This window comes from Streptomyces sp. NBC_01446 (assembly GCF_026340095.1).
Lineage (GTDB): Bacteria > Actinomycetota > Actinomycetes > Streptomycetales > Streptomycetaceae > Streptomyces > Streptomyces aureus.
Genome location: NZ_JAPEPO010000002.1, coordinates 624620 through 682290, shown reverse-complemented (window position 1 = coordinate 682290; position 57671 = coordinate 624620). Strand labels below are relative to the sequence as shown.

General features: G+C 69.3%; 47 protein-coding genes and 2 pseudogenes (2 of these 49 running past the window's edge). 25 read left to right on the top strand and 24 right to left on the bottom strand.

The genetic code is table 11. The annotated features are described in order from the left end of the window. On the bottom strand, positions 1–796 hold the 5' portion of the coding sequence (locus OG456_RS40670) for an SDR family NAD(P)-dependent oxidoreductase (RefSeq protein WP_266570104.1). It extends 266 nt beyond the left edge of the window; the window shows 796 of its 1062 coding nt (coding positions 1–796); its start codon is at positions 794–796; the stop codon falls past the left edge of the window. A gap of 186 nt (positions 797–982) precedes the next feature. Here OG456_RS40670 and OG456_RS40665 point away from each other — a divergent pair, with 186 nt between their 5' ends. After that, positions 983–2797 carry an NAD(P)/FAD-dependent oxidoreductase gene (locus OG456_RS40665; protein ID WP_266570103.1) on the top strand — a complete coding sequence of 605 codons (1815 nt, stop codon included), beginning with the start codon at positions 983–985 and terminating at the stop codon, positions 2795–2797. Positions 2798–2952: 155 nt separating this feature from the next. Here the strand turns inward: OG456_RS40665 and OG456_RS40660 are convergent. Next, positions 2953–3392, bottom strand: a pseudogene (locus tag OG456_RS40660) (MarR family winged helix-turn-helix transcriptional regulator). A gap of 156 nt (positions 3393–3548) precedes the next feature. Next, positions 3549–4451: a helix-turn-helix transcriptional regulator gene (locus OG456_RS40655; RefSeq protein WP_266570102.1), complete on the bottom strand. Its 903-nt coding sequence runs from the start codon at positions 4449–4451 to the stop codon at positions 3549–3551. A gap of 216 nt (positions 4452–4667) precedes the next feature. On the opposite strand from OG456_RS40655, the gene OG456_RS40650 reads away from it, so the two are divergent. From OG456_RS40650 to OG456_RS40640, 3 genes are all read left to right on the top strand, one after another. Then, positions 4668–5645: an aldo/keto reductase gene (locus OG456_RS40650; protein ID WP_266570101.1), complete on the top strand. Its 978-nt coding sequence runs from the start codon at positions 4668–4670 to the stop codon at positions 5643–5645. A 66-nt stretch (positions 5646–5711) separates the two neighbouring features. After that, a complete protein-coding gene (locus OG456_RS40645; RefSeq protein WP_266570100.1) occupies positions 5712–6740 on the top strand; it encodes an alcohol dehydrogenase catalytic domain-containing protein in 1029 nt (342 codons plus the stop codon). A gap of 59 nt (positions 6741–6799) precedes the next feature. Further along, the gene (locus OG456_RS40640) at positions 6800–7651 is read left to right on the top strand and encodes an aldo/keto reductase (RefSeq protein ID WP_266570099.1); all 852 of its coding nucleotides are present in this window, start codon (positions 6800–6802) and stop codon (positions 7649–7651) included. Positions 7652–8678: 1027 nt separating this feature from the next. Here OG456_RS40640 and OG456_RS40635 read toward each other — a convergent pair. Continuing rightward, positions 8679–9347: a VOC family protein gene (locus OG456_RS40635; RefSeq protein ID WP_266570098.1), complete on the bottom strand. Its 669-nt coding sequence runs from the start codon at positions 9345–9347 to the stop codon at positions 8679–8681. A gap of 1163 nt (positions 9348–10510) precedes the next feature. On the opposite strand from OG456_RS40635, the gene OG456_RS40630 reads away from it, so the two are divergent. From OG456_RS40630 to OG456_RS40605, 6 genes are all read left to right on the top strand, one after another. Continuing rightward, positions 10511–10969: a hypothetical protein gene (locus OG456_RS40630; RefSeq protein WP_266570097.1), complete on the top strand. Its 459-nt coding sequence runs from the start codon at positions 10511–10513 to the stop codon at positions 10967–10969. Positions 10970–11083: 114 nt separating this feature from the next. Then, the gene (locus OG456_RS40625; protein ID WP_266566847.1) at positions 11084–12724 is read left to right on the top strand and encodes an IS4 family transposase; all 1641 of its coding nucleotides are present in this window, start codon (positions 11084–11086) and stop codon (positions 12722–12724) included. A 20-nt stretch (positions 12725–12744) separates the two neighbouring features. Further along, on the top strand, positions 12745–14982 hold the full coding sequence (locus OG456_RS40620) for an alpha-L-rhamnosidase (protein WP_266570096.1): 2238 nt from the start codon (positions 12745–12747) through the stop codon (positions 14980–14982). Positions 14983–15107: 125 nt separating this feature from the next. Then, positions 15108–16118 carry an ROK family protein gene (locus tag OG456_RS40615; protein ID WP_266570095.1) on the top strand — a complete coding sequence of 337 codons (1011 nt, stop codon included), beginning with the start codon at positions 15108–15110 and terminating at the stop codon, positions 16116–16118. A 117-nt stretch (positions 16119–16235) separates the two neighbouring features. Continuing rightward, positions 16236–18794, top strand: coding sequence for a SpoIIE family protein phosphatase (locus OG456_RS40610; protein ID WP_266570094.1), 2559 nt, complete (start codon positions 16236–16238; stop codon positions 18792–18794). A gap of 360 nt (positions 18795–19154) precedes the next feature. Continuing rightward, complete coding sequence (locus tag OG456_RS40605; RefSeq protein WP_266570093.1) at positions 19155–21002, top strand: transketolase; 1848 nt, start codon at positions 19155–19157, stop codon at positions 21000–21002. A gap of 465 nt (positions 21003–21467) precedes the next feature. Here the strand turns inward: OG456_RS40605 and OG456_RS40600 are convergent, their stop codons facing one another. Further along, entirely contained in the window at positions 21468–22139 is a 672-nt protein-coding gene (locus tag OG456_RS40600) for an endonuclease (RefSeq protein ID WP_266570092.1), read from the bottom strand. Positions 22140–22419: 280 nt separating this feature from the next. On the opposite strand from OG456_RS40600, the gene OG456_RS40595 reads away from it, so the two are divergent. Continuing rightward, positions 22420–23514: a glutamate--cysteine ligase gene (locus OG456_RS40595; protein WP_266570753.1), complete on the top strand. Its 1095-nt coding sequence runs from the start codon at positions 22420–22422 to the stop codon at positions 23512–23514. A gap of 30 nt (positions 23515–23544) precedes the next feature. Here OG456_RS40595 and OG456_RS40590 read toward each other — a convergent pair whose 3' ends face one another. The 7 genes from OG456_RS40590 to rhaI form a co-directional block, all read right to left on the bottom strand. Next, positions 23545–23907 carry a hypothetical protein gene (locus OG456_RS40590; protein WP_266570091.1) on the bottom strand — a complete coding sequence of 121 codons (363 nt, stop codon included), beginning with the start codon at positions 23905–23907 and terminating at the stop codon, positions 23545–23547. A gap of 89 nt (positions 23908–23996) precedes the next feature. Beyond that, the gene (locus OG456_RS40585) at positions 23997–24659 is read right to left on the bottom strand and encodes an LUD domain-containing protein (protein ID WP_266570090.1); all 663 of its coding nucleotides are present in this window, start codon (positions 24657–24659) and stop codon (positions 23997–23999) included. Next, positions 24656–26080: a LutB/LldF family L-lactate oxidation iron-sulfur protein gene (locus tag OG456_RS40580; RefSeq protein ID WP_266570089.1), complete on the bottom strand. Its 1425-nt coding sequence runs from the start codon at positions 26078–26080 to the stop codon at positions 24656–24658. Before OG456_RS40580 ends, OG456_RS40585 begins: the two co-directional genes overlap by 4 nt. Continuing rightward, on the bottom strand, positions 26077–26820 hold the full coding sequence (locus tag OG456_RS40575; protein ID WP_266570088.1) for a (Fe-S)-binding protein: 744 nt from the start codon (positions 26818–26820) through the stop codon (positions 26077–26079). Before OG456_RS40575 ends, OG456_RS40580 begins: the two co-directional genes overlap by 4 nt. Then, entirely contained in the window at positions 26820–28286 is a 1467-nt protein-coding gene (locus tag OG456_RS40570) for a rhamnulokinase family protein (protein ID WP_266570087.1), read from the bottom strand. Before OG456_RS40570 ends, OG456_RS40575 begins: the two co-directional genes overlap by 1 nt. Positions 28287–28404: 118 nt before the next feature. After that, positions 28405–30450, bottom strand: coding sequence for a bifunctional aldolase/short-chain dehydrogenase (locus OG456_RS40565; RefSeq protein WP_266570086.1), 2046 nt, complete (start codon positions 30448–30450; stop codon positions 28405–28407). Positions 30451–30506: 56 nt separating this feature from the next. Further along, positions 30507–31673 carry an L-rhamnose isomerase gene (gene rhaI, locus OG456_RS40560; protein WP_266570085.1) on the bottom strand — a complete coding sequence of 389 codons (1167 nt, stop codon included), beginning with the start codon at positions 31671–31673 and terminating at the stop codon, positions 30507–30509. Positions 31674–32130: 457 nt separating this feature from the next. On the opposite strand from rhaI, the gene OG456_RS40555 reads away from it, so the two are divergent. The 6 genes from OG456_RS40555 (at position 32131) to OG456_RS40530 (ending at position 38399) form a co-directional block, all read left to right on the top strand. Next, entirely contained in the window at positions 32131–33660 is a 1530-nt protein-coding gene (locus OG456_RS40555) for a sugar ABC transporter ATP-binding protein (protein ID WP_266570084.1), read from the top strand. A gap of 2 nt (positions 33661–33662) precedes the next feature. Then, positions 33663–34712: an ABC transporter permease gene (locus OG456_RS40550; RefSeq protein ID WP_266570752.1), complete on the top strand. Its 1050-nt coding sequence runs from the start codon at positions 33663–33665 to the stop codon at positions 34710–34712. After that, the gene (locus OG456_RS40545; protein ID WP_266570083.1) at positions 34705–35742 is read left to right on the top strand and encodes an ABC transporter permease; all 1038 of its coding nucleotides are present in this window, start codon (positions 34705–34707) and stop codon (positions 35740–35742) included. Before OG456_RS40550 ends, OG456_RS40545 begins: the two co-directional genes overlap by 8 nt. 70 nt (positions 35743–35812) lie before the next feature. Further along, positions 35813–36904, top strand: coding sequence for a rhamnose ABC transporter substrate-binding protein (rhaS, locus tag OG456_RS40540; RefSeq protein ID WP_266570082.1), 1092 nt, complete (start codon positions 35813–35815; stop codon positions 36902–36904). Between the two features lie 93 nt (positions 36905–36997). Continuing rightward, positions 36998–37318, top strand: coding sequence for an L-rhamnose mutarotase (locus OG456_RS40535; RefSeq protein WP_266570081.1), 321 nt, complete (start codon positions 36998–37000; stop codon positions 37316–37318). A gap of 61 nt (positions 37319–37379) precedes the next feature. Then, complete coding sequence (locus OG456_RS40530; RefSeq protein WP_266570080.1) at positions 37380–38399, top strand: LacI family DNA-binding transcriptional regulator; 1020 nt, start codon at positions 37380–37382, stop codon at positions 38397–38399. A gap of 101 nt (positions 38400–38500) precedes the next feature. On the opposite strand, the gene OG456_RS40525 is transcribed toward OG456_RS40530, so the two are convergent. Beyond that, positions 38501–38812: a hypothetical protein gene (locus tag OG456_RS40525; RefSeq protein ID WP_266570078.1), complete on the bottom strand. Its 312-nt coding sequence runs from the start codon at positions 38810–38812 to the stop codon at positions 38501–38503. 476 nt (positions 38813–39288) lie between these two features. Here OG456_RS40525 and OG456_RS40520 point away from each other — a divergent pair, with 476 nt between their 5' ends. Then, positions 39289–39504 carry a hypothetical protein gene (locus OG456_RS40520; RefSeq protein WP_266570077.1) on the top strand — a complete coding sequence of 72 codons (216 nt, stop codon included), beginning with the start codon at positions 39289–39291 and terminating at the stop codon, positions 39502–39504. A 121-nt stretch (positions 39505–39625) separates the two neighbouring features. Here OG456_RS40520 and OG456_RS40515 read toward each other — a convergent pair whose 3' ends face one another. Beyond that, positions 39626–40060, bottom strand: a complete 435-nt coding sequence (locus OG456_RS40515) for a VOC family protein (protein WP_266570076.1) — start codon at positions 40058–40060, stop codon at positions 39626–39628. Between the two features lie 242 nt (positions 40061–40302). Continuing rightward, positions 40303–40959 (bottom strand): bifunctional 2-polyprenyl-6-hydroxyphenol methylase/3-demethylubiquinol 3-O-methyltransferase UbiG, encoded by a 657-nt coding sequence (locus OG456_RS40510; RefSeq protein WP_266570075.1) that lies wholly within the window; start codon positions 40957–40959, stop codon positions 40303–40305. 287 nt (positions 40960–41246) lie between these two features. On the opposite strand from OG456_RS40510, the gene OG456_RS40505 reads away from it, so the two are divergent. The 5 genes and pseudogenes from OG456_RS40505 to OG456_RS40485 form a co-directional block, all read left to right on the top strand. Beyond that, entirely contained in the window at positions 41247–42014 is a 768-nt protein-coding gene (locus OG456_RS40505) for a gamma-glutamylcyclotransferase family protein (protein ID WP_266570074.1), read from the top strand. Positions 42015–42295: 281 nt separating this feature from the next. Beyond that, positions 42296–43729 carry an MFS transporter gene (locus tag OG456_RS40500; RefSeq protein WP_266570073.1) on the top strand — a complete coding sequence of 478 codons (1434 nt, stop codon included), beginning with the start codon at positions 42296–42298 and terminating at the stop codon, positions 43727–43729. 326 nt (positions 43730–44055) lie between these two features. Further along, complete coding sequence (locus tag OG456_RS40495; RefSeq protein ID WP_266570072.1) at positions 44056–45360, top strand: AMP-binding protein; 1305 nt, start codon at positions 44056–44058, stop codon at positions 45358–45360. 38 nt (positions 45361–45398) lie between these two features. Continuing rightward, positions 45399–46871 carry an IS607 family element RNA-guided endonuclease TnpB gene (gene tnpB, locus OG456_RS40490; RefSeq protein ID WP_266570071.1) on the top strand — a complete coding sequence of 491 codons (1473 nt, stop codon included), beginning with the start codon at positions 45399–45401 and terminating at the stop codon, positions 46869–46871. Positions 46872–46941: 70 nt separating this feature from the next. Continuing rightward, positions 46942–47268 (top strand): annotated as a pseudogene (locus OG456_RS40485) (AMP-binding protein); the annotation flags it as partial. Here the strand turns inward: OG456_RS40485 and OG456_RS40480 are convergent. The 4 genes from OG456_RS40480 to OG456_RS40465 all read right to left on the bottom strand — a co-directional run bounded on the left by OG456_RS40480 (position 47254) and on the right by OG456_RS40465 (position 50758). Continuing rightward, positions 47254–47799 (bottom strand): FUSC family protein, encoded by a 546-nt coding sequence (locus tag OG456_RS40480; RefSeq protein ID WP_266570070.1) that lies wholly within the window; start codon positions 47797–47799, stop codon positions 47254–47256. The pseudogene OG456_RS40485 and the gene OG456_RS40480 overlap by 15 nt on opposite strands. Before the next feature lie 483 nt (positions 47800–48282). Beyond that, positions 48283–48702 (bottom strand): RidA family protein, encoded by a 420-nt coding sequence (locus OG456_RS40475; RefSeq protein ID WP_266570069.1) that lies wholly within the window; start codon positions 48700–48702, stop codon positions 48283–48285. After that, positions 48699–49826 (bottom strand): mandelate racemase/muconate lactonizing enzyme family protein, encoded by a 1128-nt coding sequence (locus OG456_RS40470; RefSeq protein ID WP_266570068.1) that lies wholly within the window; start codon positions 49824–49826, stop codon positions 48699–48701. Before OG456_RS40470 ends, OG456_RS40475 begins: the two co-directional genes overlap by 4 nt. Positions 49827–49876: 50 nt before the next feature. Continuing rightward, positions 49877–50758, bottom strand: coding sequence for a creatininase family protein (locus OG456_RS40465; protein WP_266570067.1), 882 nt, complete (start codon positions 50756–50758; stop codon positions 49877–49879). Positions 50759–50874: 116 nt separating this feature from the next. Here OG456_RS40465 and OG456_RS40460 point away from each other — a divergent pair, with 116 nt between their 5' ends. After that, entirely contained in the window at positions 50875–51756 is an 882-nt protein-coding gene (locus tag OG456_RS40460; protein WP_266570751.1) for an ROK family protein, read from the top strand. 8 nt (positions 51757–51764) lie between these two features. Here OG456_RS40460 and OG456_RS40455 read toward each other — a convergent pair whose 3' ends face one another. The 5 genes from OG456_RS40455 to OG456_RS40435 are packed head-to-tail and all read right to left on the bottom strand — an operon-like array spanning position 51765 to position 56935. After that, a complete protein-coding gene (locus tag OG456_RS40455; RefSeq protein WP_266570066.1) occupies positions 51765–52622 on the bottom strand; it encodes an ATP-binding cassette domain-containing protein in 858 nt (285 codons plus the stop codon). After that, positions 52619–53455: an ABC transporter ATP-binding protein gene (locus OG456_RS40450; RefSeq protein ID WP_266570065.1), complete on the bottom strand. Its 837-nt coding sequence runs from the start codon at positions 53453–53455 to the stop codon at positions 52619–52621. The genes OG456_RS40455 and OG456_RS40450 overlap by 4 nt, the downstream gene beginning before the upstream one ends. Then, positions 53452–54357, bottom strand: coding sequence for an ABC transporter permease (locus OG456_RS40445; RefSeq protein WP_266570064.1), 906 nt, complete (start codon positions 54355–54357; stop codon positions 53452–53454). Before OG456_RS40445 ends, OG456_RS40450 begins: the two co-directional genes overlap by 4 nt. After that, complete coding sequence (locus OG456_RS40440; protein WP_266570063.1) at positions 54354–55361, bottom strand: ABC transporter permease; 1008 nt, start codon at positions 55359–55361, stop codon at positions 54354–54356. The genes OG456_RS40445 and OG456_RS40440 overlap by 4 nt, the downstream gene beginning before the upstream one ends. After that, complete coding sequence (locus OG456_RS40435) at positions 55358–56935, bottom strand: ABC transporter substrate-binding protein (protein ID WP_266570062.1); 1578 nt, start codon at positions 56933–56935, stop codon at positions 55358–55360. The genes OG456_RS40440 and OG456_RS40435 overlap by 4 nt, the downstream gene beginning before the upstream one ends. 55 nt (positions 56936–56990) lie before the next feature. On the opposite strand from OG456_RS40435, the gene OG456_RS40430 reads away from it, so the two are divergent. After that, a protein-coding gene (locus OG456_RS40430) for an IclR family transcriptional regulator (protein WP_266570061.1) crosses the window boundary here: on the top strand, positions 56991–57671 show its 5' portion. The gene runs 174 nt beyond the window's last position; 681 of the gene's 855 nt are visible here — the first part of the coding sequence; it begins with the start codon at positions 56991–56993; its stop codon lies off the right edge, out of view.

Below are 57671 nucleotides of genomic sequence, written 5' to 3'. Positions count from 1 at the left end.
CCAAGGCGTGCTTGGAGGTGGTGTAGGCGGCACCGGCGGCCGAGCCGCGCAGGGCTGCCTCGGAGACGATGTTGACGATCCGGCCGCCGCCGGCGGCGAGCATGCCCGGCACGACGGCGCGCATCAGGCGCATGGGGCCGTCGACGTTGATGCGCATGACGCGATCCCAGATGGTGTCGTCGACCTCGTGCACGGCGGCGTCGTTGTCCATCACGCCGGCCACGTTCGCCAGGGCGTCCACGCGACCGCCCGCGGCGGCCAGGACGGCGTCGGCGGACGTGGGCGCGGTGATGTCGGCGGTGAGGGGCACGACCGCCTCGCCCAGGGCGGCGGCAAGGGCCGCGAGACCGTCGGGGGAGACGTCGACGGCGATCACACGGCCGCCCTCGCGCACGATGCGCGAGGCGACGGCCTTGCCGATGCCGGAGGCGGCTCCGGTGACGACGACGGTCTGGCCGCTGAAGCGACCGGGCGTGATCTGTTCGGTCCACGGTTCGGGGGTGCCTATCTCGACGCCCAGGTCGGGCTCCGCGGCCGCCGCGGTATCGGCCGGGGGAGCGGTGGGCAGGCCCTCGGGGACCCGGCCGGTCTCGGCCGCGGTGACCAGCGCGTCCACGAGCTCCGGCGGGAACTTCCCGCCGGACATCTTCACGAGCTGTTCCAACGGCAGGCCGAGGGCGGGGGCCAGGGCCTGTTCGCTCTGCCCCTGGGAGGCCAGAAAACCGCGCAGGACCTGCCCGGCGGCGGGATCCGCCAGCCAGTCGCGCAGCGGGGAACTGGGGGTGAGGTTCGACATCGCGGGCCTTCCGTGTCGTGGCGCTCGGGCGGGGCCGTGTGAGGCAGGCCCCGCATCGCAACCGGACAGTGCTGTCCGGTTCTTGGGTTACGGTACCGGTGACCGCGCGGGACGCCCCGCGAGGGCCACAGCCCCACCCCCCCCGCGGCGACCAGCGCACCTCCCCCCACGAGAGGAACCCGCCACATGACCCTGCCGCAGTGCGACAACCCGCCCACCCCGCAGGAGACCGCCGACCTGCGCGAGCGCTACCGCGTCGAGCGTGAGCGCCGCGTGCGCCCCGAAGGCCCGGGCCAATACCGGTCCACGGCAGCGGAGTTCGGCTACTTCGCCGCCGACCCGTATGTCGATGACGTGGCGGAGCGCGAGCCGCTGCACGACGTGGTGGACGTCGCGATCGTCGGTGGCGGGTTCGGCGGGATCCTGGCAGGCGCACGCCTGCGCGGGCAGGGCGTGGCGAAGGTGCGGGTCATCGACAAGGGCAGTGACTTCGGGGGAACTTGGTACTGGAACCGCTACCCGGGCATCCACTGCGACATCGAGTCGCACGTCTACCTGCCGCTGCTCGACGAGACCGGCCATGTGCCCGAGTGGAAGTACGCGCCAGGAGAGGAGATCCGCCGTCACGCGGTGCGTGTCGCCGAACAGTTCGGCCTGTACGAGGACGCCCTCTTCTCCACCGCCGTCACCTCCCTGGCCTGGGACGAGAGCGCACAGCAGTGGGTGGTCACCACCGACCGCGGCGACATGTTCCGCGCCACCTACGTCATCACGGCCACCGGCACGCTGACGGAGCCCAAGCTGCCCGGCATCCCCGGCATCGAGAACTATCGGGGCCACACCTTCCACACCTCCCGCTGGGACTACGGATACACCGGCGGCAGTCCCGAGGGAGGCATGACGGGCCTGGCCGGCAAGAGGGTCGCCGTCGTCGGCACCGGCGCCACCGGCGTGCAGGTCATCCCCATGCTGGCCGAGGACGCCGGGCATCTGTACGTCTTCCAGCGCACCCCGTCCGCCGTGGATGTGCGGGGCCAGCGGCGCATGACACCTCAGGACGTCGGCGCGGACCGCCCGGGATGGGCGGCCGAACGCCGGGACAACTTCCTGCGGATAGCCTCCGGGGAGGGTGCCGAGCAGGACCTGGTCGCCGACCGCTGGACGGAGTCGGCCGGCCTGCTGGAGAAGCTCCTGCCCAGCTTCCGCCGCGACGGCGAGCCGGACTTCGAGGCCGCCTACGAGGCCGCCGACCACGCCACGATGAACCAGGTTCGCGAGCGTGTGGCCGCCGAGGTCACCGACCCCGCCACGGCCTCGGCCCTCCAGCCCTGGTACCGGTACGCGTGCAAGCGCCCCACGTTCTCCGACAAGTACCTCCCCGCGTTCAACCGGGGCAACGTCACACTCGTGGACACCGCCGACACCCACGGCATCGAGCACATGACGGAGCACGGCGTCGTCGTCGGCGGGGTGGAGTACGAGGTCGACTGCGTGGTGTTCGCGACCGGATTCTCCGTAGGCGTTTCCGGCATCACCTCAGGGGAACTGCCCGTGACCGGCCGCGGCGGAGTTCAGCTCCTGCACGCGCGGGCGCAGCAGGGCCCGCGCACCTTGCACGGCTTCACCAGCAACGGGTTCCCGAACCTGATCCAGATGGGCTCGCTGCAGAACGCCAGCAGCGTGAACTTCACGCACATCCTCGACGAACAGGCCGTGCACGCCGCCGCCCTGGTCACCGCCGCGGAGGAGAAGAACGCCGTCGTGGAGCCCACCCCCGATGCCGAGGCCGCCTGGATCGACGTGTGCGCCAAGGGCGCCCCCGACCATGAGTGGTTCCATGCCGAGTGCACCCCCGGCTACTACAATCGGGAGGGCCGCGGCCGCCCCAACGGTCCGACCGCCTACCCACACGGCGCCGTCGCCTTCCACGACCTCCTGCGCAGCTGGCGCGAGGAGCACATCACCGAAGCCCTTCAGGCCAAGGCCACCGCCTCGGCCTGACGCATCGAGCGGTAGGGCCGGCACCGTCTCTACCGCGGCACCGCGCCGACCGCCGCACCGCGCCGACTCCCGCACTGCCCCGACCGCAGCACCGCCCCGACCGCAGCACCGCGCCGGTCGGGGCGCGTGCTCGATGCCTCCCGGAGTGGGTCGGCCTACTTCTGGGTGGCGTCGAGCGAGGAGGTGAGCTGGTCGAGGTTTTGGTGCAGTTGGTCGAGCTGCGCCAGCTTGAAGCCGGTGGCCTTCCCGAAGCGGTGGGGCACGTCGAGGGCCCGGTCGCGCAGCGCCGAGCCCTCCTCGGTGAGTCGCACCAGGACGGACCGCTTGTCCTGCGTGCTGCGTTCGCGTCGGACGAGACCCGCGCCCTCCAGCCGTTTCACCAGCGGGGAGAGCGAACCGGAGTCCAGGCGGAGGTGCTCTCGCCGAGTTTCTTGGCCGGCAGGTCGCCGTGCTCCCACATGGCCAGCATCACCAGGTATTGCGGATAGGTCAGCCCGAGGTCCTTGAGGATCACGCGGTAGGCCCCCTTCACGGCACGGTGGGCCGCGTCCAGAGAGAAGCAGATCTGGCGGTCGAGGCAGAGCCGCACGTTCATAGGGCCCCGAAAGGGACACGGAGCTACTGACCATAGGCGTCGCCGGTGACGCATAGGTGTGACCGTGCCAGGGAGATCGACCCAAGTCGCCCGCCTCTGCACGGACTTGTTCGAGGCGACCTCCCGCAAACCGTCTCGAACAAGCAGGCGCAGCGATCAGCTCTGTCGGCGGGTTGGACCTGTGGAACGGGAGCTGGGCGAGGCGGGCGCGGTCATGTCGAGCAGGAGCAGTGCGTCGTGGTCGGGGCTGCCGGGTTCGGCGGTGTAGACGCCGATGCGCTGGCCGGGTGTGCCCTCCACGTGCAGGGACTGGGACGTGAGGGTGAGCGTGCCGACTTGGGGGTGGTGGAACGTCTTCTGCGCGGGCTTGCGCCCGGTCACTTCGTAGCGTTCCCACAGACCCGCGAAGTCGGGGCTCTTCAGGAGGAGTTCCCCCACCAGGCTGGTCAGGTCGGGGGCATCGGGTGCCGTGCCGGAAATGGCGCGCAGGCGGGCGACGCAGCCGGTGATCTGCCGGTCCCAGTCGGTGAAGAGCTCGCGGGCGGCGGGGTGGAGGAAGAGGTAGCGGGCGAGGTTGCGCTGCTTGAGGGGCCAGTCGTCCAGGCCCGCGTAGAGGGCGAGGCCGCCCGGATTCCAGGCGAGCATGTCCATGCTGCGGCTGATGACGTACGCCGGGTTCGGCCGGAGCGACTCGAGCAGCAGCTTGAGGTGCGGGCGCACGGTGCGGCTGGGGGAGGGCGGTGGCTCCGGCACGTACCGGGCGGCACGGGCGGCCAGCTCGCGCAGATGCTGGTGCTCCTGGTCGTCCATGTGCAGAGCGCGTGCGAGGGCATCGAGGACGGCAGGGCTGGGGCGGGTCTCCTTGCCGCGCTCCAGGCGCACGTAGTAGTCGATGCTGATGCCGGCGAGGGTGGCCAGTTCCTCCCGTCGCAGACCCGGGGTACGGCGTACTCCGGCGCCGATGGTCAGGCCGACCTGTTCGGGACCGGTCTGGGTGCGGCGGGCGCGCAGGAAGCCGCCCAGCTCCGCGCCGTCACTCTTCGGGCTCTCGGATGCCATGCCTTTCAGTCTCACACCGCCTCGACCCGCGGCGCAGGTGCAAAGGGGGCCCTGTCGTTACCCCTGAAGAGCCCGCCCTGCCACATCCGCCCAATCCGGGCGACGGTGAACGCACAAGACACCGGCACTACGCCCCGACGAGCGGCTGAACAGCCATGATCGCGCCAGTCGGGCGAGAGCGAGAGTCGCCGGTACGCCAAGAACCGGAGATACCGAATGCGCTACATCAAGCTGCGTGACCTGCAGGTTTCCCGAATCGGTCTCGGCGCGATGGGCATGTCCCACGGCTACACCGACTCCGGCACCGACGAAGCGGAGTCCGTGCGGACCCTGCACCGGGCGTTGGAGCTGGGCGTCACCTTCATCGACACCGCCGAGATCTACGGCCCCTACGCCAACGAGGAACTGCTCGGGCGCGCCCTGAAGGGCCGCCGGGACCAGGTAATGCTGGCGACGAAGTTCGGAATGGTCTCGCACGCCGGAGCGGGCGCGTGGAATCTGGACTCGAGCCCGGCCAACATCCGGACCGCCGTCGAGGGATCGCTGCAGCGCCTCGGCACCGACCACATCGACCTGTACTACCAGCACCGCGTCGACCCGAACACGCCGATCGAGGAGACCGCCGGCGCTGTCGCGGAGCTGGTCGCTGAGGGCAAGGTCCGCGCCTTCGGCCTCTCGGAAGCCGGCCCGGACACCATCCGCCGCGCCCACGCCGTCCACCCGGTCACCGCGGTGCAGTCGGAATACTCGCTGTGGACCCGCGGGATCGAGAAGCGCATCCTGCCCGTCCTGCGCGAACTGAACATCGGCCTCGTGCCCTTCGCCCCGCTCGGCCACGGCTTTCTCACCGGGCAGATCCGCGCCACGGACAGCTTCAAGGAGGGCGACTTCCGGCACGGCAACCCCCGCTTCACCGGCGAGAACTTCCAGCGCAACCTGCGCATCGCCGACGAGGTCCAGGTGGTCGCCGAGCAGGCAGGCGCCACGCCTGCGCAGGTCGCGCTCGCCTGGCTGCTCGCCCAGGGGGACGACATCGCCCCGATCCCCGGCACCAAGCGCGTGCACCGCGTCGAGGAGAACACCGCCGCCGACGCCATCGAGCTGACCACCGACCAGCTCACCCAGCTCGGCAGCCTTCCGCAGGCCGCCGGCGAAACCCACACGGAAGCCGGACGGCAGATGCTCGAACGCTGATCACGTGTCCTTCGAACCCCGTCGCCGACGGCGGCGCCCACCCCCACCTCCTGGAGCACCTTTCCCATGCGCGCAGCAGTGATGTACGGAGCCGGAGACGTCCGCGTCGAGAACCGGCCCGACCCGAAGATCGTCCACCCGGCCGACGCTGTCGTCCGCACGGTCGCCGCGTGCGTGTGCGGCAGCGACCTGTGGCCCTACGGGGCGATGCCCGCCACCGACACCGGCCGCCCCATGGGGCACGAGTTCCTCGGCGTCGTGGAGGAGACCGGCGCGGACGTGACCGGCCTGAAGGCGGGTGACCTGGTCGTCGCCCCGTTCACCTACAGCGACAACACCTGCGACTACTGCGCCAAGGGCCTGCACATCTCCTGCCGCAACGGAGGCCGGTACGGCTTCGACGGTGTCGACGGCGGCCAGGGTGACGCGGTGCGCGTCCCGCACTGCGACGGCACCCTGGTCAAACTGCCCGTCGCCGCCGACTCGGAGCTGGTGCCGTCGCTGCTGGTCCTGTCGGACGTGATGACCACCGGCCACCACGGCGCCGTCACCGCCGGCGTCGGCCACGGGGACACGGTGCTGGTCGTCGGGGACGGCGCGGTCGGCCTGTGCGCGGTCATCGCCGCCAAGCGGCTGGGAGCCGAGCGGATCCTCCTCGCCGGCCGCCATGCACCGCGCACCGACCTGGGTCGGGACTTCGGCGCGACCGACGTCGTCGCCGAGCGCGGCGACGAGGGCATCGCGCACATCCGTGACCTGACCGGGGGAGTGGACAAGGTGATCGAGGCCGTCGGCACGCGCCAGGCGCTGGACACCGCACTGGGCGCGGTCCTGGACGGCGGCACCATCAGCCGCCTCGGTGTCCCGCAGTACGAGCAGGGGCCGATCGGCCCGGCCGAGTTCATGCGGAACGTCACCCTGACCGGCGGCGCCAGCCCCGCCCGCGCCTACATCGAGCAGCTGCTGCCCGACGTCCTGGACGGCAGCATCACCCCCGGCCGCGTCTTCGACCGCACCTTCGCGCTCGACCAGACCCCTGACGCCTACCGGTCCATGGCCGACCGCCAGGTCCTCAAGGCCCTCATCACCCCCTGACCCCACCACGCCTGGCCCCCTGACCCCACCCCTCCCTGCAAGCAAAAGGACCACCGCTCATGCAGTACGTGACCCTGAACAACGGAGTGGAGATGCCGCTCCTCGGCTTCGGCGTCTACCAGATCCCCGCCGACGACACCGAGCGCGCCGCCGCCGACGCCCTCGCCGCCGGCTACCGCCTCCTGGACACCGCCGCCGCCTACGGCAACGAGGAAGCCGTGGGCCGCGCGATCAAGAGCAGCGGCATCCCGCGGGAGGACCTGTTCGTCACCACCAAGCTGTGGGTGCAGGACGCCCCGGCCCAGGACAACACCAAGCGCGCCTTCGAGACGTCGCTTCAGAAGCTGGGCCTGGACCACCTCGACCTGTACCTGATGCATCAGCCCTACGGCGACGTGTACGGCCAGTGGCGGGCCATGGAGGCCCTGAACCGTGAGGGCCGGGCCAAGGCGATCGGTGTCGCCAACTTCTACCCCGACCGGCTGATCGACCTGATGGTGAACAACGAGATCGTGCCGGCGGTCAATCAGATCGAGACCCACCCGTTCTTCCAGCGCGCCGACTACCAGGACCTGATGCGCGAGCACGGGGTGCAGATCCAGTCCTGGGGCGGGTTCGCCGAGGGCAGGAACGACCTCTTCACCAACCCGCTGCTGGCCGGGATCGGCAAGGAGTGCGGCAAGTCGGTGGCGCAGGTTGTGCTGCGCTGGCTCACCCAGCGCGGTGTCATCGCGATCCCCAAGTCGGTCCGGTCCGAGCGGATGGCGGAGAACTTCGACGTCTTCGACTTCGAGCTCACCGACGAACAGATGGCCCGGATCGCGATCCTGGACACCGGCGCATCGCTGTTCTTCGACCACCGCGACCCGGAGATGGTCACCTGGCTCTCCAAGCGCCGCCTGGACGCCTGAGACCCGCCACCGGCTTGCAGAACCAGGTGAGCCGGGTGAGCCAGGTCCGCGCGCGGTGGGGCGCGGCGTCCTTGCCCGCGTGATGCACGGGGGCCGGTTCTGGGGCAGCCTGTGCAGTGGTAGGCGGAATGAAGGCCGGGTACTCGGGGTGCACGTCCTGGCCGACGCGGCAGAAGTCGTTCGGCGGCGTACCTGAGGGTCCTTGATTCCGGTGAGGAGGCCGTCGCTGAGACCAACCGTCTTGCCCAGCCCCAGCCCCGGTCGTTGGGGTCTGCCGGTGATCGCCGTGGGTGATCTCCTCGACTGGGCGGCCCAGGAACGGAGAGGCCAAACGATGGCGCGGATTTTCGTTGACGGCGATGACTTGGTCGTCCACCTGTCATGGCGGGAAAAGGCAGCCGCTCGCCACGGCAATGTGCGCGTCCCGCTGACCGCTGTGAGCCGTGTGACGGTCGAACCCGACTGGTGGCGGGCCCTGCGCGGTGTCCCCCATAGAGGCGTATGGATACCAGGGACCTGGTGCATCGGCACGCGCAGCCACGAAGGCGGGATGGATCTCGTGGCCATACGGTCCGGCAGACCTGTCGTGTGTGTCGAACTGCGGACCTCTCCCCCTGTTCCCTTCAGCCTCCTCGGCGTCTCTGTTCCCACCCGCGCGGAAGCCACGAACACGGCGCAGTCGATCTGTGGAAAGGCCCCGGAGATCGACACGTCGACGCCTTGGCGGCAGCCGCTTCCGGTCCCTGAGGAGAAGAGTGCGGAGTAGCGGTCGGCCGGTTGTCGGAGGGACGTCGCCGATGAGCTCGTCGGAGCTCAGCTCATCGCGGTAATAGATCACCACGCGGATCACCGCCCCTGCACTGCCTGCCGCTCAGGTACCTGCCGACCAGGTGGCGGCCGCCGCACCACGGTTTCCACATCCCCATCAGGACCTGACCGCGCCGCACGTAACACCATCACCATCGCTCAGAACCCGCCCCGCGCCCCCGTCACCAGCCTCTGTACCCACGAAGAGCGGAACCCGCAGCTAGTCACGGTCGAGGGCGGTGCAGACGCAGACCTTGTTGCCCTCGGGGTCGGCGAGCACGGTGAACGACGGAGCTTCGGAAGCGTCGACGACGGTGCCCCCGGCGGCGACGGCCGCTGCGATGCGGTCATCCGCCACCTCGGGAGCCAGCCACAGATCGACGTGCCAGCGCTGGCGCGGGGTCGGATGGGCGTCTGTCGCCTGGAACCACACGCTGGGTACGCGGTTCGTCTGGTCGAGGACCGTGTCGCCCACCACGTGGTCGGGGGCTCCGGTGAGCAAGGCGGACCAGAACGGGGACACCGCCGTGTCGTCGGCGGTGTCGAGTGCGAGCTCCAGCTGCGTCACCTCGCCGGGGAGTGCGGTGAGGCCGTGCTCCCGGGCCAACTTGCTGATGGTGCGGGCCAGTTCGATGTCCTGGGCTGTGACCCACCGCCCGCCCTTGTCGCCGGCGGTGGACAGGGCCAGGTCGACGACTCCGCGGCCGAGCCGGATCTCCGGATCCTGGCCGACGGTGACTGCAGCCTGCGCGACGGCTGCCACGAACGCGGCTGCCCTGACGGGGTCGGGTGTGCGGTAGCGAGCGGCGATGGGCTGCGCGAGCTTGCGCCAGTCCTGGAGCCCGGTCGCGATCGCTTCGAGAATGTCCGGGGTGCTGACGGTGTCCATGGCTCCATGCTTCCAGCGGCCCACCGAAGGCGCTACGTGGTGGACGTCGCCGTCGAGCCGCCCGATGGTGGTGAGGTGTGGTGATGAGGGGGGCGACGAGAGTTTCGAGTCGGTCGCCGAGACCATGTCCACGCTGCGGTCCGCAGTCAAAGAGTCGGGCCGGCTTGAGATCAACATGCTGGGCGCGTCCTTCGTATCGGCGGCGTCATCGAGGCGCGGTCGGTAGGGGTCGGAAGGTCCCAATGCGCCCTGACCGGACGAGGGGTGGAGTGCTCGGCCTTCAGAGCGGCAGCCAGAAGCTCGTCGCCAACGGGCGGCAGACACTGATGAGTGTCGCTCGGCCCGCGAAGTGAGCAGACCACAGCACCTGCCCTTCTGGCTGCTTCCGGACCCGTCCCGCGGGCACCGCCGGGCATTGTCTCTCGCGCGATCACCAAGCGCGTCAGCTGTTCCCCGGTCCGTGCGATTGCGGCTTCAACTCTTCTATCCGGCTTGAGAGTTCTTCGGCTCGGGCGTGGGCTGGCGCTTCTCGATGTTCCAAGTCTTTACCCAAGCGACCCACCGCTGCCCCAATGCCTGTCGCGTCAGTAAGAGGCACCGACCTCCATCGCTGCCTGCGCGGGCGTGATCCCTGCTCAGAAGCTTTCGAGGGGGCTGCATCCGCGTCGGGCACCCGGCGTCCGCAGCTCGTGTCCCAGCCAGCTCCTCCTGATCGCACGCCCATCCGACTCGTGGGTGGTGACCACCATTTGAGATCGCACACATCCACGGCATACAGAGTCTGGACAGCAATCTCTGTGGCCTCTAGCGTGACGGCACCGCAACTCATTGAAACGATTCAATACGTCTGACACCCCAGTTGCGGGTCAGACGCCAAGAAATTCGGACCGTCAAGCAGAACAACCGTCCAGACCCCACCGGCCTGCGTCTCGCCCACCACGGGACAGCACTGGTCGGCCGGTCTGACGTGTTCCCAGTCGAAGGGACTGCTCCCTGTGAGGAGTTCGAGATTCACCACGACCATCGCGCTGGCGACGACACTGGGGCTGGCCGCCTCAGGCGTGGCCTCCGCGTCGCCGCACCCCAGACCCGAAGCTGTACGGGCCGTTGACCTGAGCACAGACAACCAAACCAACCCCATCGGGATCGACAGCCAAGCGCCCTTGCTGGCATGGAAACTCGATGCGCCGCAAGACGGGCGCACCTCCGGGCAGCGGGCGTACGAGATCCGAGCGGCCCACACGGTCGCCCAGTTGCGGCGCGGCATTGCCGACGTCTGGAAATCCGGCAAGGTCGACTCCAGCGCCACGAACAACATCGCCTTCGCCGGTGACGCTCTCCGCTCGCGCGAGTCGGTCGCCTGGCAGGTGCGGGTCTGGGACGCAGACGGACATGCGTCGGGCTGGAGCTCACCCGCCACGTGGGAGATGGGCCTGCTCAACAACTCGGACTGGTCGGCGCGCTGGATCGAGAACGCCTCGTACGACTACACCCGGCCGGACGGCTCGGAGACACCACTTCCCGTGTTCGGCAAGTCCTTCACCGTGCACGGCCGCGTAGCAAAGGCGCGGCTGTACATGCAATGCCGCGTAGTTAAGAAGCCGCGGGTGGCGTCAACTTGATCAGCTCGGTGGGTCTTGCCGGGGCGGGCATGGAGAACGGGACCTCTGCTACAGCGGTGAAGCCGTCCAAGGTCTTCACGCTGAGCAGGGGTCCCGTTGTCCGAGCAGTCTGCCATGACCAGTTTCGTCCGCACCATCACCGTGGCGAGGGGTGTCTTCGCGCCGGGGCATCTCGGGGAGTTGACGCAGTATCTGCCCTTCGAGCTGGTCGATGACGTGCTGGCGAGGTCGCGGGCTGTCCAGGGCAGGTTGCGTCTACTGCCTTCCCGCGTGGGGGTGTACTTCGTGCTGGCCCTGGCCGTCTTCCCGGCCGTCGGCTACCTGGGGGTGTGGGGCAAACTGGTCGCCGGGCTGGGCCCGCTGGCTCCGGTCCGGCCTTGTGAAAAGGCCCTGCGTGACCTGCGCCGCAGGATCGGAGCCGCGCCGCTGAAGATGCTGTTCGAGACCGTGGCCGGCCCGATCGCCCAGCCCCGCACCCCAGGCGTCTGCTACCGGAAGTGGCGCACGGTCGCCTTCGACGGCTGCAGCTCGCTGCGGGCCCCCGACCAGCCACGCGTCCGCGCCTGGCTGGGCAAGATCCTCAACGCCGGTTACGGCCCGGAGGGCTACCCGCATCTGCGACTGATGGCCCTGTGCGAGACCGGCACCCGGGGCCTGCTCGGCGCCGTCTTCGGCCCCACCAACAAGGGCGAGACCCACTACGCCCGCCGACTCCTTCCCCTGCTGAACGACACGATGCTGCTGCTTGCTGACCGCGCCTTCGCCGGGAACGACTTCCTCATCGACACCGCCGACACCGGCGCCCAACTGCTGGTCCGGCTCAACTCCCGCCGTCGGCCGACCGTCTTCACCGCGCTGCCCGACGGCTCGTTCCTGACCCAGCTCCAGGACCGGACGTTCCGCATCATCAACGTCGACATCACAGCCACCTGCGACGACGGCACCCGGATCAGCGACCACTACATGCTGATCACCACGCTGCTCGACCACCGCACCGACCCCGCTGAGCGACTGGCCCGCCTCTATCACGAGCGCTGGGAAGTCGAGTCGGCCTTCCTCGCCCTGCGGCACACCCTGCTCACTGGACGAGTCCTGCGCTCCTGCGACGCTTGCGGTCTGGAACAGGAACTGTGGGCCTGGCTCACCGTCCACCAGGTCCTGCGTCGAGCGATGTGCGACGCGGCCGAGTCCCGCCCGGGCACCGACCCCGACCGGGCCAGCTTCACCATCGCCCTGCAGGCCGCCGCCGACCAGATCGTCGACGCTTGCGGCATCACCGGCGACGACAGTGACGGCGGCGGCATCGCCCGGGCTGTCCTGGCCGGGCTGCTGCCGGCCCGCCGACCCCGGATCAGTGCCCGCAAGGTGAAGTGTCCGATGTCCCGCTACGGCACCACACAGAACGAGACCCGCCCACTGAGCAGCCATTCCTTCAACCGCCTGGACATCACCGTCCTCGCCGCCACCGAGCAGCCCACAGCCCTGCCACCGTCACCGGCGAACACCGATCGACGCTCCCACGTCTTCCGACTCCTGGTGGCAGCCGATCCCGGCCAGGACTGGACTCCCCGGCAGATCGCTGACGCCCTCAAAATCGACCACATCCGCAGCCTCTCGGCGCAGATGGGGCAATGGATCACGCAGAAATTCCTCATCAGGTCAGGTCATGGCCGCTACCGACTCCATCCCCAATGGGTCAAGACACCCCAGCCACCAGCGGGTTCACGGGACTCGACAGCCGCCATCCCGGCTTAACTACGCGGCATTGGCTGTACATGACGGGCCTTGGGATGTATGCCTCCACGCTCAACGGGCACGCAGTCAGCGCCAACGTCCTGGAACCCGGTCAGACGACGTACTCCTCGGAGGTCGACTACCGGACCTACGACCTCACCGACGAACTCAAGACGGGCACCAATGTCCTGGGTGTCGAGACCGGCAGTGGCGCCTACCAGCGCGTCAAGACAGCCGGTCACTACTTCTTCGGCGGCAGCCTGGAGCAGTACACGGTCTACGGCGAGCCAAAAGCCATTGCGCAATTGGAGATCACGTACGCCGACGGCCACACGGAGACCGTCAAGTCCGACACCTCGTGGCGAACCGCCCTGGGGCCCACGACGTATTCATCGTGGTGGAGCGGCGAGGAGTTCGACGCCCGCCGGTCGGCGACCTCGCCCACGGTGGCCGACAAGCTCGGCGGTTCCGACTGGCAGAACGCCTCCCTTGCCAAGCTCACGTCCAGCACCACACCCCGCGACACCACACCGCTGCGGGCGGACCAGCGGCCGCCGGTGACCGTCGCGCAGACGGTCGAGCCGGTCTCGATCACGCCCCGCGGCAACGGCTCGTACATCCTCGACTTCGGCGCCAACCGTTCAGGGTGGCCCACCCTGAACGCCTCCGGACCGGCCGGAAGCACCATCACCATGACCCCCGCGGAGCTCCTCAAGTCCGACGGCTCCTTGGACGTGTCCTCCACGGGTGCGACGGCAACCAACAAGATCGCCTACCGGTACACCATGTCGGGCAAGGGCACCGAGACCTGGCATCCGCAGTTCACCTACAGCGGCTTCCGCTACCTTCAGGTCGACGGCCTGTCGGCAGCGCCACGCCCCGACACGGTGACGATGAAGGTGGTTCACGCCTCCAACCCGCCGGCGAGCACGTTCGACTCTTCGAGCGAGCTCATCAACGGGATCCACACCGTCACCCTCCGCGCGATGCAGAGCAACATGATGTCGGTCCTGACCGACTGCCCCGACCGGGAGAAGGGGCCGTACACGGGCGACAATCTCCACAACCTGGATGCCCTGCTGACCGACTACGACCTCTCCTCCTACGAGCCTCAACTGGTCCGCAACATGGCGACCGCTCAGCGGCAGCCCGGCGATGCTTCCCCGGGGCTCATCGCCAACATCGCGCCGGAGTTCCACCGGGTCGCGCCTGTCAAGCTCGATTACCCGCAGGGGACCATCGAGTTCCTCGACGAGGTGAACTGGGGCAGCGCCGTCATCCGCATTCCGTGGCAGCTCTACCAGACCTACGGTGACACCCGGACCATGACGCTCTACTACGACAACATGGTCAAGTGGCTCGACTACGAGGCTGCCAACAAGGCTGCCAACAAGGGTGACATTCCCGGACTCGGAGACTGGTCGGCCACCGACAACACCACGCCCATGCAGCTGGCCATCCTCGCCGGGTACTACACCGCGGCCAACGACATGGCGAAGACGGCCAAGGTGCTGGGCAAGTCGGCCGACGTCACCAAGTACACCGCCCTCGCTGGGCAGTTGGCCGACGAGTTCACCGGCAAGTTCCGCCACGAGGACTCCACCGGCGTGTACTACGGCAGCGACAGTGAAGCTTCCAACGCCATGGCGCTCGACGCCGGCCTCGTCGCCGCCTCCGACCGTGCCCAGGTCCTCGCCCGGCTCGTCGCGTCAGTACGCGCAAGCGACAACCACATCACCACCGGCTCCGTGGGCCTGGGTCCGCTCCTCCGTGCCCTGCAGGACGGCGGACGAGACGACGTCATCTACGACATGGTCGTCAACCCCACGTCCCCCGGCTACGGTTACCTCATCGCCAGCGGCCACACCACCCTTCCGGAATCCCTGGACGGGTCGGGTTCCCAGAACCACCACTTCCTGGGACAGGTCGACTCCTGGCTCATCAGCGGTCTCGCCGGAATCCGTCAGGCCTCTGGCTCCGTGGCCTACCGGCAGCTCGACATAGCCCCCGCGGTCGTCGGTAGTCTGACCCACGCCTCCGGCAGCTACGCGACTCCTCAGGGCAACGTCACCAGCGCGTGGCAGAAGGACCACAACGGTCGCCTCACCCTCAAGGTCACTGTCCCGACGGGCAGCACAGCGACCGTCCACGTGCCGGCCGCCTCCAAGGACAGCCTGCACGTCACCGGGGGCCACACCACCCCCTCGCTGCTGAACCGCAGCGCCACAGCAGCGACCTATCAGGTCGCAGCAGGTACCTACACCTTCCAGGTCCGCTAGATGCCGCGGGCCGGGCCTTCTGCGCCGCGATTCCGGCGCAGAAGGCCCGGCCGTGGGCAACGAGCACCCAGGTGCCGACGGTCCGAACCCCTGCCTGCTCGGCTGTGGCCGTCTCGATGGGGACCGTGCGTATCGACCTGACCGGTAAGACGGTCACTGCCATCCAACTCGGCCGCACGCAGCAGTCGGTCACCCTCATGGGACTCGACGGCCGTCTGCTCGGCAGCGCGAACGTCCACGTCGATCTGACCAAGCCGTTCGCGGCCACCGCCGCGGAGCTGGCCGCCGCCGTCAACGAGGTCTCGCCTGACGCAGGACGCCCCTGTGCCGTTGTCATCTCGGTTGCCATGCCGTTCCGGCAGGGTGTCGGAGCACCGCAGATCCCCATGGACGCCCGAGGAGACGCGCCTTTCACAGCGCCCAGGCATCCCCGGCCGGACTGGCTCCTGACCGATCCCTCGGACGCTCTGACCGCGGCGCTCGGCATACCGGTGATGATCGAGAATGACGCCAATCTGGCCGCATTGGGCGAAGCGGGTCACGGCGCCGCACAGGGCGCCCACACCGCGGTCTATCTCAGCGTCGTCCCCGGATTCGGCGCGGCCATCGTGATCGGCGGCCGGCTTTTCCGGGGCGCAGGCGGCATCGCCGGGGAACTCGGCCACGTCAGCGTCCGTGACGACGGAGACATCTGTGTGTGCGGCTGCCGAGGCTGCCTCACCATCGTGCGCCGAAACGGCCCCGGTCTGGTCGAGGACATCGCCACCGCTCTCGGCCGCCCCCTGACACTCGACGAGGTCATCTCCCTGGCGGCAGAGGGAGACGTGCCGGTACGCCGCTGGCTGACGGACCTCGGCCGCACCATGGCCCACCCCCTCACCGGCTTCGTGCCCATGCTCAACCCCGACCTGCTCGTCGTGGACAGCGCTCTCGGCCCAGCCGCCGAACCCCTCGTCGACGGCCTCCGGGACACCCTCGAACGCCGAACGACGCCGATGGTCCACCAGGGTCTGGACGTCCGCCCCGGCCGGCTCACCACGACAGCGATCTCCACGGGCGCCGCGGTCCTCGCGGCTCAACGCTACGTAGAGCGGCTTGTGTCCGGCCGCACCCCGTTGAGCCCGCGGCTTCGGTGATCCCCGCTCGGTTGCTATATCAACCGCCGCGTATATGAAGGCAGTTGACGTGGCTGGTCCTCGATCCGCAGCTCCTCCTGCTGGGGGTCTCGCTACTCCTTGTCGCTTCCCTCGGTCATGCCCGTCCGCCAGTACCGCTGCAGCGTTCGTCTCCGTCATCCCGCTCGCCGTGGAGCCGGCGGCGCTGCCCGCGGCAAGGCGATCATCGTCCTCAACCCGGTCGAACCGCCGCTCGTCATGCGGGACACCGTGCACTGCGTCGTCTCCGCCGGCGACGAGCCCGCGGTGACCGCGTCCGTCGAGGAGACGGTCGGCCGCTTCGGTGGGTACGTACCCGGATGCCGCCTCAAGCAGAAGGTCCCGTTCGACATACTGTGCGCCCGGGCGACCTGCTGTACAGCCTCGCGCCCGCTGCGTGGGCCGTGCGGGCCGCCGCTGGTCACCCCCTCTTCGCGGGCGCCACGCGATGAGGGGCCCGCGCATACGGATGCCCGTACATTTGGAGGTATGGGAATCGACGCCCATGCCTTCCTTCGCGATCTCGCCCGAGGGCTCGAGCCCCGATCGGACCACCTGGTCGAAGTGGTGACGGAGCGCTTGCGCGGCGAGCTTCCCGAGGTGTGGAAGTACGAGGACATGGCCGCTCTGGCTCCAGTGGTCCTGTCCGAACACGTCGACATCGTTCTGGAATTTTTTGAGCGCGGCCCCGAAAATTCCAAGGTCACGACCCCGCCCGCGGCCATTGACTTCGCCCGAAGACTCGCTGAGCACGGCGTGCAGATCAGCGAGCTCCTGCGCCTCCATCGGCTTGTCCACGGGTATCTGCTCCATCTGCTCTACGAGGAGACGGGCCGCCTCACCAAAGACCCTGAGCTGATCAACGCGGTGACGATCACACTGAGCACGCTGGCTTTCGAGTACGCCGATCACTCCGCACAGGAGGCGGTCGCGGCGTACCAGAAGGCACGCGACGGCTGGCTCCAGCGGCGGCTGTTCACGATCATCGAGGCCGGCATGCGGATCGGGACCACGCTGGACACCGTCCGCACCGCCCAGGAACTGGCGGACGTCGGTGCCGACCAATTCGCCGACCTCGTCACCGTCGACCTTCTCGACGCTGCCCTCCAAGAAGAAGGGACGCACCCGGCAGATGGCGCGCCGGAACTCCGCCGGATCGCACACTCCGTCTCGGGCGACGGCCCGGACCCGGCAGCCGACACGGTGAAGAGGCACACCTACCCGGAAGGGTCCGAGCCGGCTCTCGTACTGGCCAGCGGACAACCCCTCCGCCTCGGCATCGCGCCATGCGACGTGCCCGCGTGGCTGAAGGTGTCCGCGGACCACAGCGGCGCCGGAGGCAGCAACGACAACGCCACTTACTCCGTGCTCCTGGTTCCGCTGTGGGCCCGTGGAAACGCGCTGGGGCTCGCGCAGTTCCTCCGCCGTCAAACGACTGACCCCTTCGACGACGACGACCTGCTCCTGGCCCAGGCGATCTCGTCCAGAGCAGCCGTGAACATCGACAACGCCCGTCGCTACACACAGGAGCGTTCGACCGCGCTCACCCTCCAGCGCAGCCTGCTGCCGCAGAACGTGCCCGAAGAGTCCGCCGTCGAGACGGCCACCCGCTACCTCCCCAGCGGATCCCGGGCGGGCGTGGGCGGTGACTGGTACGACGTGATCCCGCTTTCCGGAGCCCGCGTCGCCCTCGTGGTGGGTGACGTCGTCGGCCGCGGCATCCAGGCCGCGGCCACCATGGGCCGACTGCGCACGGCCGTCCGCACTCTGGCCGACATCGACCTGACTCCGGACGAACTGCTGACACACCTCGACGACGTGGTCATCCGGCTGCAGCGCGCGGAGCAGAGGGACATGGACGAGATCAGCGCCACGTGCCTGTACGCGGTCTACGACCCCGTCTCCCGCGCGTGTTCCCTGGCCAGCGCGGGACACGTCCTACCGGCCGTGGTGACTCCTGGTGATGCGCCGGGCTCGCGGGCGGTCGTCTTCCCGGAACTGCCGATCGGCCCGCCCCTGGGCCTGGGAGGGCTCCCGTTCGAAACTGCCCAGTTCGAACTGCCACAAGGCAGCCTTCTCGTGCTCTTCACCGACGGTCTCATCGAAAGTCGCGGTCGTGACGTGGACACCGCGTTCGCGGCGTTGTCCGACGTCCTCGGTCAGGCGTCGGCGTCGCTGGAAGAGACATGCGACGCACTGCTCAACAATCTGTTGCCCAGTGGACCCGCCGATGACGTCGCTCTTCTCGTGGCGCGTACCCGAGCGCTGGACGCCGACCACGTCGCCACCCTGGATCTCCCCGCCGATCCGGCCGTTGTCTCCGAGGCGCGCACCTTCGCATCCGATCGGCTGGCCGCCTGGGGCTTGGAGGAGATGGCCTTCACCACCGAGGTTGTGGTCAGCGAACTGGTGACGAACGCGATCCGCTACGGCGAGACCCCCATCCAACTGCGGATGATCCTCCAATCCACCCTGACGTGCGAGGTTTCCGACGCCAGCGGCACCGCCCCGCACCTGCGCCGCGCCCGGGACTTCGACGAGGGCGGCCGCGGCCTGCTCCTGGTCGCCCAACTCACCGAACGCTGGGGCACGCGGCACAACCGTGAGGGGAAGGTGATCTGGGCGGAACAGCTGATTCCATCCGCCGTTGCCGGATAACTCATCGCTACACGCCCGCACTTGGCGAACGCAGCTTGTCCGATCACCCGTGACTGTCACGGGCACGCGCAGGACCACTCAGCCTCGCCGGTGACGTCCAGACATCGGTCCGCCGGTCCGGCGCCTGGTTCGGGGAGGCGCTGCGCCCAGCGCCTATGACGCCTTCGATGCAGGGTCATCACGGCGTGTTTGGCTGCGCTTGCCGGGGGGACGCGGTAAGCGGGTGGTGAGCGACACCGTGTATCGCGTCGCCGTTACGCGCACGGGGAACTGCTCACCGACGGACCTGGTGCGCAAGCAACCGTCGGCGCGCGCGGCGGGCGCCCCCGACCGGGGCGACAACCCCTCGGAAGGAGTGACATGAACACTCATCCACTCACGGAACTCGCTCAGCAGCTGCGTGTCGACAGTGTCCGCGCCTCCGCCGCCGCGGGCTCCGGGCATCCCACCTCCTCGATGTCCGCGGCCGACCTGATGGCCGTCCTGCTGGCCAACCACATGCGCTATGACTTCGACCGCCCCGCACACTCCGGTAACGACCGTTTCGTGCTCTCGAAGGGACACGCCTCACCGCTGCTGTACGCCGCGTACAGGGCGGCGGGCGCGATCAACGACACCGAACTGCTGACCTTCCGCAGGCTCGGCAGCCGGCTGGAAGGACATCCGACGCCGCGGCGGCTGCCGTGGGTCGAGACGGCCACCGGCTCGCTCGGACAGGGGCTGCCCGTCGGCGTCGGCATCGCACTGGCCGGCAAGCGGCTCGACCGTACGGGATACCGCGTCTGGGTGTTGTGCGGCGACAGCGAGCTGGCCGAGGGCTCGGTCTGGGAGGCGGCCGAGCACGCCGGATACGAGCATCTGGACAATCTCACAGCGATCGTCGACGTCAACCGCCTCGGCCAGCGCGGGCCGACCCGGCACGGACACGACCTGAAGGCCTACGCGCGCCGTTTCCAGGCCTTCGGCTGGCACACCGTCGAGATCGACGGGCACGACATCGGCGCCATCGACCATGCATACGACGAGGCCCGGTCCACCGCCGGGCAGCCGACCGTGATCCTCGCCCGCACCTTCAAGGGCAAGGGCGTGGCCTCGGTCCAGGACCGCGAGGGCATGCACGGCAAGCCGCTGCCGGACACCGAGGAGGCGATCGCCGAGCTCGGCGGCGTGCGCGACCTGCGCGTCGAGGTGCACCATCCGCCCGCCGCACGGATCCTGCATCCCGTGGGGTCGGGCCACGCGGAGCTGCCCCGATACGAGACCGGCGACGAGGTCGCCACCCGCGACGCCTACGGGAAGGCGCTCGCCGCCGTCGGAACCGCCCGTGGCAACGTCGTCGCCCTGGACGGCGAGGTGAGCGACTCCACACGCTCCGAGTTCTTCGCCAAGGAGCACCCCGACCGCTTCTTCGAGTGCTACATCGCCGAGCAGCAGCTGGTCGCCACCTCGGTCGGGATGGCGACGCGCGGCTGGGTGCCGTACGCCTCCACGTTCGCCGCGTTCCTCACCCGCGCGTACGACTTCGTGCGTATGGCCTCGATCAGCGGGGCCGGGATCAATCTCGTCGGGTCGCACGCGGGTGTCGCCATCGGCCAGGACGGGCCGTCGCAGATGGGGCTCGAGGACCTCGCGATGTTCCGGGCGGTGTACGGCTCGACCATCCTGTACCCGTGCGATGCCAACCAGACGGCGAAACTCGTCGCGGAGATGGCGGGCCTCGACGGCATCCGCTATCTGCGCACGTCCCGCGGCGGCACCCCCGTCATCTACAACCCCACGGAGGAGTTCCCGATCGGCGGAAGCAAGGTGCTGCGCGCCTCCGGCGAGGACCGGCTGACTGTAGTCGCGGCGGGCGTCACTCTCCACGAGGCACTGGCCGCCGCCGAGCTGCTCGGCCGTGAGGGCATCCCGATCCGGGTGATCGACCTGTACTCGGTCAAGCCGGTCGACCGCCGCACCCTGCACGAGGCCGCCGAGAGCACCGGTTGCCTCCTGACAGTGGAGGACCACCGCGAGGAAGGCGGTATCGGGGACGCGGTGCTCGACGCGTTCGTCGACGGCCGGCCCGTTCCGCGACTGGTGCGCCTGGCCGTCGGAACGATGCCGGGCTCGGCGAGTCCCGCGGAGCAACTGCACGCTGCCGGTATCGATGCCGCGTCGATCGCGGCGGCGGCACGGCTGCTGGTCGAGACGGCTGTCATGCGCTGACCTAGACATCTGCGAATGGGCGGTCGCCCCCTTCATGCTGCCGCACCTGCGGGGCCCCCTGATGCCGGTATGGCACCCGCCGATGGTGCGGGGCGGGAGGTAGGCGCGCAGCATCTCGGCAGGCTGCCGCATCGGCCACGCTTGGACGTGATCATCATGGCGCGCAGGGCCGCGAGCGTCCTGCCGCGCCGCAGTGACAGCGGGTCGAGGGCCGGTGACAGTACGGCGGGACTCCGAGGCGTTCCGCCGTCCACAAGCGGCGACCAGGCCGTCATCCCTCCGAGGCCGGTGCGTACCTGCGCGGTCTCAGACCGGGGCGTACTGCTCGCGCGTGGGGGGATGAGCCCGACCCGTGGTGGACCTACGGGCTCCGCGTGGCGTGCCCGTGTTGCGGGAGCCGTCTTCGAACGCCCTCCTCAGGGGTCTGGAGCGGGCCGGATGAGTCATGCCTCCGGGAGGCGGCAGTCAGGCGACGCGGTTCAGGCAGTCCGCCACGACTCCCTTGTCCAAGGCGGCGCGCATCAGCGCCGAGGCCAGCTGCGCGTTCGGCGCCTCATCCGCGAGTCGGACGAGGTCGGAGGTTCGCTGGGGCAGTCCCAGACGCTCGGCGCCCTGGAGTGCCTTGGAGTCCACGAAGGGGCCGAACTCCGGCCACACGTCCTGGACCTCACGCAGGAAGATGTCCGCTCCGAGCGGACCGACCCCTGGCAGTTCCCGCAGCAGACGCCGCAACTCGTCCGCGTCGCCGTCTGCCTGCTGCCGCAACCTGCGCAGGTCGCCGCCCCAGTGGTCGATCAGTATCCGGCCTCCCTCGCCCAGCTGGGTGGCCGTGCGTTCGTCGTACCGGCGATAGCCACCCCGCCCGAGCGCGTCTACGCGCTCCTGCCAGGTGGCTTCGGTCATGCGTTTCGGGTTCCTCAGCCCGGCCTCGTGCAGGGCGCGCGACGTCGAGACCGCGACAGAAGCACGGATCCGCCCGCTGAGCAGGTGCGCCAGTACGAGGGTCCGGTAGAGCGGCTGAGGCGTGTCCTTGAGATGGATGTGGGCCTCGGCGGCGTAGGTCTGCCCGTGACGGCGGAGCAGTTCGCCCATCACTTCCTTGTTCCTCTTGGTGCCATTCCTCTTGCTGTCGGTCATGGCTACCGCCATTCCTCAGCGTGATTGCTCAGCTCGTAGCCATCTGGGAACACTGAGCGTCGGGTATCCCTGGAGCGCGCAGTAAAACCTGGCGGGGCCGTCGCGAAGGTCCGGATGCCTGAAGGAAGGTGCCAGGGGTACTCGTCCGACGGTCTGCCCGCCTGCGGGTGTACGGAAGGACGTCCTCATGGCTACCACTCACGACCCGGCTGCCCCGGCGCGGCTGCCGGAGAGCGAGCAGGACACACTTGTCCGCGCCGGCGGGAACAGCGGCGGCACGGTGAGTCGGATCCCGGTGGCAGTGAAAGAGGAGTATTTGCTGCTGGACGCTGCCACGGGCCTCCCGGCGCCGCAGGCGGATCAAGTGCGAGGTGCCGTTGGGCTCGAACCGATCGCGGAAGAAGCCGAGATTCGCGCGGAGCTGACTCAGGCTCAGATCGAGGTGGTCACCCCGCAGTGCGTCGATCTGGAGGAGGTGGGGGGCCACTTGCTGCGTCTGCGCCACGCCTTGGGACGCGCGGCGGAGAGCCGGGGGTGCCGTCTCGCGGCCAGCGCCACGCCGCCTCTCAAGGGGGAGGATCCGCCGCCGGTGACGAACCTGCCGCGCTACCACGCCGTGCGTGCGACGTCTGCGCAGCTGGCGTCCGAGCAGTTGGTGTGCGGCATGCAGGTGGACGTCGCGGTGCCCGACCCGGAGGTCGCTGTTGCCGTGTTGAACCGCATCCGGCTGTGGCTTCCCGTAGTGGTCGCCGTGGCCGCCAACTCGCCCTTCTGGGCGGGGCGGAACACCGGGTTCGCCAGTTGGCGGACGGTCGTGTTCGGGCGGTGGCCGGTGAGCGGTCCTTCGCCCTACTTCGATGGCCTCGCTGACCACGAGCAGCGTGTCCAGCGACTGCTGTCCTGCGGAGTGATCACGGACTTGAGGCAGATCTACTGGCAGGCCCGTCTCTCAAGCCGCGGTACGACTGTGGAAGTGCGCTGCCCGGACGTCCAGCTCCGGGCGGACGAGGCGGTCATGATTACGGGGATCGTCCGGGCACTTGTCGCCACGGCGATCACGGACGGGGGTGCCCCCGTACAGCCTTGCCCGCCTGAACTGCTGCAGGCGATGAACTGGCACGCCGCGCTCCATGGGCTCGGCGGATCGCTGGTGGACCCCGAAGGAAGGCTCCGCAGCGCCGGGGACGTGCTGTCCCAGCTGATGGATCGCATCACGCCCGCGCTCCTGGAGGCGGGCGACAGCCGTGAGGTCGCGGCACTCATGCACCGCCTCCTCCAAGAGGGCACGGCCGCGGACCGGCAGCGGCGTGCATTCGCGGACGGAGACATGCGGGCAGTCACCGACATGATCGTCGCGGAGACCACGGCGGATTGAGCGCTGATCACGGAGTCGCCGAGCAGGTCCTCATGCCCGGGGATCCGTCGACAGCAGCCACCGCCAGCGCCGGCGTTCCGTGACGAGGCTCGCAGCGACCAGCAGTGACACGAGGACTGCCGCCCAGACGGGCCACGCCAGCCATGCGGAGGTTACGGCCGCGGCGAACTGAAGCAGTACCAGCAGGATCGTGACCGAGCCCGGAACGGGGACGAGTACCTGCGCCTTGTCGCCGGGGGTCGAGAAGACAGTGGGAAGGCCGATCAGAATCATCACAGCCAGGACGGCGAGCAGCCAGGACTGTCCCCACAGCGCCCAGGGAGTGGCTACCCAGGCGATGAGTTCCGTGGAAAAGCGCAGGGCCGATGCGATGCGGTCGTCCGGTCGTTCCAAGATTCCCCCCAAGCAGCGGTGGCAGCCACCGTCGAACGATGTCACGGCGCTGGACCGACCGGTACTGATTCACCGCAAAAGCATATGGCTCACGGACAGAGCAGCACTACATGCAGGGTGCGCGGCCCGTGTACTCCTTCGACCCGGTCGAGCTCGATGTCGCTGGTGGCGGAGGGGCCCGAGATCCACGTGAGCGGGCGGCCGGGGTCCAGGCGGGGGAGCGACTGCGGGACCGAGGCGACGACCTGATCCCTGGTGCGCACGACGCAGATGTGCAGATCGGGGACGAGGGTGAGTGCACGGCGGCCCTGCCCCGGGCCGCCGTCCAGGACGATCGTGCCGGTCTCCGCGATGGCCAGGGCACAGGAGGTGACCACGGCGTCGATGGCGTCGAGGTCGTACGGCGTGAGGACGGCGCCGCCCGGCGCGCCCTCGTCCAGGAGTTGCTCCACCTCGCTTGCGGCCAGCCATCTGGCCGACAGACCCGGTGGCACCGCGACAGTGCGGACCCCGTTCTCGGCGAGCAACGTCCCTATGAAGGAAGGAAGTTCGTCATCCGCGACCCGGTGCACGAAAGCCCGGTAGTCGGCCAGGTTCTCGTGCAGCAGGTCGAGGACCGTAGCCGCATCGTCGATGGTGTGCGTGGGGAGGTAGTCCCGCGTGGGCTCAGGCGTCTCGGGTGCGTCGGTGAGGGCTTCGCGTACGCGGGCCAGTATCCGCTCGCGGGACGAGGGCGGCGTGGGGGAGCTCATGTGCGGTTCTTCTTCCACCAGTCGCGGAACGGTTCGGCGGGCATCTGGGGCAGGTCGCGGCTGTTGGTCCACTGCCCGGCGCCCGGGCCCGGGAGTTTCTTCGGGTGCAGTTTGCGGGTCCTCGACGCGACGCGTTCGCCTGCCGCGAGGGCACCGGGGTGGTCGAGGATCCAACCCGCCGCCTTGATCGCGGCCCTCTCCAGGCGGTGGCCGGGACCTCCTTGGTCGGCGACCTTCTCCCGCAGGTGCACGAGGACTTCGGGGATGTCGATGGCGACGGGGCAGACTTCGTAGCAGGCGCCGCAGAGGCTGGAGGCGTAGGGGAGTGAGGCGTCGATCTCGCTTGTTGTGCCGCGGAGTTGGGGGCTGAGGATGGCGCCGATGGGGCCGGGGTAGACGGAGCCGTAGGCGTGGCCGCCGGCCCTTTCGTAGACGGGGCAGACGTTGAGGCAGGCGGAGCAGCGGATGCAGCGCAGGGCCTGGCGGCCGACTTCGTCGGCGAGGGTGTCGGTGCGGCCGTTGTCGATGAGGACGAGGTGGAAGGCGCGCGGGCCGTCTGTGTCGGTGGTGCCGGTCCACATCGACGTGTACGGGTTCATGCGCTCGGCCGTGGAGGAGCGGGGGAGTGTCTGGAGGAAGATTTCGAGGTCGCGCCAGGTGGGGACGATTTTCTCGATGCCGACGACGGAGATGAGTGTCTCGGGCAGGGTGAGGCACATGCGGCCGTTGCCCTCGGACTCGACGACGACGAGGGTGCCGGTCTCGGCGACCATGAAGTTCGCCCCGGAGATGCCGACCTTGGCGCGCAGGAACTTCTCGCGCAGGTGGAGGCGGGCGGCTTCGGCGAGTTCGGCGGGGGTGTCGGTGAGGCCTTCGGGGGCCGGGCGGCCCCACTCGCCCATCTCCTTGGTGAAGATGTCGCGGATCTCGCCGCGGTTGCGGTGGATGGCGGGGACGAGGATGTGGGAGGGGCGGTCGTGGCCGAGCTGCACGATGAGTTCGGCGAGGTCGGTCTCGTAGGCGGCGATTCCGGCTTCTTCGAGTGCTTCGTTGAGCCCGATCTCCTGGGTGGCCATCGACTTGACCTTGACGACTTCGCACTCGCCGGTCTCTTTGACCAGGTGGGTCACGATCCGGTTGGCCTCGTCGGCGTCGGTTGCCCAGTGGACGGTGCCGCCCGCCGCGGTGACGGTCTCCTCCAACTGGACGAGGTAGGTGTCGAGATGACGGAGGGTGTGGTCCTTGATCTGTTTGCCGGCCTCGCGCAGGAGTGCCCAGTCGTCGAGCTCGGCGACGGCTTTGGCCCGCTTGTCGCGGATGGTGTGCGTGGCGTGCCGGAGGTTGGCGCGCAGGGTGGTGTTGCCGACGGCCTCGTGCGCGGCCTTCGGGAAGGCGGGCATGCCGACGAACGTGCCGCTCATGACCAGGGCTCCTCTTCGGTGCTGGCGAGGATCTCTGCCAGGTGCAGGGCTCGCTGTGGGGCGTCCTGGCGGCGCATGACGCCGTCGATGTGCATCAGGCAGGAGTTGTCGGCACCGCACAGGACGTCGGCGCCGGTGGAGCGGGCGTTGCGGACCTTGTCCTCGCCCATGGCCGCGGACACGTCGGCGTTCTTGACGGCGAAGGTGCCGCCGAAGCCGCAGCACTCCTCCGCACCGGGCAGCTCGATGAGCTCAAGTCCCCGGACTGCTTTGAGGAGTTGGGTAGGCCTGTCGCCCAGGCCCAGCATGCGCAGGCCGTGACAGGAGGGGTGGTACGTCACCGTGTGCGGGAAGTACGCGCCCACGTCGGTCACCTTCAGTACGTCGACCAGGAACTCCGTCAGCTCGTACATGCGTGGGACCAGGGAGTCCGCGACCTGGGTCAGCCGGGGGTCGGTGCCCTTCGCGGCGATCCGCGGATAGTTGTCGCGGACCATCGCCGCGCAGGAGCCCGACGGGGTGACTACATAGTCGTAGCCCTCGAAGGCGCGGCCCATGCGGCGGACCAGGGGCTCGGTGTCGCGACGGTAGCCGGTGTTGAACTGCGGCTGGCCGCAACAGGTCTGCGCGGCAGGGAAGTCGACCTGCACGCCGAGGCGTTCGAGGAGCCGGACGGTGGCGATGGCCGTGGAGGGGTAGACGGCATCGTTCACGCAGGTGGCAAAGAGGGCGACACGCATCACGACTCCTTGATGGTGGGGAGGCGGGAGGCGGCCGTCGCCCAGGAGGCGCCGTCGCCGCGCGGTGTGTGGTGGCGCAGCTCCTGGGTGCCGGCGATGAGACGGCGCATCGCGGGCAGGTCGCCGACGCGTCCATGAGCTCGGGCCTGTACGAGGATGTTGCCTAGGGCCGTCGCCTCGGTGGGGCCGGCTATCACGGGGAGGCCGGTGGCGTCGGCGGTGAGCTGGCAGAGCAGCTCGTTGCGGGACCCGCCGCCCACCAGATGGACGTGGCTGATGTCGCGGTCCGCGAGCACGGAGGCCTGGCGCAGGACGGTGCGGTGGGCCAGGGCCAGCGATTCCAGGATGCAGCGGACCAGGGCGCCCTGGCTGTCGGGCACCGGCTGGCCGGTGCGGCGGCAGTAGGCGCGGATGCGTTCGGGCATGTCGCCGGGTGCCAGGAACTCCGGTGCCTGGGCGTCGACGAGGGCGGCGAACGGCTCGGCGCGGGCGGCCTCGGCGAGCAGGGCGGGCAGATCGGTGGGAAGGCCCTGCATCGTCCAGGTGCGGCGGCACTCCTCGAGCAGCCACAGGCCCATGATGTTGCGCAGATAGCGGACGGTGCCGTCGATGCCGCGCTCGTTGGTGAAGTTCGCGGCGCGGGATCCATCGGTCAGGACCGGCTTGTCGAGTTCCAGCCCTGCCAGAGACCATGTGCCGCACGAGATGTACGCGAAGTCGTCGGTCGTGGCCGGGACGGCGGCGACGGCCGAGGCCGTGTCGTGCGATGCGACGGTGACCACGGGGGTGCCGGCGGACAGACCGGTGTACGCGGCGACGTGCGGGAGGAGCGTGCCGGCAAGGTCGCCGGGCGCGCGCAGCGGCGGCAGCAGTTCCGGGTCCAGCGAGAGCCGGTCCAGGATGTGCCCCGCCCAGGTGCCGGTGCGCGCGTCGAAGAGGCCGGTGGTCGAGGCGTTGGTCTCCTCCGCGCCGATGGAGCCCGTCAGCCAGTGAACCAGCAGGTCGGGAATCATCAGGAGGGTCCGGGCGGCGCGGATCTGCGCACTGTCCGCACTGGCGGCCAACTGGTACACGGTGGTGAACGGGAGGTGCTGGAGCCCGGTGACCTGATACAGCTCGTTCGACCCGATCTTGGGCCACACCTCGCGGGCCGCGACGCCTTCGGTGCGGTTGTCGCGGTAGTGGAACGGGTGCCCCAGCAAGGCGCCGTCCGCGTCCAGGAGTCCGTAGTCGACGGCCCAGGTGTCGATGCCGATCGAGGTGACCTGTCCGCCGGCGCGCAGGCCGTCGAGGATGCTCTGGTAGAGGGCGAGAACATCCCAACGCAGTCCGTCCGGCAGCTGGACGGGAGTGTTGGGGAACCTGTGTGCCTCGGTGAGGTCGAGGGTGTCCGGGCCTACGCGGCCCAGGATGACCCGACCGCTGGTGGCGCCCAGGTCCACCGCGGCGTAGGGGGTGTTGTGCATGTGGTTCGCCTTTGCGCCGTGTCAGTGGGTGTACGGGGCGGGTCCGAGGTGCCTCTGGCTGGTCGGGCAGTTCTCCGCGCCCCTGGAGGGGCGCCGGTTGCCCGGCGCCCCGTGGGTGTCACCGCAAGAACGCGGCGGCGACACCCGCGTCCACCGGAATGTGGAGGCCCGTCGTGTGGGTCAGGTCGCCGCCCGTGAGGGTGAAGACGGCATTCGCCACGTGTTCGGGGAGGACCTCGCGCTTGAGGAGGGTTCGCTGGGCGTAGAACTCGCCGAGCTTGTCCTCCTCGATCCCGTACGTGGCCGCGCGCTGCGCGCCCCAGCCGCCCGCGAAGATCCCGGAGCCGCGCACGACACCGTCCGGGTTGACGCCGTTGACGCGGATACCGTGCTCACCCAACTCGGCGGCCAGCAGGCGTACTTGGTGGGCCTGGTCGGCCTTGGTCGCGGAGTAGGCGACGTTGTTGGGGCCGGCGAACACCGCGTTCTTGGACGCGATGTACACGATGTCTCCTCCCATGCCCTGCGCCCGCATCACCCGCGCCGCCTCCCGGGAGACCAGGAAGGAGCCGCGCGCCATGATGGCGTGCTGGAGGTCCCAGTCCTTGGCCGTCGTCTCCAGGAGCGGCTTGGAGATGGAGATGCCCGCGTTGTTGACAACGAGGTCCACGCCGCCGAAAGCGAGCGCCGCCTCCGCGAAGGCCTGGTCGATCTGATCCTCGGAGGTGACGTCGACCGTCACCGCGATCGCCTTGTCCGGGCCGCCCAGCTCCTCCGCGACAGCGGCGGCATTGTCGGCGTTCAGGTCGGCGATCACCACGCAGGCACCTTCGGCGGCGAGTCGCTGGGCAATCGCCTTGCCGATGCCGGAACCGCCACCGGTGACCAGGGCCACTCGGGTGGCCAGGGCCTTGGGCTTCGGCATCCGCTGGAGCTTGGCCTCCTCGAGGGACCAGTACTCGATGCGGAACTTCTCGGACTCCTCGATCGGCGCGTACGTGGAGACTGCCTCGGCGCCGCGCATGACGTTGATGGCGTTGAGGTAGAACTCACCCGCCACGCGAGCCGTCTGCTTGTCCTTGCCGAAGCTGAACATGCCGACGCCGGGGATCAGCACGACGGCCGGGTCCGCGCCGCGCATGGCGGGGGAGTCGGGGGTGGCGTGCCGCTGGTAGTAGGCGGCGTACTCCTCGCGGTACTCGGCGTGCAGTTCCCCCAAGCGGGCCTCGACGGTGTTGAGCTCGGCCGTGGGCGGCAGGTCGAGGACGAGGGGGCGCACCTTCGTACGGAGGAAGTGGTCGGGGCAGGAGGTGCCGAGCGCGGCCAGACGCGGGTGCTCGGTGCTCGCCAGGAAGTCGAGCACAGCCTCGGAGTCGTCGAAGTGGCCGACTTGGGGGCGGTCGGTGGATGCCAGCCCCCGGATGAGGGGGGCGAGGTGGGCGGCCCGTGCGCGGCGCTGGGCCGCGCCGAGGGCCGCGTACCCCTCGATGACCGGGCCGAAAGGCTCGGCCTTGCCACGCTCGGCGAGGAACGCCTCGGCGGTGCGGATGATGAACAGGGAGTTGGCCTCGCACTCGTCAGCGGTGTCGCCCCACGCGGTGACGCCGTGGCCGCCCAGCACGCAGCCGATCGCCTGCGGGTTCGCTTCCTTGATCCCGGCGATGTCCAGTCCGAGCTGGAAGCCGGGACGCCGCCACGGCACCCAGACGACCTTGTCGCCGAAGCACTCGGCGGTCAGCTTCTCGCCGTCGGCGGCGCAGGCCAGGGCGATGCCGGAGTCGGGGTGGAGGTGGTCGACGTGGGCGGCGTCGACCAGGCCGTGCATGGCGGTGTCGATGGAGGGGGCGGCGCCGCCCCTGCCGTGCAGGCAGTAGTCGAACGCGGCGACCATCTCGTCCTCGCGCTCCACCCCCGGGTAGACGCCGGTGAGCGCGCGCAGCCGGTCGAGTCGGAGCACGGCGAGCCCGGCCTCTTTGAGGGTGCCCAGGTCGCCGCCCGAGCCCTTGACCCACATCAGCTCGACGTCGGAGCCGGTGACCGGGTCGGTCTCGGTGCCCTTGGCGGAGGTGTTGCCGCCGGCGTAGTTGGTGTTGCGGGGATCGGCGCCGAGCCGGTTCGAGCGCGCCAGCAGCGCGGCGACTTCGGGATGCGTGGCGGAGGCCATGACGTTGTTCCTTTGCGAGTGAGGGGGTGGAGTGTCGGAGGCCGAGGATGGTGTGCTCAGGCGCCCCAGCCGGCCTGATCGCCACCCACCCGCTCGGCCACGATCCGCTCCTGCCACCCGGACGCGGCATACCCGGCGACCGGGTTCGGGTGCATCCCCCGCTCCTCGCGCCACTTGGCCAGCAACGGCCGGACATCGGTGTTGTACGCGTCCATCAGCACCGCGTTGGAGGCGAGCACGTCACCGGTGGCCTGCGCATCCCGCAGCGCATCGAGGTCGACGAGCAGCGCCTTGGCCGTGGCCTCCTGCACGTTCATCACCGACCGGATGACCGCCGGGATCTTCGCCTCGATGTTGTGGCACTGGTCGAGCATGAACGCGACGTTCGTCTCCGGTTCGAAGCCGCCGTTCTTGGCGACCTCGTGCAGGATGCGGAACAGCTGGAAGGGGTCGGCGGAGCCGACCATCAGGTCGTCGTCGGCGTAGAAGCGGGAGTTGAAGTCGAAGCCGCCGAGCTTCCCCTCGCGCAGCAGCAGCGCCACGATGTACTCGATGTTGGTGCCCGGCGCGTGGTGGCCGGTGTCCACGACGACCTGCGCCTTCTCGCCCAGCTTCATGCACTGCAGGTACGAGGTGCCCCAGTCCGGCACGTCCGTCGTGTAGAAGGCCGGCTCGAAGAACTTGTACTCCAGGAGCATCCGCTGGTCGTCGCCGAGCCGCTCATAGACCGTGGCGAGGGATTCGGCGAGGCGGTCCTGGCGGGCCACGATGTCGTCCTGGCCGGGATAGTTGGTGCCGTCGGCGAACCACAGCTTGAGGTCCTGCGACCCCGTCGCGTCCATGATGTCGACGCACTCCAGCAGGTGCTCGACGGCCTTGCGGCGCACCTTGGGGTCCGGGTGACAGACACTGCCGAGCTTGTAGTCGTTGTCCTGGAAGGTGTTGGAGTTGATGGCACCCAGCTCGACGTTCCGCTCCTTCGCGTATGCCGCGAGTGCCGCGTAGTCGTCGACGGTGTCCCAGGGGATGTGCAGCGAGACCTTCGGGGCGATGCCGGTGAACTCGTGCACCTGCGCCGCGTCGTCCAGCTTCTCGCGGGGGGTGCGGGGCACGCCGGCCTGGGCGAACACCTTGAACCGGGTGCCGGAGTTGCCGTAGCCCCAGGACGGCGTCTCGATCCGCTGGTTGGCGAGTGCGGCCTTCACGGCAGCGATGTCAGGCATGTCCACCTCTGGATGACTGGGGAGTGTGCATGGCCCGGAACCGGGGCCGACGAGCGCAGGAATCGAGACCATGCGGTGACGCCACGCGGCGACGACTGTGAATCGATTCATTCGATGGGGAGAAATTAGCTCCCACCCGAGAGGGCGTCAAGGTGTGGACTTGATGGGACGACGCTCCGGTCCGAGTTACTGAATCGTGTCGTTCGCGTGTCCACGCGGCTGGTGGTGCTGAAAACGCGGCAGGTCAGTGCCCGTTAGATGCCTCCCGGAGGTCGCCGGGAGGCGTGGGGGAGCGGATTCACCTCTTGACCAGTCCGGCGGGTGGGACTAGCTTCCGGGCAACCCCACTGAAACATTTCATGCCGGGTGACATGTGCGGCATTGGTCGGCGCGGGTCCGACACACACCATCCCGGCACACCCCCGGCACATGTCTGGGCACACCCATGGAGACACGCATGACGCATCCTGAACCGGAGACGACTCCGGTGCTCGCGCTGGAGGAGGTGAGCAAATCCTTCGGTGCCGTGCGCGCCCTGCGCGGTGTTTCGCTGCGTCTGTACGCCGGCGAGGCGCACGCCCTGGCCGGCGAGAACGGCGCGGGCAAGTCGACGTTGATCAAGGCCCTCGCCGGGGTGCACCGCCCCGACGCCGGCACGGTCCTGCTCGACGGCGCGCCGGTCGAGTTCCACGGTCCCGCCGATGCACGGGACGCCGGCGTCGCGGTCATCTATCAGGAGCCGACGCTCTTCCCCGATCTGTCCGTCGCCGAGAACATCTTCATGGGCCGCCAGCCCAGGCGATCTCTCAACCGTGTGGACCATAGGGCGGTCAAGCGGGCCGCTGCCGATCTCTTCGCGCGGCTCGGCGTCGACCTCGACCCGGACCAGCCGGCCCGCGGCCTGTCCATCGCCGACCAGCAGCTCGTCGAGATCGCCAAGGCGCTTTCCTTCGACGCCCGGGTCCTGATCATGGACGAGCCGACCGCTGCGCTCACCGGCAGCGAGGTCGCCCGCCTGTTCGGCGTTGTCAAGACGCTGCGCGAGCAGGGCGCCGCCGTGCTGTTCATCTCGCACCGCCTGGAGGAGATCTTCGCGCTCTGCCAGCGCGTCACCACCCTGCGCGACGGCGCCCTGATCGGGAGTGAACCGCTGGAGGGGCTGACCGAGGACGACCTCGTACGCCGCATGGTCGGCCGCGACCTCGACGAGCTCTACCCCAAGCAGGAGACCGAGGCCGGCGAAGTCGCCCTGCAGGTCCGCAGGCTGACCCGCGAGGGAGTCTTCACCGACGTGTCGTTCGAGGTACGGCGCGGTGAGATCGTCGGCCTCGCGGGGCTCGTGGGCGCCGGTCGCAGCGAGGTGGCCCGCGCCGTGTTCGGCGTGGACCGGTTCGACGGCGGCGAGGTCGAGGTGCTCGGCACCAGCCTCAAGCCGGGCGCGCCCAGTGTGGCTATGGCCGCCGGTCTCGCCCTCGTGCCCGAGGACCGCCGCGCCCAGGGGTTGGTGATGGACATGTCCATCGAGCGGAACATCGGTCTGACCGGCTTCGCCGAGACCACGCGCGCAGGCCTCATGAACCGCAAGGCCGAGCGCAGCCGCAGCGTCGACTGGGCCGTAAAGCTCCAGGTCAAGTACGCGCGTCTCGCCGATGTCGTCGGCACGCTCTCCGGTGGCAACCAGCAGAAGGTCGTGCTGGCCAAGTGGCTCGCCACCGGGCCGCAGGTGCTGATCGTGGACGAGCCGACGCGGGGGATCGACGTCGGGACGAAGGCGGAGGTGCACCGGCTGTTGTCGTCGCTCGCCGCCGAGGGCGTCGCCGTCCTGATGATTTCCTCCGACCTGCCGGAGATCCTCGGCATGGCCGATCGGGTGCTGGTGATGCATGAGGGCCGGCTCACCGCCGAGATCCCGCGGGCCGAGGCCACCGAGGAGACCGTGATGGCTGCCGCAACCGGCCGTACGAAGGAAGGGAGTGCGGCCGCGTGACCATGACCGCCCAGCCCGTGCGGAGCGAATCCGCACCCAGGCCCACCGCGTCGCGGCAGTTCATCGACAAGGTGTTCAAGGCCCGCGAACTGGCCGTCGCCGTCGTTCTCGTCGTGATGCTGCTCGCCACCCAGATATCCAACGGCGAGTTCCTGTCCGAGCAGGGCATCAAGGACCTGCTCCTGAACTCGACGATCCTCGTCCTCGTCGCCACCGGCCAGGCCGTCGTCGTCATCACCCGTAACGTCGACCTGTCCGTCGGCTCGGTGCTCGGTATTTCCGCCTTCGCCGCGGGCAACTACTTGCAGAGCGGCGGAAACTCGCTGATCGCCGTGCTCCTGGCTGTCGCGCTCGGCGCCGTCTTCGGTGCACTCAACGGCGCGCTCGTCAGCCTCGGCAAGGTGCCCGCCCTCGTCGTCACCCTCGGCACGCTGTACGTGGTGCGCGGCATCGACTCCATCTGGGTCGGCTCCAGGCAGATCACTGCGGACGGTCTGCCGAGCGGCTTCGTCGACTTCGGCACCAACGGGATCTCGGTCGTGCCCTACCTGGCGCTGCTGACCCTCGCCGTGCTGCTCTGCGTGGGCTACTACCTTCGCAGCTACCGCAGCGGCCGCGACATGTACGCGCTCGGCTCCAGCCCCGAGGCCGCCAATTTGGCGGGTGTCCCGGTGCGTAAGCGCATCATGACCGCGTACGTCCTGTGCGGCGCGCTCGCGGGTCTGGCCGGCGCCCTGTACCTGGCACGGTTCGGCAACGTCGACTCCGCGACCGGCAACGGCTACGAACTCACCGTCGTCAGTGCCGTCGTCGTCGGCGGCGTCGCCTTCACCGGCGGCGCGGGAACCGTTTACGGAGCGGCCCTCGGCGCGCTGCTGCTGACCTCCATCAACAGCGTCCTGCCTGCTCTCGGCGTCAGCTCCGTCTGGGTCACCGCGATCAACGGCCTCCTGCTGCTGCTGGCCATCGCCGTGGACCGGATCCTGGCGCTGCGCGTCGCAGCAGTGCTGCGCAAGCAGGCCGCACAGATGAGGAGTGCCCGCCATGACTGACATCACGGCTCCCAAGCCCACAGCCCGCCGCGGCCTGGGCGGAACGGTCCGCTGGGACACCGCGGTCGGCGTCCTGCTCGTTCTCCTGCTGCTGTTCTCGTTCTCGTTCGTCGACAACTTCGGCAACGCACTCAACGTGTCGTTCCTGATCGGCAACACGCTCCCGATCGCGCTCATCGCGCTCCCGATGACGATGCTCGTCGTCTCCGGCGAGGTCGATCTTTCCGTGGGCTCGACGGTCGGCCTGTCCAGCGCCGTGATGGGCGCGCTGTGGAACCAAGGCATGGCCATCGAGACGATCATCCCGATCTGTCTCGTACTGGGTGTCGTCTGCGGCCTGGTCAACGGCCTGCTCGTGACCCGCCTCGGCCTGCCGTCCCTCGCCGTCACGATCGGCACCATGGCCGCCTACCGTGGCATCGCCCAGATCGTCCTCGGCTCCGACTCGGTCACCGACTTCCCGTCCCAGTACCTGGACTTCGGAGCCGGCCACTTCGGCGACACCTTCATCCCGTACGCCGCCCTCCCGTTCGTCGTGCTGCTCGCCATCGCCGTGGTCGTCCTGCACGGCACGCCGGTCGGCCGCTCGCTCTTCGCGATCGGCGCCAGCGAGGAGGCCGCACGGTTCGCCGGCATCCGCGTCAAGCGGCTCAAGCTGTCCATGTTCGTGACGACCGGCCTGCTGTCCGCGCTCACCGGCGTCTTCTGGACCCTGCACTACGCCAGCGCCCGTTACGACAACGCGAGCGGCCTCGAACTCTCCGTCATCGCCGCCGTGTTGCTCGGCGGGATCGACTTCGACGGCGGTAAGGGCACCCTCGGCGGTGCGATCGCGGGCGTGTTCCTGCTCGGCACGCTGCAGAACGTGATGAGCCTCGTCAACGTCTCCGCCCAGTCCCAGATCCTCGTCACCGGCGTCCTGCTGGTGATCTCCGTACTCGCCCCGCGTGTCGGCCGGCAGCTCGCCCAGGCCAGAGCGAGGAAGAAGACGGCGACGCCGCCTCTCTCGCCGGCTCCCGCCACCTCGTAGGGCAGCCAACTCCCCAACTCCCGTTCCGTCCACCGCTGTACACCGTCGTACTCCGCAAAGGCAGGACCTCATGTCTCTCAGCAGCACCGCCAGAACCCGTCGGCTCGGCATGGCGCTCGCCGTCACCACCACCCTCGTCCTCGGGGCCACCGCCTGCGGCGGCACCACCAAGGACGATGCCAACAAGGAGGCCGCCAAGTCCGCAGCCGGGGGCAAGGCCGACCCGAACGCGGCCACCAAGAAGGGCCTCACGGTCGCCTTCCTGCCCAAGCAGGTCAACAACCCCTACTTCACCGTGGCGGACAACGGCGGCAAGAAGGCGGTGCAGCAGCTGGGCTCGACGTACAAGGAGGTCGGCACCAGCAGCGGCACCGACACTTCCGGTCAGGTCTCCTACGTCAACACCCTCACCCAGCAGCAGTCGGACGCCATCGCCGTGTCCGCGCAGGACCCGGGTGCCCTGTGCACCGCGCTCAAGCAGGCGATGAAGAACGGCGTCAGCGTCGTCACGTACGACTCCGACACCAAGGCCGACTGCCGCAACGTGTTCGTCTCGCAGGCCAGCGCCGAGGACCTCGGTCGCACCCAGGTGCAGCAGATGGCCAAGCAGATCGGCGGCAAGGGCGAGATCGCGATTCTCTCGGCGGCCCAGACGGCCACCAACCAGAACACGTGGATCGACTACATGAAGGACGAGCTGAAGAAGCCCGAGTACAAGGACATCAAGCTCGTCACGACGGCCTACGGAGACGACGACGCCCAGAAGTCGTTCCAGCAGACCCAGGGCCTGCTCCAGGAGCACCCGAAGCTGAAGGGGATCATCTCCCCGACCACCGTCGGCATCAAGGCCGCCGCACAGTACCTGTCGGGCTCCAAGTACAAGGGCAAGGTCAAGCTGACCGGCCTCGGCACCCCCAACGACATGCGCGCCTACGTCAAGAACGGCACCGTCGAGGCCTTCGAGCTGTGGGACCCGGCCACGCTCGGCGCGCTCGCCGCACACACCGCCGTCGCCCTGGAGTCGGGCCAGATCACCGGCAAGGAGGGCGAGACGTTCAAGGCCGGCGACCTCGGATCGTTCACCATCGGCAAGGACGGTGTGGTCTCCCTCGGCAAGCCGACCGTCTTCGACAAGAAGAACATCGACAACTTCAAGTTCTGAGCCGTACGCAATCCGAGCCGCACACAAGAGGGGCCGGGGCCGTCACACCAGGTGCGACGGCCCCGACGCCACGAACATGCAAGGGTGATGAGGATGCGGCGAGTCTGCTTCCTGCTCAAGGTCAAAACCGATCGGATCGACGAGTACCGCCTGCGCCATGCGGACGTGTGGCAGGAGATGCGCGACGCGCTGACCGCTGCCGGCTGGCACAACTACTCCCTCTTCCTGCGCGAGGACGGCCTGCTCGTCGGCTATCTGGAGACCGAGGACTTCGACGCGGCCCGTGCCGCCATGGACGCCACCGACGTCAATGCGCGCTGGCAGGCCCAAATGGGATCGTTCTTCGAGGACCTGGACGAGCAGTCTCCCGACGCCGCGATGCGTCCGCTCTCCGAGATCTTCCACCTCGCCTGAGCGGCCGGCAGGCGCGGGGCCGTTTGGATGAGCAGTGTTGAGAGTACGCAGAGGGGAACGCATGACGGTCGGCATCAAGGACGTGGCGCGGCAGGCAGGTGTCTCCGTAGGCACGGTCTCCAACGTCCTCAACCAGCCGGATCGCGTCTCGGCGCACACCCGCCGGCACGTTCAGGAAGTCATCACCCGGCTCGGCTACGTCCGCAGCGAATACGCCCGCCAGCTGCGGGCCGGACGCAGCCGCATCATCTCGCTGCTCGTCCTCGACATGGCCAACCCGTTCTTCGTCGACATCGCGCGCGGAGCCGAGCGCGCGGCACGCGACGCCGGGCTCGGCGTGATGGTCTGCAACAGCGGCCAGAGCCCGACCGAGGAGGCCGACTACCTCGCCCACTTCGCCGAGCAGCGGGTGCGCGGCGCCCTCATCGCACCGGCCGACCCCAGCGGGCAGACCGTGCGGAACTTCCGGCGGCACGGTATCCCCTACGTCGTGGTGGATCGGGTCACCGGGGACGAGGAGGGGTGCTCGGTGGCGGTCGACGACGAGGTGGGCGGTGCGCTCGCCCTGCGCCACCTCGTCGCGCAGGGCCATCGCCGCATCGCCTTCGTCAGCGGCCCGCCGCACCTGAGGCAGGTCCAGGACCGGCGCACCGGCGCCCTCCAGGCCCTGTCGGAGGCCGGACTGCCGTCCGACGTCCTGCGCGAACTGCCCACCGAGCGCATGGACGTGGCCGCGGGCCGCGACGCCGGCGCCCGCCTCCTCGGCCTGGCCGACCGCCCCACCGCCGTGTTCTGCGCCAACGATCTGCTCGCCCTCGGTGTCCTCCAGGCGCTGTACGCGGCAGGGGTCAAGGTCCCCGAGGACATGGCGCTCGTCGGCTACGACGACATCGAGTTCGCCGCGGCCGCGACCGTCCCACTCACCTCGGTGCGCCAGCCGGCTTTCACCCTGGGCACCATCGCCGCAGGTCTACTGCTGGAGGAAACCGGTCCGGCGGCGAGGGACCACCGGCATCAACACGTGGTCCTGCAACCGGAGTTGGTGGTGCGCCAGTCGAGCATGGGCGGCCACGACGGCTAGAGCCTCTCGTTTGGATCATGCCGGGCTCGACGGGGGTCCCGACCTGCAGGCCCCCGCTCCCTGATCCGGCCTGATCCCAACGAAAACCCTGGCGGTGAGCGTCAGTTGGTCGCAGTGCCGGCCTTCGCGAGCGTGCCCGCCCGTCGCCCGGCGCCCAGGCGCGCGAGCAGTTGCGCGCCCGCCGCCAGGACGCTCACCCCGAGACCCAGGCCCCAGACGGTCAGATACGCGGAGAGCGCCGGGGTGTCCGTCGTCCCGACGACCAGTGTGCCGAGGGCTGCCGCGAACGCCGCCCCGGCAACACTGCCGCCGAGTGTCTTGAGGTTGTTGTGGACGGCGGCGGCGCTGGCCGTGCGGTCGAGGGCGGTGCCCTCCACCACGACCGACGGGAGCCCGCCGAGGGCGAGTCCCACGTCAACGAGGCGTACCTGCCGATCGGTGAGGACCGCCGTACCCCGCGCGGCTGCGGGATCAGTTCGCGGGACGAGGCCTACTTGTCCCGCGATAACCGCAACTACCCGCGAAACGTGACATTAAGGCGGTCATCCCGGAGAAGGTGGGCCAGGCCTCCAGCCGCAAGAAGAGGGGCGACAGGCCCGTCAGCCACCACTCGAAACGCCGTCTAGCGCCTTCCGGGCGGCTGAAGGCTGGCGCGGCATTGCCACGCGCTTCAACTGGACGCCCGAAAGGTATCTCGCCGGCCTTGAGCGCGGTGCCTCGACGATCCGCCTCAAGGGCCTCTGGAGAGCAGCAGATTGATCACGACGTCGCACAGGCCGTTGCCGGGGGTTGTCGCCGAACGTGGGTCGGTAGGCTCTCGCGAACGGGCCTTGAGCAGATTGCGAGCCGCGCAATGATACGAGATCTCTACAACGTCCGGGTGCGGCCCATGGAGGACATTGTCACCCCACTGACCTACGAGGAAGAGCAGCGCTTTCGGGCCGTGTTGTTCAGTGAACTCGGCAACGAGATCGCCGACCGAGGACGGGCACGTTTCCCGGCCTACACCCCGCAGGACCGTCGTCGGCTGGTCAAAGCGCGCGCCGACTCACTGCCCTGCGGGGACAGCAGGTGCTCGTCGAAGCTGAAGACCAGTGCCGCCTGAGGCTCTGCCTTGCCGGATACGAAGCACAGTCGAAGACGTAGCACAGCGGAAGACGTAGCCGCCGCTAGCCAGAGAGAGGTCCGAAGCAGACGGCTCCGCACCTCGCCGTCTTGGTGGATATTCAGTCGAGACAGAACTCGTTGCCCTCGATGTCCTGCATCACGATGCATGACTCGTTTTCCTCATCGGCGAACAGCGTTCGCACGTGTACCGCGCCGAGCGGTACCAGTCGTGCGCACTCGGCCTCAAGTGTGGCCAGGCGCTCTGCACCCACGAGCCCGGTGCCGACCCGTACGTCAAGATGCACCCGATTCTTGACGACCTTGCCTTCTGGAACGCGCTGGAAGTACATGCGCGGGCCCACGCCTGAAGGATCCCTGCAGACGAACCCTGCATCCTGCTTCTCAGGCGGCAGCGAGTGATTGAAGTCGTCCCACGTGGCGAACCCCTCCGGCGGCGGCGGCACGACGTACCCCAGCACCTCGCACCAGAAACGAGCGACGCGCTCAGGTTCTGCGCAGTCGAAGGTGACCTGAAAATGCTTGATCGAAGACATCGGCGTACCGTAGCAGGGGCGGTTCTGTTGCTCATCTCCCGGTAGGGAACTGCATGTTGACGGGACATTACGGGACGGGCATGAGAGGCGCTCACGCAGACTGCCGCCGCAACGCATGCGACTACGAACAGTTGCCCCCGCACACCGAAGCCCGCCCGAACTGGGTACTCATCATCATGATGACCCGCGCCTGACCCGCAAAGCCCCTGCACGGAGCGCTGGTTGGAGAAGTCCCAGGCTGCTCAGGGGTGACTCCACACGAGCGTGTAGCGCCAGAACAGCCGCCGTCGCAGGCGTGCGCCGGGGAGGACGTTTCTGGTTTCCCGGACGATGTCGTCAAAGGTCATGTCCGCTGAGCGTGTGCGGGCCGTCATGGAGACGGGTCGGGGTGACGGGCGGCCTTTGTTCTTCAACCAGCCCGTGGCGGCATTGGCCGACATCGCGATGACACCGAGCAAGTAGTCCACCGGGGTCCGAGCGCAGCACAGGCCGACGACGATCAAGGTCCCTCTCGGTGCGAGATGACGGCGGAAGCGGGTGAGTGCCTCGGTGAACGGCAAGTGGTGGATCGTGGCGACGCACGTGATGGCGTCGTAGGGGCCGACAGGGAACTCGGCAATCACGTCCGCCACGGTGAAGGTCACGGGAAGCGCATCAGGAGTCAGCTTGCGCGCCTGGGCGGAGATCGCCGGATCGGAATCGACTGCCTGGACGGAGGCGGCACGTCCGGCCAGGAGCCTTGCAAGGTCACCGCTGCCTGAACCGACGTCCAGAGCGCGGTGGAAGCGTTTCGGCAGCTGTCGCAGGATCCAGCGGTGGTAGTGGGCGTTGTGATCCCAGGGGTAGGTGGCGTTGAACCGCTCAAGAGCCCGGAGGGCGCGCGGGGGCAGGATCTTCATCCACCCAGTTCACCAAGTACCGGCAGCGTGCACAGCCGGTTCCGGAGGAAAGGTCAACGGGCGGCGAACGCATTGCCAGGCGCTCAAGCGTGGTTGGGACGACATCCATATGTTCTTCCAACGCCAGTTCATCTGCGGCATGCTCAGCGGCGCCGTGCGGGAGTGAGCCACGCTGCGCCCGACGTGCCGTCGCTGCCGCCGAAGCTCCGTCTCGGACTCGGACAACAACCCGAAGGCTCTGCGCGTCGTTCTCGACACCCCGCAGCCAGGGCGTAAACATAATGGCCATGAAATATGAGGCTGAAGTGGGGCGGCGCAGGATACTCGGAGGCATTGCAGTCCTGGGTCTCGGCGCGGCTGCTACGGGTTGCACCATTCAGCAGGGCCCGGAAGAAGCCGAGGCAAGGGAATCCGATCCCAGTAGTCAGTACATTTTCGGTTACGGGTCGTTGATTCAAAAGGAATCCCGGGAGGAGACCTGGCCGAAAGCCGGTAAGTGCTTCCCTGTCTCTGTCAAGGGCATCACGCGTGGCTGGTACGACCGGGTTGACACGGTCAGCTGGGGGCCCACGTATTTGGGAGCCTTTGCGGATCGCAGTGCGACCTGCAACGGCGTGATCTTCCAGGTGGCGCAAGATGAGTTGAAGGTATTCGCCGACAGGGAGAAGGGATACAAGCTGCTCCGCATCCCTCCTCGTGACATCACCATGCTGGACGGAAGATCGGCTCCGCCGCCCGGAACATTCTGGTATTTCGGAAGCACGTCGCGTAGGTACGTCAGCGAGGAATTTCCCCTTGTTCAGTCGTATGTAGATGTATGTGTGAGCGGATGCCTGGAGGTCGAGGACGAATTTCCGGCATCTCGCACAGCAAAATTTGCGCAGAAATTCTTCACCGGTACGACCGACTGGAAGACTCCATGGATCAATGACCGTGTTTATCCATGGCGGCCCTTCGTTCATGTCCCGCAGGCCAACAGGATCGACACTCTGATCCGGGATCAGTTGGGCGAAGAAATGTTCCGCTCCATCTCCCTTCCCGGCGCCGGGACCTGAGCGCTGTCCCGTAGACGCCGGAGGCCCCGGGCTGCGCACCGGCATGGCCATCGGCGCGCGCGCCTACCTGGCCGCCGCAAGACTTGCGTGGCTGTGTGTGCCGGCGATCCCGAAAGAACCGGCCCGAGCCGGCTGACCCCGAACGATGTGGCGCAGCAAGGGTTCAGTCGGGTCGCCCGATGCGGCAGCCGCGGGTCCGGGTGTCGGGACACGCTGCGGCCATGGTCACGTCGCACCGCATGCGTGTACCTTGCAGACACTTGAAAGGAGCTGACAGGCACATGACGCAAACCGCCCCCTCCACCACCGGCTCTCCCTCACCGGTGTCCCGCCGCCTCGAGGTTCTGCGCCCCGGTCCCTGGCATCGACGGCTCACGGCGATAGTCGGTGTCGGTGCCTTCTTCGACCTCTACGAGGTGTTTCTCGGCGGTGTACTCGCCGCCGCGCTCGCCGAGCCCTGGCATCTGAGCCACACGCAGAAGTCGTGGATCATCGCCGCCGGGTTCCTGGGGATGTTCGTCGGCGCCAACGTCATGTCCCTCCTGGCCGACCGTTTCGGCCGGCGCCAGATGTTCCTGGTCAACCTTGGTATGTACTCCGCGTTCTCCCTGCTGTGCGCCGCCGCGCCAGACGTGAACTGGCTGGTGGCCGCGCGCTTCCTCGCGGGACTCGGGCTCGGCGCCGAACTCGTGCTCGTCGACACGTACCTCTCCGAGCTGCTGCCGACGGCCGTGCGCGGACGGTACATCGCGTGGGCCTACACCGTCGGGTTCCTCGGCGTGCCGCTGGCGGCGCTGCTCGGGGCGCGCCTGGTGGCGGAGCACGAGATCGCCGGGGTCTCCGGCTGGCGCTGGCTGCTGGTCGCCGGCGCGCTCGGCGCCTTCGGCATCCAGTGGATGCGGCGCGCTCTCCCCGAGTCCCCGCGATGGCTGGAGGCCAGGGGACGCCGTGCGGAGGCCGAGGCTGTCGTCGCGCGCATCGAGACACTCAACGAGCCGGGGACTGCCGGCGCACGCCAAGTGCCCGCGCAGCGAAAGGCCCAGGCCCAGGCCCAGGCCGAGAGCGAGACTGAGACCAAGGCTGAGACCAAGACCGAGACGGTCCCCACCGTTCGGGTTCCCCTGCGCAGGATGTTCCAGCCGCCGTACCGCCGCCGTACCGTCATGTGGTGGATCTTCCAGGTCCTGCAGACCGTCGGCTATTACGGGTTCGGTTCCCTGGCTCCCGTCGTCCTTGCCGCCAAGGGCCATTCGACGACCGCATCACTCGGTTACGCGGCGCTCAGCTTCTGCGGCTACCCGCTGGGTTCCGCCCTGTCGATTCCGCTCATCGAGCGGTTCGAGCGCCGCACCCTCATCATCGTCGCGGCCCTCGGCCAGGCCTTCTTCGGCCTGCTGTTCGGGTTCGCCGACGCGGCCTGGCTGATCGTGGGAAGCGGCTTCCTGCTGACCGTCTGCAGCAACGTCTTCTCCAACGCGTTCCACGTCTACCAGGCCGAGATCTTCCCCACGAACCTGCGCAGCAGTGCCATCGGCATCGCGTACTCGCTGTCGCGACTGGTCTCCGTGATCCTGCCGTTCATCGCGCTGAGCGTCCTCGACGACCTCGGCGCGACCGCCGTGTTCGCCGGGTCCGCCGTACTGATGGTGCTGCTGTGCCTCAACGTGGGGCTCCTCGGCCCGAAGACGAAGGGACTGGCGCTGGACGCCATCTGAACGGTCACGCGCCGGCACCTCCGGAGATCCGAGTCAGGGGGCCTGGACACGAGCGCGGGCCATGCAAGTTCTCGTACCACCATCCCTCCCGGTCAGTGGCGCTCATTGGACCTTCTGCCGAGGGAGCTCGGCGTCCGTCGTGAGGAAAGCGCATTGCGTACATGGGTGTTGGAGGATTGGCTTGCCGAGGTCAGGGCGGCGAGTTGCTCCCCAGCATCAAAGAGGGGGCGATGTGTCGGGATCCCCGCTGTCCCGACTCTCGCCCCCTTTCGGCGCAACACGACCGGTAAGGATCCCGGTTCGGAAACTGGTACAGAAAGAAGCGAATGGCATCCATGCTCGACGGCTGCACGCCCTGGCCCGAGGAGTTCGTCGACCGCTACTGGGCAGCCGGGCACTGGCGTGGCAACACGCTGGACAACCTGCTGCGCGTCTGGGCCCTGCAGTACGGGCCGCGGACCGCGCTCGTACATGACGGCACCCGCATCACGTACGCGAACCTGAACCGGCGCGTGGACCGCATGGCCGCCGGATTCCGGCTGCGCGGCCTCAGGCCGGGGCAACGGGTCGTTGTCCAGCTGCCGAACGTTCCGGAGTTCGTCGTCACCGTGTTCGCGCTGATGCGCCTCGGCGCCGTCCCCGTGTTCTGCCCGGTCTCGCACCGCGCGTCCGAGGTGTCCCACATCGTGCACGTCACCCAGGCCGTCGGCTACGTCGGTCCGTCGACGCACCAGGGGTTCGACCACACGGCGATGGCCGGGGACGTCGCGGCCCAAGGACCCTTCCTGCGCCGGGTGTTCACCCTTGAGGAGCCAGGCGCCTTGTCCTCGTGCGGGGGCCTAACGGTCGACGCGTCGGGCTGCCACTACTTTCCGCTGGGCTCCATCGACGCCCCGCCCGAGCGGGCCATCGCACGGAGCGCCAACCAGGTCGCGTTCTTCCTGCTCTCCGGCGCTGCCACCGCGGCGCCCCAGCTCATTCCGCGTACCCACAACGACTACGCCTACCAGGCGCGGGCCGCCGCCGAGCTGGTGTCGCTCACCGAGAACGACGTGTATCTCGCCGCGCTGCCCGCCGAGTTCAACTTCACCTTCGGCTGCCCCGGCATCGTCGGCACCTTGTCGGTAGGCGGCACCGTCGTCCTGGTCGAGAACCCGGGACCCGCTGAATGCCTTCCGCTCATCGAAAGAGAGCGGGTCACCGTCACGTCGGTGGTGCCCGCCGTGGCCCAGCTCTGGCTCGACGTACTTCCCACGGTTCAGGCCGACTTGAGCAGTCTGCGTCTCGTGCAGATCGGCGACGCGCCCGTGCACCGGGCGATCGCGGAACGGATCGCCCCCGAACTGGGATGTCGCCTTCAGCAGGTCTTCGGCATGGCTGAGGGGCTAACAACTGCTGCGGGATGCATAGTCGGATCTCAACGAACGTCTTCTTTCTCTGACGTTTGGGGTGCTTGTCCCGCCAGGCATCCAGGGCTTTTGCCTCCCAAGGAGGGTTCGTCCGATCTTCTTGGGTTTGGGAAAGTCCGGGCTTTGGCGGTGGAGGTGGTAGAGGGTGCGCCAGGCGATTTCCAGCCGCTCGCAGGCTTCACCGCTGGTGATCCATCCGTTGATCTGTTCCATGATGCGTAGTGCATAGTCAATGACTGGCTAGTGAGGGGGTGTTCAGGGTGAAAAAGTTCCAGGCGCAGCCGGGCTTTGTGGTGCAGGCGTTCCGTTTCGCCCTGGACCCGAATGTGACTGAGGAATCCGCGCTGCGGTCGCACTGCGGGGCTGCTCGGGCCGCGTACAACTGGGCTGTCGGCTGGGTGACGGCCTCGTGGTGGCAGCGCAAGGCGGAAGTCTCGTACGGGGTCGCCGAGGAGGAGCTGACGCCGTGGCGGCCGTGGTCGCTGCCCGCGCTGCGTAAGGAGTTCAACCAGGTCAAGCGCACCGATCCGCGCTATGCCGACTGGTGGCACGAGAACTCCAAGGAGGCGTACAGCACCGGCCTGGCCAACGCGGCTGCCGCGTTCGACAACTACACGAAGTCGAAGAACGGCCGCCGCAAGGGCGCCCGCATGGGTACGCCACGTTTCAAGTCCAAGCGCAAGGCCCGTCTTGCGTGCCGGTTCACCACCGGTAGCATCCGCGTGGCCGACGAGGGGCACGTGACGCTGCCGGTGCTCGGAACCATCCGCACCCATGAGTCCACCGTCAAGCTTGTGGCCCGCGTGCAGGCCGGAATGGCACGCATCCTGTCCGCGACGGTGCGGCATGAGCGGGGCCGCTGGTTCGTGTCCTTCCAGATGGAGGTCAAGCGGGAGATCACCCGCGTGGCCCGTCCTGGTGTCGCAGTCGGTATCGACCTCGGGGTGAAGGTGCTCGCGGTGATGGCCGACGGTGCCGGGGAGATCCGGTACGTCGACAACCCCAAGCACTACGAGGGCGAACGCAAGCGGCTGCGGCGTCTGTCCCGTCGTGTGTCGCGCCGCCAAGGGCCGGCCGTGCACGACCGGGCCACCGGCAAGACTATCCGCCGGGAACCGTCGAAACGATGGGTCAAGGCGAACGCCGAACGCAACCGCGTGCACCACCGCGTGGCGAACCTGCGCGAAGACGCGCTGCACAAGCTCACCACCGCCGTGCGTGCCGAGTACGGCACCGTCGTGGTCGAAGACCTCAACGTTGCCGGCATGCTCCGCAACCGCCGTCTGGCACGGAAGATCGCCGATGCCGGATTCGCAGAGATCCGCCGTCAGCTCACCTATAAAGGCCGGCGCAACGCCTGCCCCACGGTCGTCGCCTCGCGCTGGTACCCGTCCTCGAAAACCTGCTCGTCGTGCAAGACGGTGAAAGCCAAACTGCCCCTGCACGTGCGAGTGTTCTCCTGCGACGCGTGCGGCCTGGTCATCGACCGGGACGAGAACGCTGCCCGTAACCTCGCCGACCTCGCATCGGCCGGCACAACCGGTACCGGAGTGGCCGGAGACCGGGGCACGCCCAGCGTGCCGAAACCGCGTGGAGCCGACCAGAAGACCCGCGCCAGCCGGGCCAGCCGCAAAGCTGACCCGGTGCGGGCAGGTGGCGCAAACCCGCCCCACAGGCGGAAGGAACCGCGAGACCTTCAACAGGACACCACCGCCCAGCTCGGGCTGTGGTGACACCGTTAAGGACCATCTGTGCGTAAACGCACGGATTGCTGAGATCTGACTATGACCTCAGCAACGGCTGCTCACTCTCACCCGGCCCACCGCTCCGGACGAGACCGTGCTCACCACGCAGGGCCGTCCCCTCTCGCCCGACGATGAGATCCGCATCGTCGACGTCGACGGCGCGGACGTGCCCGAAGGCGAGCCCGGCGAACTCCTGGCACGCGGCCCGTACACCGTGCGGGGCTACTACCGGGCACCCGACCACAACGCACACTGCTTCACCACCGACGGCTACTTCCGCACCGGCGACCTCGCGCGGCGCACCCCGGACGGCAACCTGGTGATGACCGGCCGCCCGTCGGGCTTCCCGAGGCGGGCTGACCACGACGATTCATCTGGCCACTGACGGGCAGGCCGACCGCCGGCCCTCCCGATCACCGCTGGCAGGGTCAACGATCGGCGCCCCTGCTGCGCTCGCAAGGCCCCCCGAAGGCGGAACTCCGGCCCCGTACGCGCGGCACTGCGCGGCGTGTGCTGTACGAGCTGTGGCGATACGCGGCGACGGTCTCCGCCGGCGGGGACTGGGGCTCGGCTCATCGGCTGCGCACCCTCGGTCGAGAACTCCGAAGGCTGTCTCCTCGAGACGGTCGGCCAGCAGGGCCGGCACCGGCAGTGCGGGGTCGGAGGTGGTGTTGGCCATCATCGCCATGAGCGTGACGCAGATGACGGCGAGGCTGTAGTGGCGAGGAAGCGGCAGGTTCATGCCGAGGACGCCGCCGAGCATCGGGGCGAGTTCGGCGGGACGTGAGGGGTGGAGCGTCTCGATGGCGGCGACGGCGAGAACGCCCAGGCAGGTGCCGGTGATCCGGTGGGCCGCGCGGAGCGTCGCCGAACCGCGGTCGATTCCGGTGTGCAGCACGATCGTCGAGGAGAGCACGGCCCATTACAGGTGGCCGATCTAGGCGAGTTGGGCCACCGGCGCGGCCAGGCATGCGGCGAGCGCGTTGCGTGTTGCGACCAGCAGGGCGGGGGAGTGCCGTTCCAGAGTGTGGCGCACCGATTCGCGTGTGCGGGGTCGCCGGGGGAGCCCGTGCGCTCCGGCGCCGGTGGTGTCCGGTGGGTGTGGGGGATGGTTCCTGATCAGGGCCAAAGTGCTCTCGGTGCCATGGAGGTGATGCCCCAGGCGTAGGTGCGCGGGTCGGGTAGCCGATTGTCCGTGCGCCGTGCGCCGTGTGCCGTGCGCAGCAGTGCCCAGGCGCGGTGTACCGCGAAGGTGGCGCCATCGCGTGCGGACCGGGAGACCGGGGCGTAACGGCTGGTCCGGCGGCGCCGGAGGACCGGACCACAGACCAGAGAACCGGGCCGTGGGGTGCGGGCCGCCGGCTGCGCGACCCGCACCCCACCGGACGTACGCGACCGCTCAGTCGGCTTGGTCCGGGGCCGGGCGGCGCAGGGCGACCACGTCGATCTCCACCAGGATGTTCATGAGATCCGAGCCGACCGTGGTGCGCACGGGCCGGGGATCGGTGAAGTGCTCGCGGTAGACCCGGTCGAAGCCGGCGAAGTCGCGGTGCAGGTGCTGGAGATGCACCGTGGCCTTCACCACGTCGTCCAGACCCAGCCCGGCCTCCTCCAGGACGGACCGCACGTTCCGCAGTACCTGGCGGGTCTGCTCCTCCACGGTGTCGGCGACGGCGCCGGTCTCCGGGTCCTGCGGACCGAACCCCGAGGTGAACACGTAGGGGCCCGCGGCGATGCCCTGGCTGTAACCGCCGGCGGGCGCGGGTGCCCGCTCCGTGGAGAGTGCACGGCGCGAGGCGGGGTGCGTGTGGGTGGTCATCGCTGCAGGTCTCCCTCGCGCTCGTTGACCGCGGCGTAGTGGCGGAGCTTGTCCTCGTCGACGGTGACGCCGAGACCCGGCCCCGTGGGGACCGTCAGGCGCCCCTCGCGCAGGGTGAGCGGCTCGATGATGTCGTCCGCGTGCAGGTAGTACATGGAGTCGATGGCGCGCGACAGCACCGGGGTGCTGGCGACCACCGCGAGGTGTGCGGCGGTGGCGATGCCGAGCTCGCCGCCGCTGTGCAGGTTCATACCGAGACCGAAGGTCTCGCAGTGCGCGGCCAGCGACTTGGTGGGGGCGATGCCGCCCCACTTGTAGACGTCACCGTGGATCACGTCGACCGCGCCCAGCCGGACCGCCGGCGCGAAGTCCTCGAACCGGACGACGCACATGTTCGTGCACAGCGGGATGCGGACCTTGGCGCGGACCTGGCTCATGCCTTCGATGCCGGTGCAGGGGTCCTCCAGGTACTCGAGGTCCAGCTCCTCCAGGGCGATGCCGGCGCGTACCGAGTCCGGCACGGACCACGCGGCGTTCGGGTCGACACGCAGGCTCACCTCCGGCAGGGTCTCGCGCAGGGCCCGCAGGATCGCCACGTCGCCCTGCACGTCCGTGGTGCCCTTGAGCTTGACGGCCTGGAACCCGCCCTCGCGCACCACGCGCTCCGTGTGCTCGGCGAGGGCGCCGGGCAGGTCGCCCGGCAGGACCCCGGGAGCGTCGGCGCGGGTGATGAGCGCGGTCAGCGGGACCTCGTCGCGTACGGGGCCGCCGAGCAGGTCGGTGACCGACTGGCCCGTCGCCTTGCCCATGGCGTCCCAGCAGGCCACGTCCAGGGCGGCGAGGGCCGCGTAGCCGAGGTAGCCGTAGAAGAACGGCACCATGTGGTGCCTGCGGTGGAAGGCCTCCAGGGCGAACGGGCTGGTGCCGATCAGGTCCTCGGCGAGGTTGCGGACGATCGCGGCGACCGGCCGGCCCCACATCGTCTCGCCCCAGCCCTCGATGCCGGAGTCGGTGCGGATACGCACCACCGTGCGGGTCTCGCCGGTCTTGGTCTCGAAGGAGCTCGTGAACGGGTTGACCAGGGGCAGGTTGACGACGTGGACATCGACGTCGGTGATCTTCATGTGGTTCTTGTTCCTCAGGGTCACGGTCGCCCGGGGCGACGCGGGATGGGTCAAGCGGTGGGGCGGGTGGCGGCGTCGAAGGCGAGGAGGGCGCGGGCCAGCCCGCGGGCGCAGCGGTCCAGCAGGCGGGCGCCGTCGCGGGCGTCGGCCCCGGCGGCGTCGTCGGTGGCGCCGCCGACCCGCTCCCATTCGCCGTGCCGCTCGACAGTCAGGCCCGGGTACGGGGGCTTGTCGAACAGGGGTGGGGGTTCGACCGGCGGCTGTGCGGGACGCTCGGCGCGCACCAGTTCCGGATGGGCGGCGAGCATCAGCGACGTCTCGAACCAGCCGGCGTGCCCAGGCACAAGACCGGCCCGGTCGCCCGCTCCGCACGGGGCCACGGCGGCATCGCTCCAGTTGCTGGCGGCGCCCGCCGCGTCCTCGACCGTGGCCTCCTCTGTCTCGACCGTCGCCTCCTCTGTCTCGACCGTGTCGAGGAGTGTCCAGTACGAGCACGCCGCCGCCGTCACCTCGGCGCGCAGCGCGAAGCGCTTGACGGCGAGGCGGACGATCTCGTCGTTGCCCCCGTGCCCGTTGACGACGAGGACGCGGCCGTACCCGCACTCCGCGAGGGAGTCGAGCAGCTCGTCTAGCACGGTGCCGAGCACCGGGGCCGACAGCGTGAGCGCCGCGGCGAACAGATGGTGCGGGCTGTGCCCGTACGGCAGCGTCGGGAGCCGGACGAGGTCGGGCACGGGGGTGTCGGGGCCGGCCTCCTCGGCCAGCAGGTCCAGGGCACGGCCGACGACCGCGTCCGCGAGCATCGTGTCCGTGCCCATCGGCAGATGCCCGGCATGCTGCTCCTGCGAGCCGATCGGCAGGACGGCGATGGCGTCTCCGGCGGCGGCGCGCGTTTCGCGCCAGGTCGCCTCCGTCAGATTCCGGTGAGTCATGCCACTGCCCGCCCGCTTCGGCGGCGTGACAGAGTCGGCGCATGGCGCATGAACGTTTTCCTTTGCGGTTGGTCCCCGATCCGGTGCCGGATGCCAGGGTGAGTGGGGACGAGGGCGTGCTCGGCGCCGTTGAGGTGCTGCCGGGTGTGGTGCGAGCCGCGCGGCTCTCCCGCACCGGCGTCGTACTGGGCCGGACCGAGGGGTTCTACGACACCGGCGACCCGTCGCAGGACGGGGTGGACGACGCCCTCGAGCGGGCGGTGGCGGTGTTCGCCGGGCACGGCCCGGTGGGTGTGGGCGTGGCCGCGGCCGGCGTGGTGGATCCGGGCGCCGGACGCATCCTGGAGGTCAACGACGCCCCGGCGCTGAGCGGATACCCGGTCGCCGACCGGGTGGCGGCGCTGGTGGGCGCGCCCGTGCGGGTCGAGCACCGGGCACGCGTACAGGTGCTGGGGGACCGCTGGTTCGGCGCCGGACGGGGACGGCGCTCCTTCGCGTCGGTGTCCACGGGCGAGGTGCTCGGCGTCGGCATCCTCTACGACGGCGACGTGCTGGCCCCGGCCGGCGGGCGCAGCGGCGCGCACATGACCGTCACGGCCAGTGGCGAGCCCTGCACCTGCGGGCGCCGTGGCTGCTGGAAGACCGTGGCCACCACCCGCTGGCTGCGTGAGCGGGCCGCCGAGTGTGGACTGGCGCCGCAGCTCGCCTCGCTCGGGGCGCTCACCGCGTCGCAGGATCCGGTCGCGCGGAACCTCGTCGAGCGCTACGCCGAGAACCTGGTGCTGGGCCTCGCGACGGTCCAGCAGTTGTTCGCATGCGGCCTGTTCGTGCTGCACGGGGAGGCACTCGACGGCGGTGAGCCGTTCCGGGCCCTGGTGGAGGCGCGACTGCGGGCCGACGCCCTGACCGGTGCCGAGACCCCGAGCGTCGTGCTGGGCGAGGCCTCGGACACCGGAGCCCTGCTCGGGGCGGCGGGACTGGTCCTTTCGGGGCGTTAGGCAGTGCCTCATACGATGGTGCTCTCCGCCGATTCGGAGGCCACGGCGGCGGTGCGCCGCGCCCGCGTCGGGTCCGGGACCGGAACCGCGTCGAGGAGCCGCCGCGTGTAGGGGTCTTCGGGCGTCGTGAACACCTGCCGGGCGGTACCGGTCTCGACGATGCGGCCCTGCCGCATCACGGCCACCCGGTCGGCGATCCGGCTGACGACGGCCAAGTTGTGCGAGATGAAGAAGTACGTCAGGCCAAGGCGCTGCTGGAGGTCGGCCAACAGGTCGAGGACGCGTGCCTGGACGGAGACGTCGAGCGCGCTGGTCGGCTCGTCGAGGACCACCAGGCGCGGTTCGAGGGCCAGGGCGCGTGCGATCGAGATGCGCTGGCGCTGTCCCCCGGAGAACTCGTGCGGGTAGCGGTCGACAATGCCCGCGTCGAGACCGACGGCGTCGAGGAGTTCGCACACCCGCTCGCGGGTCCGGGCCCGCCCGCGCCGGCCGCGCGCCCACTCCTCGTGGGTGACGAGCGGCTCGGCGACGATGTCGGCGATCCGCAGCCGCGGATTCATGCTGGAGTACGGGTCCTGGAGCACGACCTGCATCTGCCGCCGGAACGGGCGCAGGGCCGCGTGGTCCAGCGACAGCAGATCCGTCCCGTCGAACCGTACGCTGCCCGACGTCGGCGGCAGCAGCCGCAGCAGGAGCCGCGTCAGGGTCGTCTTGCCGCAGCCGGACTCCCCGACGAGGGCAAAGGTCTCTCCCTCGGTGACGGTCAGGCTGACGTCGTCGACGGCGACGCTCGGCGGCTGCCCGGGGAACTCCTTGCGCAGGTCGCGGATGTCCAGGAGCGGTTCGGCGGTGTGCGAACTGGTCATGCGACAGGCTCCAGTCGGGGGGTGGCGTCGAGCAGACGGCGGGTGTAGGGCGCGGCAGGGCGGGCGAAGACCTGCTCCACATCCCCGGTCTCGACGACCTCGCCGTGGCGCATGACGGCGACCCGGTCCGCGGTCTCGGCGACGACGCCGAGGTCGTGGGTGATCAGCACCACCGCCATCCCGTGGCGGTGCTGCAGCCGCACGAGCAGATCGAGGATCTGCCGCTGCACGGTCACGTCGAGGGCGGTCGTGGGCTCGTCGGCGATGAGGACGCGCGGCCGGGCCACGAGCGCGGAGGCGATCATGACGCGCTGGCGCAGTCCGCCGGACAGCTCGTGCGGATACTGACGGAAGCGTCGTTCCGGGTCGGGGATACCGACCTCGTCGAGCGCGGTCAGCGCGGCGTTGCGCGCCTCGGCCCGGGTGTGGTCGCCGTGCAGCCTCAGCACTTCCGTGATCTGGTGGCCGACTCGCTGAAGCGGGTCGAGGCTGGTCATGGGGTCCTGGAACACCATGGAGATCTCGGCGCCGCGGACCCGGCGCAGCTGCCGTTCGCTCAGGCCGAGCACGTCGCGGCCGTCGAGCAGGATCTCGCCGCCCGCATACACGGAGGGAGGTTCGGGATTGAGACGGAGCGCGGACAGGGCCGTGGCCGACTTGCCGCTGCCGGACTCGCCGACGACGGCGAGCGTCTCACCGGCCGCGACGGACAGGTTCACACCGCGGACGGCGTGGACGGTGGAACCGGCGAGCCGGAAGTCGACGCGCAGGTCCTGGAACTCGAGCACGGGCGGGGCAGTTGGGGCGGCGGGGGATTGGGGGGTGGAGGTCATCGGCGGTACGCCTTCGGGTCCGCGACGTCGCGCAGGGCGTCGCCGGTGATGTTGATGGCCAAGGACGTGAGCATGAGGGCGAGGCCGGGGAAGACGGCGATCCACCACGAGGTGCCCAGGTAGAGCTGTCCGTCGGCGAGCATGCCGCCCCAGGTCACTGTTTCTTTGGGGACACCGAGGCCGAGGTAGCTCAGGGAGGCCTCGGCGACGACGGCGGCGGCGATGTGCAGCGTGCCGATCGTGGCGAGCGGGGCCATCACGTTCGGGAGCAGATGGCGCCGCATGATCGTCAGGTGTCCGACGCCGATGGCGTGGGCCTCGGTGACGAAGTCCCGCGAGCGCAGGGACAGCACCTCCGAGCGCACCACGCGGGCGTAGGAGACCCAGCCGGTGATGCCGAGGACGAGGATCACGTACCACAGGCCGGAGCCGACGAAGCCGACCACGGCGAGCGCCAGCAGGATGGCGGGGAAGGCGAGTTGGACGTCGGCGACGCGCATCACGATCCGGTCCGTCCAGCCGCCGAAGTATCCGGAGGCGAGGCCCGCGAAGGTGCCTATGGTGCCCGCGAGGAGGGCCGCGCCGGCGCCCACGAGCAGTGAGACGCGGGTGCCGTAGATGATGCGGGACAGCAGGTCGCGGCCGAGCTGGTCGGTGCCGAGCAGGTGCGCGGTGCTGCCGCCGGACTGCCAGGCGGGCGGGCGCAGCCGGCCGAGCAGGTTCTGCGCGTTGGGGTCGGCGGGTGCGATCAGCGGAGCGAACACGGCGCACACGATGATCACGGTCAGGAAGACGAGGGCGGCCAGCGCGAGGCGGTTGTGCAGCAGGGCGCGTGCGGCGCCGGGCCTCGGTGTGGGGGGCGCCGCGTCGACGGGGGGCGCGGGGGCGGTGGTGGTGGTCATCGGGAGTTCCTCACCCTCGGGTCGAGGAGGCCGTAGGAGAGGTCCACGAGCAGGTTCACCACGACGAATGTGGCGGCGAACACCAGCACTGTGGCCTGTACCAGGGGGAAGTCGCGGTTGGAGATGGCCTGCACGGTCAGCTGTCCGATGCCGGGCCAGGAGAACACCTGCTCGGTGAGGATGGCGCCGCCCAGGAGACTGCCGACCTCGAGGCCGACCACGGTGACGACCGGCAGGGACGCGTTGCGCAGCCCGTGCCTCAGGACCGTGCGCACCGGGCCGAGGCCGCGGGCACGCGCCGTGCGGATGTGGTCGGAGCCGAGCACGTCGATGAGGGAGGAGCGCAGCAGCCGGGCCACGACGGCGACCGAGTAGACGGACAGTGTGATGGACGGCAGGACGAGGTGGGCGAACGTGCCGTAGCCGGACGCGGGCAGGGCGTGCAGCCCGACGGCGAAGACGAGGATGAGCAGGATGCCCACCCAGAACGGCGGCGTGGACTGGCCCAGCAGCACGACCGAGATGACGCTCCGGTCGGTGGCCCGGCCCCGGCGCATGGCCGCGAGGATGCCGGCGGGCAGCGCGATCAGCAGTGTGACGACGAGGGCACCCGCCGCGAGCAGCAGGGTGGCCGGGATTCGGTCGGCGAGGACCTCGCGCACCGGCTGGTTGTAGAAGAGGGAGGTGCCGAAGTCGAGGCGCGGCAGGCCCCACAGATAGTCCAGGTACTGCGTGATCAGCGGCCGGTCGAGTCCCAGGCTGTGCCGCAGCACGCTCTCCTGCTGGGCCGTTGCGTCGGGTGGCAGCATGACCTTGACGGGGTCGCCGGACAGCCGGACGAGGAAGAAGACAACGGTCGCGGTGCACAGCAGCACCAGCAGGGCGGTGCCGAGCCGGGCGGCGATCGGGCGCAGGACGGCCAGGGCCCGTGCACCGCGTGCGGCGCCGGTCGTCCCGGGGGCGTCCTTGGTGTCGGGTGTGGGAAGGGTCAGGGAGTCGCTCATGAGCCGGATACCTCCGCACTCGCCATGTCCAGGACGCCGGCGGCGCCGGGCGTCCAGTGCGGCCGGCTGTTGTGCACGTAGATGTTGTCGATCTGGTAGAGCGGCACGAACGGCGCCTCGGTCTTGATGAGTTCCTGCAGCCGGGAGAAGGCGCGGCGGCGCACGGCCGGCTCGACGGACAGTTCCTCGGCGTCGATGAGGCGGTCGGCCGCCTTGTCGTGCCAGCGGCTCTGCCGGCGGTCGCTGCGCACGTTGGACTGGAGCATGCTCTCGCCGTCCAGGGTCCACACGGTCGACGCGGCGAGGTACATCGGGCCGAGGGCGGCGTGGTTGCTCGAGGTGAGGCGCTGGGAGTACGTCCCCGGGTCGAGGAGGTCGACCTTGGCGTGCACGCCCGCGCGGGCGAGCAGGCCTGAGATGGCCTCGGCCACGTTGGCGTCGACGTTGGACGCGGTGAGCGTGGTGCTGATGCCGTGCGGGTGGCCGGCCTCGGTGAGCAGGGCGCGGGCCTTGGCGACGGAGCGTTCGTACGGTTCGACCGAGGCGTCGAAGCCGAAGGCGCCGCGCGGGATCATCGCCGGGACCTCGGAGGCCTTGCCGCCGAGTACCGCCTTGATGAGCAGGGGGACGTCGACGGCGTGGTTGAGCGCCTGACGCACCCGCCGGTCGCGCAGCGGTCCGTCGGTGAGCGTGTCCAGGGAGAGGTACGAGGTGCGGATGCCGGTGTGGTGGTCGATCCGGACGTCCGGGTAGCCGTCGAGCTGCTCCGCGGCGTCGGGGGTCAGGCCCGCCACGATGTCCACGCCGCCGCTCTGCAGGGCGGCCAGTGCGGACGAGGAGTTGGGGGCGGGTACAAAGACGAGTTCGTCGACCTTCGCGCGGCCCTGCCAGTGGTGCTCGTAGGCCCGCAGGCGCAGTTCGTGGTCGCGCTGCCAGTGGCGGAAGGCGAACGGACCGGTGCCCACGGGGTGGGCGGCGAAGCCCTCGTCGCCGACCTTGCCGAGGTAGCGAGGAGGGACCACGACGCCGCCGAACAGGGACAGTTTGTCGGGAAGGATGGGGTCGTGGACCGAGGTGTGGATGTCCACGGTGTGAGGGTCGACGACACCGACGTCTTCCACGTACCGCAGTTCGACGATGGGCGACTTGGTGGCCGGGTCCAGCAGGCGCCGGAGGCTGAAGCGGACCGCCTCGGCGTCGCATGGCTCCCCGTTGTGGAAGGTCACGCCGGGGCGCAGACGAAAGCGCCACACCCGGGGCGAGATCGCCTTCCACGAGAGGGCGAGTCGGGGGCGCAACGAGTTGTCGCGGGCCCGGGTGGTCAGCGTGTCGAAGATGTTGATCAGGGCGTTCATGGACGTCATGTCGCCCTGCTTGTGTGGGTCCATGGTCTTCGGGTCGCCGGTCTGCGAGACCCTCAGGACGTTTCCGGCCGAGGCCGCGGGCTGCGTGCCGCACCCGGTGAGCAGGACGGGGGCGGCGAGAGCGGGTACCGCCAGACCGGCGTACCGCAGAGCTGTGCGGCGGGAGGGAGCGGCGGGGCGGGTCCCGTGCCCTCCACGTATTCGTTCCATATAACAACACGCCCGTTCCGGTGAATGGAATGCAGTTCGGGTAAGGTAAGGCGACATGGGGAAACAGGTCAACAGTCGATCGCAGATGCAGGACTCCACTGCCCCGGCCGCGGCACCGCCCGCACCCGGTCCGGTGGACAAGGCCATGGAAGTGCTCTCGGCCCTTTCGGAGACGGGCGCGCCGCACCGGCTCGCCGACCTCGCCCGGCACACCGGCCTCGCCAAACCGACCGTGCACCGGCTGCTGCGCACCCTCGCGGCGCAGGGCTTCGCCGAACCCGCCGAGCAGGGCAGCTACCGAGCCGGACCCCGGCTGCTCGGACTCGCCGCACGCGTGCTCGCCGACGACGCCGCCCTCGGCCTGGCCCGCCCCGCGCTCGCCGAACTGCGCACCCGCACCGGCCTGTTCGCGTCCTACGCGGTGCGCGACGACAGGACCCTCGTACACCTGGAGGTCCTCGCACCCGCCCAGGGCCTCGGTCTCGACCTGCGCCCGGGCTCCCGCGAACCCCTCACCGCGGGCGGCGCGGGACTCGCGCTCCTGGCCGCCTTGCCGCCGGACGAGGCGGAGCGGCTGCTGGCAGGCACGGACAGCCTCCACGCCGACGAGACCCCCCACGTCCACGAGGCCATTTCCGCCGCACTGGCCGAGACGGCGCGGCGCGGCTACGGCTTCGACAGCGCGGACGTCTGGCGGGACCGCCGCACCCTGGCCGCCGCGGTCCGCGACAGCGCC

Bases quoted from the DNA above. Each gene is read 5' to 3' on its own strand.
- OG456_RS40665 (WP_266570103.1), top strand. From the start codon at position 983: ATGACCCTGCCGCAGTGCGACAACCCGCCCACCCCGCAGGAGACCGCC.
- OG456_RS40655 (WP_266570102.1), bottom strand. From the start codon at position 4,451: ATGGCATCCGAGAGCCCGAAGAGTGACGGCGCGGAGCTGGGCGGCTTC.
- OG456_RS40650 (WP_266570101.1), top strand. From the start codon at position 4,668: ATGCGCTACATCAAGCTGCGTGACCTGCAGGTTTCCCGAATCGGTCTC.
- OG456_RS40645 (WP_266570100.1), top strand. From the start codon at position 5,712: ATGCGCGCAGCAGTGATGTACGGAGCCGGAGACGTCCGCGTCGAGAAC.
- OG456_RS40640 (WP_266570099.1), top strand. From the start codon at position 6,800: ATGCAGTACGTGACCCTGAACAACGGAGTGGAGATGCCGCTCCTCGGC.
- OG456_RS40635 (WP_266570098.1), bottom strand. From the start codon at position 9,347: ATGGACACCGTCAGCACCCCGGACATTCTCGAAGCGATCGCGACCGGG.
- OG456_RS40625 (WP_266566847.1), top strand. From the start codon at position 11,084: ATGACCAGTTTCGTCCGCACCATCACCGTGGCGAGGGGTGTCTTCGCG.
- OG456_RS40620 (WP_266570096.1), top strand. From the start codon at position 12,745: ATGACGGGCCTTGGGATGTATGCCTCCACGCTCAACGGGCACGCAGTC.
- OG456_RS40610 (WP_266570094.1), top strand. From the start codon at position 16,236: ATGCCCGTCCGCCAGTACCGCTGCAGCGTTCGTCTCCGTCATCCCGCT.
- OG456_RS40605 (WP_266570093.1), top strand. From the start codon at position 19,155: ATGAACACTCATCCACTCACGGAACTCGCTCAGCAGCTGCGTGTCGAC.
- OG456_RS40600 (WP_266570092.1), bottom strand. From the start codon at position 22,139: ATGACCGACAGCAAGAGGAATGGCACCAAGAGGAACAAGGAAGTGATG.
- OG456_RS40585 (WP_266570090.1), bottom strand. From the start codon at position 24,659: ATGAGCTCCCCCACGCCGCCCTCGTCCCGCGAGCGGATACTGGCCCGC.
- OG456_RS40580 (WP_266570089.1), bottom strand. From the start codon at position 26,080: ATGAGCGGCACGTTCGTCGGCATGCCCGCCTTCCCGAAGGCCGCGCAC.
- OG456_RS40575 (WP_266570088.1), bottom strand. From the start codon at position 26,820: ATGCGTGTCGCCCTCTTTGCCACCTGCGTGAACGATGCCGTCTACCCC.
- OG456_RS40570 (WP_266570087.1), bottom strand. From the start codon at position 28,286: ATGCACAACACCCCCTACGCCGCGGTGGACCTGGGCGCCACCAGCGGT.
- OG456_RS40565 (WP_266570086.1), bottom strand. From the start codon at position 30,450: ATGGCCTCCGCCACGCATCCCGAAGTCGCCGCGCTGCTGGCGCGCTCG.
- rhaI (WP_266570085.1), bottom strand. From the start codon at position 31,673: ATGCCTGACATCGCTGCCGTGAAGGCCGCACTCGCCAACCAGCGGATC.
- OG456_RS40555 (WP_266570084.1), top strand. From the start codon at position 32,131: ATGACGCATCCTGAACCGGAGACGACTCCGGTGCTCGCGCTGGAGGAG.
- OG456_RS40550 (WP_266570752.1), top strand. From the start codon at position 33,663: ATGACCGCCCAGCCCGTGCGGAGCGAATCCGCACCCAGGCCCACCGCG.
- OG456_RS40545 (WP_266570083.1), top strand. From the start codon at position 34,705: ATGACTGACATCACGGCTCCCAAGCCCACAGCCCGCCGCGGCCTGGGC.
- rhaS (WP_266570082.1), top strand. From the start codon at position 35,813: ATGTCTCTCAGCAGCACCGCCAGAACCCGTCGGCTCGGCATGGCGCTC.
- OG456_RS40535 (WP_266570081.1), top strand. From the start codon at position 36,998: ATGCGGCGAGTCTGCTTCCTGCTCAAGGTCAAAACCGATCGGATCGAC.
- OG456_RS40530 (WP_266570080.1), top strand. From the start codon at position 37,380: ATGACGGTCGGCATCAAGGACGTGGCGCGGCAGGCAGGTGTCTCCGTA.
- OG456_RS40520 (WP_266570077.1), top strand. From the start codon at position 39,289: ATGGAGGACATTGTCACCCCACTGACCTACGAGGAAGAGCAGCGCTTT.
- OG456_RS40515 (WP_266570076.1), bottom strand. From the start codon at position 40,060: ATGTCTTCGATCAAGCATTTTCAGGTCACCTTCGACTGCGCAGAACCT.
- OG456_RS40510 (WP_266570075.1), bottom strand. From the start codon at position 40,959: ATGAAGATCCTGCCCCCGCGCGCCCTCCGGGCTCTTGAGCGGTTCAAC.
- OG456_RS40505 (WP_266570074.1), top strand. From the start codon at position 41,247: ATGAAATATGAGGCTGAAGTGGGGCGGCGCAGGATACTCGGAGGCATT.
- OG456_RS40500 (WP_266570073.1), top strand. From the start codon at position 42,296: ATGACGCAAACCGCCCCCTCCACCACCGGCTCTCCCTCACCGGTGTCC.
- OG456_RS40495 (WP_266570072.1), top strand. From the start codon at position 44,056: ATGGCATCCATGCTCGACGGCTGCACGCCCTGGCCCGAGGAGTTCGTC.
- OG456_RS40475 (WP_266570069.1), bottom strand. From the start codon at position 48,702: ATGACCACCCACACGCACCCCGCCTCGCGCCGTGCACTCTCCACGGAG.
- OG456_RS40470 (WP_266570068.1), bottom strand. From the start codon at position 49,826: ATGAAGATCACCGACGTCGATGTCCACGTCGTCAACCTGCCCCTGGTC.
- OG456_RS40465 (WP_266570067.1), bottom strand. From the start codon at position 50,758: ATGACTCACCGGAATCTGACGGAGGCGACCTGGCGCGAAACGCGCGCC.
- OG456_RS40455 (WP_266570066.1), bottom strand. From the start codon at position 52,622: ATGACCAGTTCGCACACCGCCGAACCGCTCCTGGACATCCGCGACCTG.
- OG456_RS40450 (WP_266570065.1), bottom strand. From the start codon at position 53,455: ATGACCTCCACCCCCCAATCCCCCGCCGCCCCAACTGCCCCGCCCGTG.
- OG456_RS40445 (WP_266570064.1), bottom strand. From the start codon at position 54,357: ATGACCACCACCACCGCCCCCGCGCCCCCCGTCGACGCGGCGCCCCCC.
- OG456_RS40440 (WP_266570063.1), bottom strand. From the start codon at position 55,361: ATGAGCGACTCCCTGACCCTTCCCACACCCGACACCAAGGACGCCCCC.
- OG456_RS40435 (WP_266570062.1), bottom strand. From the start codon at position 56,935: ATGGAACGAATACGTGGAGGGCACGGGACCCGCCCCGCCGCTCCCTCC.